Source organism: Trueperella sp. LYQ143 (assembly GCF_046599595.1).
In the GTDB taxonomy this organism is placed as follows: Bacteria; Actinomycetota; Actinomycetes; order Actinomycetales; family Actinomycetaceae; genus Trueperella.
The window spans coordinates 1-57,671 of sequence record NZ_JBKIWR010000010.1 but is presented as its reverse complement, the minus strand read 5'-3'; the positions used below and the strand labels follow the sequence as shown (position 1 = coordinate 57,671).

The 57,671-nt window shown below is 54.7% G+C and carries 39 protein-coding genes (1 of these 39 running past the window's edge); 15 read left to right on the top strand and 24 right to left on the bottom strand.

All coding sequences use genetic code 11. From position 1 onward, the window contains the following. The 6 genes from ACLHIL_RS05090 to ACLHIL_RS05065 form a co-directional block, all read right to left on the bottom strand. Positions 1 to 2,688 carry the 5' end (the start) of a fatty acid synthase subunit beta domain-containing protein gene (locus tag ACLHIL_RS05090; RefSeq protein WP_411296873.1) on the bottom strand. Its footprint begins 7,197 nt before the window's first position, so only the first 2,688 of its 9,885 coding nucleotides appear in the window; its start codon is at positions 2,686 to 2,688; its stop codon lies off the left edge, out of view. Positions 2,689 to 2,828: 140 nt separating this feature from the next. Further along, complete coding sequence (locus tag ACLHIL_RS05085; RefSeq protein WP_411296872.1) at positions 2,829 to 4,397, bottom strand: acyl-CoA carboxylase subunit beta; 1,569 nt, start codon at positions 4,395 to 4,397, stop codon at positions 2,829 to 2,831. Beyond that, positions 4,394 to 6,406: a biotin carboxylase N-terminal domain-containing protein gene (locus ACLHIL_RS05080; protein WP_411296871.1), complete on the bottom strand. Its 2,013-nt coding sequence runs from the start codon at positions 6,404 to 6,406 to the stop codon at positions 4,394 to 4,396. Before ACLHIL_RS05080 ends, ACLHIL_RS05085 begins: the two co-directional genes overlap by 4 nt. A 2-nt stretch (positions 6,407 to 6,408) precedes the next feature. Further along, positions 6,409 to 7,422: a biotin--[acetyl-CoA-carboxylase] ligase gene (locus ACLHIL_RS05075; protein WP_411296870.1), complete on the bottom strand. Its 1,014-nt coding sequence runs from the start codon at positions 7,420 to 7,422 to the stop codon at positions 6,409 to 6,411. A gap of 390 nt (positions 7,423 to 7,812) precedes the next feature. After that, positions 7,813 to 8,694, bottom strand: a complete 882-nt coding sequence (locus ACLHIL_RS05070) for a TetR/AcrR family transcriptional regulator (protein WP_411296869.1) — start codon at positions 8,692 to 8,694, stop codon at positions 7,813 to 7,815. Between the two features lie 33 nt (positions 8,695 to 8,727). Further along, positions 8,728 to 9,987, bottom strand: a complete 1,260-nt coding sequence (locus ACLHIL_RS05065; protein WP_411296868.1) for an MFS transporter — start codon at positions 9,985 to 9,987, stop codon at positions 8,728 to 8,730. Positions 9,988 to 10,810: 823 nt separating this feature from the next. Between ACLHIL_RS05065 and ACLHIL_RS05060 the strand changes: the two genes are divergently transcribed. The 5 genes from ACLHIL_RS05060 to ACLHIL_RS05040 all read left to right on the top strand — a co-directional run bounded on the left by ACLHIL_RS05060 (position 10,811) and on the right by ACLHIL_RS05040 (position 17,278). After that, positions 10,811 to 13,273, top strand: coding sequence for a bifunctional metallophosphatase/5'-nucleotidase (locus ACLHIL_RS05060; protein WP_411296867.1), 2,463 nt, complete (start codon positions 10,811 to 10,813; stop codon positions 13,271 to 13,273). Between the two features lie 199 nt (positions 13,274 to 13,472). Further along, entirely contained in the window at positions 13,473 to 14,519 is a 1,047-nt protein-coding gene (gene galE, locus ACLHIL_RS05055; protein ID WP_411296866.1) for a UDP-glucose 4-epimerase GalE, read from the top strand. A gap of 180 nt (positions 14,520 to 14,699) precedes the next feature. Continuing rightward, entirely contained in the window at positions 14,700 to 15,473 is a 774-nt protein-coding gene (locus ACLHIL_RS05050; protein ID WP_411296865.1) for a hypothetical protein, read from the top strand. A gap of 769 nt (positions 15,474 to 16,242) precedes the next feature. Then, positions 16,243 to 16,626 carry a lipocalin family protein gene (locus tag ACLHIL_RS05045; protein WP_411296864.1) on the top strand — a complete coding sequence of 128 codons (384 nt, stop codon included), beginning with the start codon at positions 16,243 to 16,245 and terminating at the stop codon, positions 16,624 to 16,626. Positions 16,627 to 16,780: 154 nt separating this feature from the next. Next, positions 16,781 to 17,278 carry a hypothetical protein gene (locus ACLHIL_RS05040; RefSeq protein WP_411296863.1) on the top strand — a complete coding sequence of 166 codons (498 nt, stop codon included), beginning with the start codon at positions 16,781 to 16,783 and terminating at the stop codon, positions 17,276 to 17,278. A 75-nt stretch (positions 17,279 to 17,353) separates the two neighbouring features. Here ACLHIL_RS05040 and ACLHIL_RS05035 read toward each other — a convergent pair whose 3' ends face one another. The 4 genes from ACLHIL_RS05035 to ACLHIL_RS05020 all read right to left on the bottom strand — a co-directional run bounded on the left by ACLHIL_RS05035 (position 17,354) and on the right by ACLHIL_RS05020 (position 22,970). Then, positions 17,354 to 18,049, bottom strand: coding sequence for an ABC transporter ATP-binding protein (locus ACLHIL_RS05035; protein ID WP_411296862.1), 696 nt, complete (start codon positions 18,047 to 18,049; stop codon positions 17,354 to 17,356). After that, on the bottom strand, positions 18,046 to 19,119 hold the full coding sequence (locus ACLHIL_RS05030; RefSeq protein WP_411296861.1) for an ABC transporter permease: 1,074 nt from the start codon (positions 19,117 to 19,119) through the stop codon (positions 18,046 to 18,048). The genes ACLHIL_RS05035 and ACLHIL_RS05030 overlap by 4 nt, the downstream gene beginning before the upstream one ends. 581 nt (positions 19,120 to 19,700) lie before the next feature. Further along, the gene (locus ACLHIL_RS05025) at positions 19,701 to 22,241 is read right to left on the bottom strand and encodes an ABC transporter permease (RefSeq protein WP_411296860.1); all 2,541 of its coding nucleotides are present in this window, start codon (positions 22,239 to 22,241) and stop codon (positions 19,701 to 19,703) included. A gap of 6 nt (positions 22,242 to 22,247) precedes the next feature. After that, the gene (locus ACLHIL_RS05020) at positions 22,248 to 22,970 is read right to left on the bottom strand and encodes an ABC transporter ATP-binding protein (protein ID WP_411296859.1); all 723 of its coding nucleotides are present in this window, start codon (positions 22,968 to 22,970) and stop codon (positions 22,248 to 22,250) included. A gap of 110 nt (positions 22,971 to 23,080) precedes the next feature. Between ACLHIL_RS05020 and ACLHIL_RS05015 the strand changes: the two genes are divergently transcribed. Both ACLHIL_RS05015 and ACLHIL_RS05010 read left to right on the top strand, forming a co-directional pair. After that, positions 23,081 to 24,442: an SOS response-associated peptidase family protein gene (locus ACLHIL_RS05015; protein WP_411296858.1), complete on the top strand. Its 1,362-nt coding sequence runs from the start codon at positions 23,081 to 23,083 to the stop codon at positions 24,440 to 24,442. Positions 24,443 to 24,702: 260 nt separating this feature from the next. After that, positions 24,703 to 25,866 carry an N-acetylglucosamine kinase gene (locus ACLHIL_RS05010; protein ID WP_411296857.1) on the top strand — a complete coding sequence of 388 codons (1,164 nt, stop codon included), beginning with the start codon at positions 24,703 to 24,705 and terminating at the stop codon, positions 25,864 to 25,866. 30 nt (positions 25,867 to 25,896) lie between these two features. On the opposite strand, the gene ACLHIL_RS05005 is transcribed toward ACLHIL_RS05010, so the two are convergent. The 10 genes from ACLHIL_RS05005 to ACLHIL_RS04960 form a co-directional block, all read right to left on the bottom strand. Then, positions 25,897 to 26,868: an acetylxylan esterase gene (locus ACLHIL_RS05005; RefSeq protein WP_411296856.1), complete on the bottom strand. Its 972-nt coding sequence runs from the start codon at positions 26,866 to 26,868 to the stop codon at positions 25,897 to 25,899. Continuing rightward, the gene (locus ACLHIL_RS05000) at positions 26,865 to 27,074 is read right to left on the bottom strand and encodes a hypothetical protein (protein WP_411296855.1); all 210 of its coding nucleotides are present in this window, start codon (positions 27,072 to 27,074) and stop codon (positions 26,865 to 26,867) included. The genes ACLHIL_RS05005 and ACLHIL_RS05000 overlap by 4 nt, the downstream gene beginning before the upstream one ends. Before the next feature lie 158 nt (positions 27,075 to 27,232). Further along, the gene (locus ACLHIL_RS04995) at positions 27,233 to 28,144 is read right to left on the bottom strand and encodes a MurR/RpiR family transcriptional regulator (protein WP_411296854.1); all 912 of its coding nucleotides are present in this window, start codon (positions 28,142 to 28,144) and stop codon (positions 27,233 to 27,235) included. A 103-nt stretch (positions 28,145 to 28,247) separates the two neighbouring features. Continuing rightward, positions 28,248 to 29,453 (bottom strand): exo-beta-N-acetylmuramidase NamZ domain-containing protein, encoded by a 1,206-nt coding sequence (locus ACLHIL_RS04990; RefSeq protein WP_411296853.1) that lies wholly within the window; start codon positions 29,451 to 29,453, stop codon positions 28,248 to 28,250. After that, the gene (locus ACLHIL_RS04985) at positions 29,450 to 32,125 is read right to left on the bottom strand and encodes a glycoside hydrolase family 3 N-terminal domain-containing protein (RefSeq protein WP_411296852.1); all 2,676 of its coding nucleotides are present in this window, start codon (positions 32,123 to 32,125) and stop codon (positions 29,450 to 29,452) included. The genes ACLHIL_RS04990 and ACLHIL_RS04985 overlap by 4 nt, the downstream gene beginning before the upstream one ends. Next, positions 32,122 to 32,952, bottom strand: a complete 831-nt coding sequence (locus ACLHIL_RS04980) for an ABC transporter ATP-binding protein (RefSeq protein WP_411296851.1) — start codon at positions 32,950 to 32,952, stop codon at positions 32,122 to 32,124. The genes ACLHIL_RS04985 and ACLHIL_RS04980 overlap by 4 nt, the downstream gene beginning before the upstream one ends. Further along, on the bottom strand, positions 32,942 to 33,844 hold the full coding sequence (locus ACLHIL_RS04975; protein ID WP_411296850.1) for an ABC transporter ATP-binding protein: 903 nt from the start codon (positions 33,842 to 33,844) through the stop codon (positions 32,942 to 32,944). Before ACLHIL_RS04975 ends, ACLHIL_RS04980 begins: the two co-directional genes overlap by 11 nt. Continuing rightward, positions 33,841 to 34,923: an ABC transporter permease gene (locus ACLHIL_RS04970; protein ID WP_411296849.1), complete on the bottom strand. Its 1,083-nt coding sequence runs from the start codon at positions 34,921 to 34,923 to the stop codon at positions 33,841 to 33,843. Before ACLHIL_RS04970 ends, ACLHIL_RS04975 begins: the two co-directional genes overlap by 4 nt. Then, the gene (locus ACLHIL_RS04965; RefSeq protein ID WP_411296848.1) at positions 34,916 to 35,911 is read right to left on the bottom strand and encodes an ABC transporter permease; all 996 of its coding nucleotides are present in this window, start codon (positions 35,909 to 35,911) and stop codon (positions 34,916 to 34,918) included. Before ACLHIL_RS04965 ends, ACLHIL_RS04970 begins: the two co-directional genes overlap by 8 nt. Positions 35,912 to 35,984: 73 nt before the next feature. Beyond that, positions 35,985 to 37,664 carry an ABC transporter substrate-binding protein gene (locus ACLHIL_RS04960; protein ID WP_411296847.1) on the bottom strand — a complete coding sequence of 560 codons (1,680 nt, stop codon included), beginning with the start codon at positions 37,662 to 37,664 and terminating at the stop codon, positions 35,985 to 35,987. Between the two features lie 449 nt (positions 37,665 to 38,113). Between ACLHIL_RS04960 and murQ the strand changes: the two genes are divergently transcribed. Both murQ and ACLHIL_RS04950 read left to right on the top strand, forming a co-directional pair. Next, positions 38,114 to 39,034 carry an N-acetylmuramic acid 6-phosphate etherase gene (murQ, locus tag ACLHIL_RS04955; RefSeq protein ID WP_411296846.1) on the top strand — a complete coding sequence of 307 codons (921 nt, stop codon included), beginning with the start codon at positions 38,114 to 38,116 and terminating at the stop codon, positions 39,032 to 39,034. Between the two features lie 522 nt (positions 39,035 to 39,556). Beyond that, positions 39,557 to 40,975, top strand: coding sequence for an alanine/glycine:cation symporter family protein (locus ACLHIL_RS04950; RefSeq protein WP_411296845.1), 1,419 nt, complete (start codon positions 39,557 to 39,559; stop codon positions 40,973 to 40,975). A gap of 426 nt (positions 40,976 to 41,401) precedes the next feature. On the opposite strand, the gene ACLHIL_RS04945 is transcribed toward ACLHIL_RS04950, so the two are convergent. Next, positions 41,402 to 42,016 (bottom strand): hypothetical protein, encoded by a 615-nt coding sequence (locus tag ACLHIL_RS04945; protein ID WP_411296844.1) that lies wholly within the window; start codon positions 42,014 to 42,016, stop codon positions 41,402 to 41,404. Between the two features lie 202 nt (positions 42,017 to 42,218). Here ACLHIL_RS04945 and ACLHIL_RS04940 point away from each other — a divergent pair, with 202 nt between their 5' ends. Next, entirely contained in the window at positions 42,219 to 42,353 is a 135-nt protein-coding gene (locus tag ACLHIL_RS04940) for a hypothetical protein (protein WP_411296843.1), read from the top strand. 472 nt (positions 42,354 to 42,825) lie between these two features. Here the strand turns inward: ACLHIL_RS04940 and ACLHIL_RS04935 are convergent, their stop codons facing one another. Next, complete coding sequence (locus ACLHIL_RS04935) at positions 42,826 to 43,146, bottom strand: antibiotic biosynthesis monooxygenase family protein (RefSeq protein WP_411296842.1); 321 nt, start codon at positions 43,144 to 43,146, stop codon at positions 42,826 to 42,828. A 326-nt stretch (positions 43,147 to 43,472) separates the two neighbouring features. Between ACLHIL_RS04935 and ACLHIL_RS04930 the strand changes: the two genes are divergently transcribed. The 3 genes from ACLHIL_RS04930 to ACLHIL_RS04920 all read left to right on the top strand — a co-directional run bounded on the left by ACLHIL_RS04930 (position 43,473) and on the right by ACLHIL_RS04920 (position 49,294). Continuing rightward, positions 43,473 to 46,124, top strand: coding sequence for a helix-turn-helix domain-containing protein (locus ACLHIL_RS04930; protein WP_411296841.1), 2,652 nt, complete (start codon positions 43,473 to 43,475; stop codon positions 46,122 to 46,124). Between the two features lie 1,113 nt (positions 46,125 to 47,237). Beyond that, the gene (locus ACLHIL_RS04925; RefSeq protein WP_411296840.1) at positions 47,238 to 47,366 is read left to right on the top strand and encodes a hypothetical protein; all 129 of its coding nucleotides are present in this window, start codon (positions 47,238 to 47,240) and stop codon (positions 47,364 to 47,366) included. An 833-nt stretch (positions 47,367 to 48,199) separates the two neighbouring features. Further along, a complete protein-coding gene (locus ACLHIL_RS04920) occupies positions 48,200 to 49,294 on the top strand; it encodes a TDT family transporter (RefSeq protein WP_411296839.1) in 1,095 nt (364 codons plus the stop codon). A gap of 422 nt (positions 49,295 to 49,716) precedes the next feature. On the opposite strand, the gene ACLHIL_RS04915 is transcribed toward ACLHIL_RS04920, so the two are convergent. Further along, complete coding sequence (locus ACLHIL_RS04915; RefSeq protein ID WP_411296838.1) at positions 49,717 to 50,247, bottom strand: phosphoribosyltransferase; 531 nt, start codon at positions 50,245 to 50,247, stop codon at positions 49,717 to 49,719. Positions 50,248 to 50,497: 250 nt separating this feature from the next. Here ACLHIL_RS04915 and ACLHIL_RS04910 point away from each other — a divergent pair, with 250 nt between their 5' ends. Further along, positions 50,498 to 51,841 (top strand): hypothetical protein, encoded by a 1,344-nt coding sequence (locus tag ACLHIL_RS04910; protein WP_411296837.1) that lies wholly within the window; start codon positions 50,498 to 50,500, stop codon positions 51,839 to 51,841. A 1,247-nt stretch (positions 51,842 to 53,088) separates the two neighbouring features. After that, the gene (locus tag ACLHIL_RS04905; protein WP_411296836.1) at positions 53,089 to 54,297 is read left to right on the top strand and encodes an MFS transporter; all 1,209 of its coding nucleotides are present in this window, start codon (positions 53,089 to 53,091) and stop codon (positions 54,295 to 54,297) included. Positions 54,298 to 54,508: 211 nt separating this feature from the next. Here the strand turns inward: ACLHIL_RS04905 and ACLHIL_RS04900 are convergent, their stop codons facing one another. Continuing rightward, positions 54,509 to 57,280 (bottom strand): DEAD/DEAH box helicase family protein, encoded by a 2,772-nt coding sequence (locus ACLHIL_RS04900; RefSeq protein WP_411296835.1) that lies wholly within the window; start codon positions 57,278 to 57,280, stop codon positions 54,509 to 54,511. Positions 57,281 to 57,671: the final 391 nt, after the last annotated feature.

Genomic DNA, 57,671 nt, shown 5'->3' with positions numbered 1-57,671 from the left:
GGGGAACAGGGTTGGAATCTGCCCATGATCGGTGGGGTTCAGGCGGGCTTCGATCCGGTGGAACAGATCAAAGATGCGATCCTGCCAGGTCCAATCGGCATAGGGGTAGCTCAGTTCGATAGCCCGTTCGATCCATTGCGCGTAGGTCATCTCGGCAACATCGCCAAAGTAAGGTTTAGCGGTTTGTGCCAATGCGGCGATGATGTCTTCGCGACGTTCAGTGAGCGCCTCGGGATCGCCGTTGATTTCATGGAGGAGTCGTGAAGCCCGCGCGGAGGCGTTATCGATTTCGTACATATCCGCGCTCAGGTGTGATAGCCCAGAGGTAATCCCGCCGGCGACTTCTCCTTGTGCGATCCAGCCTTCGGTGATTCCGGGTGTATCGCGCAGTAGCTCTTTGACCTGCGGGGAGGTGCGGGCTTCTTTTACTGCCATAGCAGCAGTTCCGACGAAAACGGCGTCCACTGGCAGGGCGGGCTTGTTGTAGGCGTAGGCCCAGCGTCCGGTGAGATAGTCGCTTGCTCGCTGGGGTGTTCCGATGCCACCTCCAACGGCTAAAACGACGTTCTTTGTTGCGCGAATATCGTCATAGGTGGCCAGCAGGAGGTCATCCAGGTTTTCCCAGGAGTGATGCCCTCCAGCATGTCCGTCCTCGATTTGCATGATGATGTCGTGCTCGGGGTTGCTGCGGGCGATATTGAGGACTGCGTGGATTTGTTCGGTTGTGCCGGGTTTGAAACTGATATGACGGAAGCCGTCGGCATGGAGTGAGGTCAGCAGTTCGCGGGCTTCATCAGGTTCTGGGATACCGGCTGCGATCGTCACCGCATCGAAAGGTGCGCCGTTTTGGCGGGCTTTTGCCACAATCCGGTTGACGCCGAATTGCAGGTTCCACATGAAACGGTCGAAGAACATGGTGTTGAATCCGGCAGTGCGTCCGGCATCAAGGAGTGCGGATAGGCCGTTCTTGTTGTCGGTAAAGACCTCTTCGGAGTATTGCCCACCGCCAGCCATTTCTGCCCATAATCCGGCGTTAGCGGCGGCGGCAACGATTTCGGGAGAGACGGTCGTCGGGGTCATACCTGGCAGCATGATGGGTGAACGCCCAGTTAGTCGCGTAAAAGCAGTATCAAGGACAGTGCGACCGTCGGGTAAGGTCACCAGCCGAGGCAGATATTCGGTATAAGAGCGCGGTTCGGGAATCTCCACGCCTGCGGTATCGAGATCCTGCATAGCTGCCGCAGTGGAGGCGTCGATAAATCCAGTGCCGCTGCCCTGCACGAGTGGGGCGCTCATACGGGTCAGGGCGTCGCTGGGGCCAAGATCGATAAACCAGAGCACTCCGGCTTCCTGGGCGCGAGTGATATGTTCTGGCCACTGCGCTGGGCAAACGAGGATCTCTTCGGCGAGTTTGCGCACGGTAGCGGGCTCTAATACGCCAAAATTCCCAGCGGCGGTGCCGTTTTCGGTGGCGGTGCTGTCATGCGTAAAATCGGCACTATTCAGGCTATCGGCGTTATTGCCATTGCCAGTGTTACCAAGGTGGCAGGTATTACCAGCATTGGCAGTGTCCTCAGCGCTGCCAGCATTATCGGCGTCACCAAAGCCACTAGAACCAGTATTAGAACCAGCGCTGCCAGCCTCAGCAGAACCGTCACCAAAACCAGCCTTGTCAGCTTTATCAGCGTTATTGGTCGTATCGGCACTGGCAGCACATACCCGATCTGCCCATTCGGTTAATAGCCTGAGGGCAGGAGCGAGCAGTTCGGTGTGGAACGGCGCGCTGATAGATAAGAAATCGCACTGTAAATGGGCTGGTGATCCGCCAAATTTGCGGGCAGCTAAATCCGCGTTGTACTGGGCGGCGGCCTGTTCCAGATCCGCGCGGAATCTCGTCAGCTCATGCGGGCTGCCTGCCCATACCTGTGAGTGCGGGCCATTAGTGACGGCCGGATACACCTCGGCGGGAATAGAGATGGGTAGTTGAGTAATTGCGCCGCGTACCGAGAGCATGGGGGAACTACCCTCCGGCTGTGACCAGTTATATTGGGCCGTGCCTGCGCTCGCGGCATAGCCGATCGCTAGAGCGGCAGCTAGTATGGAGGCCCGCAGTTCACAGCGATAATCAGGGTTTTCGCAGTTTGCGCCGCTCAATGAGTGGCTTTGTGTGCGGGTATCGGCGCCCTGTGGTGTGCCCTGCTCGCACTTGGCGTCGCTACATTGTGCTGCCAATGTGTGTTGCGACTGATCTTCGCTATCAGCACCGCGAGGCTGATACATACGGCGGGCTAATTCAGCAGCGAGAATTCCTTGAGAGTGCCCGAGGTAGGCTGTGGGCGGATTAGCTGCCAGATCCAGGTCGGTGTGCTCGAGGTTAATCAACTGTGCTATTTGGGTCAGCACAATGGCGGGCAACGAGATAGCTGCTTCGGTGGGCAGATTCAGTGCCGCATCGGCCTCACCTTTCATCACGCGATCCAGCTCTTCGTATGCGCCGGGCACACTCAGCACAAGATCCGGGCGAACGGGTGTCAAAATCTGCCAGGCTCGCTGGTAGCAGGCGCGTAATTCCGGGCCGGTTTGCGGATCAAGCAGTGCATTGCGCAGGGCTGGCTGCCAATATGCTCCTTGCCCGCCAAAAGCTAAGGCATAGCGCGAAGCTAGATCGGAGAAGAAAGGACGAGTCATCAGGATCTCCTACGAGGTTTAGGGCTTTGTGTTGAAGCCCGATGGTGGTTAAACAGTGACGATGAGAATGTTCTTTATGTTGATTGAGTTATTGCGGTACATAGGCGGGTAGTAGGCAGCGCCTGTGTACCTATGTGTTCCTATAGCGGCGCATTGGCATGAATACGTGGGGAGTGACATTCGCGTTGCTTGGTGCGCAACACGGATAAGGAACGGCAAATCACGGATCGGGTTTGGCTGGGTTCGATCAAGGCGTCGAGTTCCCCCTTTTTTAGTGACAGATTGGGATTGACGGATTGTTTGGCGTATTCTTCCTGATATTTGGCGCGCTGTTCGGCAATAGATTTCCCGTCCTCACCGGCTTTGATGAGTTCGCGACGGAAGAGAATATCGACAGCCCCTTCAGAGCCCATCACCGCGATTTCGCTGGCAGGCCAGGAATAGTTCACGTCAGCACCAAGAGATTTCGAGCCCATGACGATATACGCCCCGCCGTAGGCTTTGCGGATAATAACGGTGATGAGCGGGACGGTGGCCGACGAATAAGCAGTAATCATCTTGGCGCCGCGACGGATAATGCCGGCGCGTTCCTGCTCGGAGCCGGGGCGGTATCCAGGGACGTCAACAAGGGTGACGATGGGTAGCCCGAAAGCGTCACAGAACTGGACGAAACGGGCAGCTTTTTCTGAGGCGTTGACGTCAAGCGTGCCAGCATCATGTAGGGGCTGATTAGCGACGATCCCGACGGGCCGCCCCTCAAAACAGGCGAAGCCGACGACGATGGATGGAGCGAAAAGGCTCTGCACCTCCAAGAATTCGCCGTGATCGACGAGTGCTTCAACCACGCTGACCATATCGTAGGGCTGTTTGGCCGATTCTGGGACGAGATTGCCGACGCGGGCGGCAGCCGCCGGTATGCAACTGGGATCGAACGCGTAGTGGGGCGGGGAATCCTGGCAGTTTGACGGCAGATACGTCATGAGGGCGCGGGCGTACTCTAAGGCGTCGTCCTCGTCCTCAGCTAAGAAGTGCGCGACGCCAGATTGGGTGTTGTGTAAATCGCCGCCGCCGAGATCCTCTGAGGAGATTTCCTCGCCGGTGGCAGCTTTAACGACGGAGGGGCCGGTGACGAACATATAGGAAGAACGCTTCGTCATAATGATGAAATCGGTCAATGCTGGGCCGTAGACGGCCCCACCGGCACATGGGCCAAGGATCACGGAGATCTGCGGGATTACGCCGGAGGCTGTGGAGGTTGCCTTAAAGATCCGACCGTATTCTGCCAGTGCAGTAACGCCTTCTTGGATGCGTGCCCCGCCAGAATCGAGCAGGGAGATGATAGGGATACGCAAGGTGAGGGCCTGTTCAATGAGCCGGACGATTTTTTCTCCTTCGACTTGCCCGAGTGTGCCGCCTTGGACGGAAAAATCTTGCGCCCAGACGGCGACCATGCGTTCGTCAATCGTGCCGAATCCGGTAATTACCGCAGAGCCAAGGAATCCGGCGTCAATATCGCCACCTTGGAAACGGTTGATCTCATGGAAGGTGTTGGGGTCAAGCAGGCGAGTAATTCGTTCGCGCGCAGTTAGCCGACCTTTTGGATGTTGCCGGCTGCGAGCGCGTTCTTCGGCAGCCTCCAGCATGGCGGCGGCACGTTCCGCAAAATTTTCGCGTCCGATCTGGTCGGAGGTGAATTCAAGGGTGCTCATTGGGAATCCTCCTGCGATTCGGTAGGAGAAATATGACCTAAGATTTGCCCCGTCATGACGCTATCGCCGACGCTGACGTGGAGTTCGTCAAGTGTTCCAGAGCAGGGGGCGTAGAGGTATTTCTCCATTTTCATGGCTTCGAGAACGATGAGAAGCTCGCCCTCGGTGACGTCCTGGCCTGCCTGGGCGGCGAGGCGAACAACGGTGGCTGGAATAGGAGCGGTGATCTCCCCGGCGCGCTGCTCATCGGATTCGGTGGTGGTAACGCGCCGATTCTTTAACCGCTGTAACGGGCGATATGATGTGGCGTTTGCGCTGCTCGCAGCGTTGATAGTGGTGGCATGTAGCGCAGCGGAAGGGGAAAATTCATTCCCGACGTGAGGCATTAACGTCAGATCCGGCGGCAGAGATAGGCGCATACGTCGGCCATCAACCTCAATGACGTAGCTGCGAGCAGCGCGGTTGTTCGCCTGCGACGCTGCAGCGTGTTCCCGTGATGGGGTTGCCGAGGCGGAGTTTGCCGGAGAGCCGGATGGCATACCAGCGGCAGTGGGTGCGCTCGGCGCCGACGCATTGGTAGAGGGATGAGAAGAAGATCCGGCGGCGGCCACCGGCGCTATGCCTGAGGAGGTGTCGCCGTTTTGGGCTGCGAGCATCTGCGCAAATTCCCCAAGAATATCCTTATCCTCAAGCCATTTGGTGTACACCGAGTTGCCTGCGTCCGACCTGCCCAGCCCAGCAAAATCTGGATGGGCAATAATGTGGCGCAACAGCGGAGCAGAGGTGGGCAATCCGAGGATGGATAGTTCTTCCAGGGCGCGCTGTAACCGTGCTCGTGCGCTATCGCGATCTGCGGCACGGACGGTGATTTTGGCGATGAGGGAGTCAAATCCACCGCCGATTTCATCCTCGGGGCGAATAAAGGTATCGACGCGCACCCCTAAACCGCCTGGCCAGGTCGTCGCATGAATACGCCCTAAGGCTGGCATGAGATCATTCGCGGGATCTTCACTGGTGACCCGCACTTCGATGGCGTGCCCGCGCGGCTGTGGAATCGGGCTGGCAGATTGCCCGTATGCAATGCGTAGTTGTTCGGCAACGAGATCGATGCCGGTGATTTCTTCGCTGACGGTGTGCTCGACCTGTAGGCGTGGGTTCACTTCTAAGAAATACGCCTGCCCGTCAGCACTGACGAGAAATTCGCATGTTCCCACGCCGACGTAGTGTGCTGCAGCGAATAGATCGTTGGACCACTGGTACAGGAGATCCTGAAGCTGATCGGATAATCCGGGCGCGGGGGCTTCCTCAACAACCTTTTGGTTGCGCCGCTGTACTGAGCAGTCACGGGTAGAAACGACGGAAAATGTGCCGTGGCTATCGCGCACACATTGGGTTTCGACGTGGCGGGCATGTTCGACGAGCTTCTCAACGAAATATGGGGAGGTTTGCGTGGTGTCGAGTTGCTCGGTGAAGAATCGGATGAGGTCTGCAGCGTTGTCGATGCGGGTGATGCCGCGCCCGCCGCCAGCGTCGGCCCGTTTAATAAGGAGCGGGTAGCCGTATTTGGCAGCAAATTCGCTTACTGCCTCGGGGCCAGAGATTGCGTCAGAGATCCCGGGGATGGTGCGAACGCCAATGGATTCAGCGAGTTGCCGCGCCTGGATTTTATCGCCGAGTTGTCGGATGGTTTGGGGCGAGGGGCCGATCCATGTGAGGTTAGCGTCAATGACGGCTTGGGCGAAGTCGGCATCCTCGGCCAGGAATCCGTATCCGGGATGGATGGCATCGGCGTGGGAGCGCCGTGCAGCTTGAAGAATGGCGGCAGGGTTGAGGTAGGTATCGGCTGCAATGTGCCCGCCCAGTGAATAGGCTTCGTCGGCAAGATCGCAGGCCAGGGTGTGAATATCTGGTTCGGCGTAGACCGCAACGCTCTGGTATCCCAGTTCGCGTACCGTGCGGATGACTCGCACTGCAATTTCGCCGCGATTGGCGACAAGGATTTTCTTCATGGCTAGCTCCCAGGGGTTGTGGCGGAATCTGGTAAGGAGACATCCGCACAGGTGATTCGCTGGTATCCGGTGGAGGTGTGGAGGATGAGTGCGCCTGCCTCATCCACGTCCTGTGCAATTCCGGTGAGATATTTGCCGGAGGCGAGGGCAATTTTCAGGGGTTGCCCCAGGCCGGTGAGGTGCTGGCGATATGCAGCGTGGAGTTGCGATGGCGTCATGTGGTGCATGAGGGCGTGGAGCTCGTGAAGAATATCGGGGATAAGGGCGGTGGGGTGGAGGTGGGAAGGCATGACGGTGGGGGCGGGGGCATTAATTACGCCACTATGGGAGGGGTTTGTAGCGCAGATGGCGGCAGCGGGTCCCGATAGCGGGTGGGTGTGAGTGATGTCGAGATGGTGGTGTGTTTTCGCGTGGGTGCGGATATGAGGGTGAGCGTGGTTCTGCTCATTTGTTTGCATCTCTGCTGTGATGTGGCTATCGGCGGTGCGATAGCCAGCATGCCTGGTGGTGCTATTGGCAAGAGTGTGGGTGGGCGTCGGCCCGTCAGCAGATGTGGTGTGGCTGGTTATGGCCGTGAGGCATGAGCGGGGAACGCTGTGCCAGTTCATTCCGATTCCGACGATCACGCCCTCGGGTTGTTCGTGGAATTCGCAGAGGATTCCGCCGGCTTTGGCATATCCGGTGTCGGTGCGCAGCAGGATATCGTTGGGCCATTTGAGGGAGATATTGCGGTATCCCCAGCGGTGTAGGGTGCGCACGCAGGCGATACCGGCACTGGGGCTGACCCAATTCAACAGGTGAGGTTGGGGAGTTGTCCAGGTGGAAAACAGTAGCGATTGCCCAGGTTCGTCAAGCCATTGGCGTTGGTAGCGTCCCCGCCCGGCGCTTTGGTGGTCAGCGCAGACTGTCCATCCGGCAGGGGTATTCGGGTGAGCGGCAAGTCTGCGGCGCACCTCGTCATTTGTCGAATCGACGTCAGCAAGACGAACAATCGTGATTTCTTCCATCGCAGCCATCTTGAAAAGGATGCGGAGCAATGAGAAATACACTTTTGTATCCAGATGGATATGCAGGCTGAGTATTGCTTGATATATCGCGGAAAACAGTGATTGTGAGAGATTGTTCGGGTGGGGATGCGCAGTGGTTTCGTGGTGCGCCGAGTTGATATAAACGCGAGCTTGCCAGGATAAGGAGGAGGGCTGGTGTTTCAGTGCTGATCGGTGGATATTGCCCAAACGCAATTGCGTAGGTTGTTGATGGGGCTAGCACGTGCCAGCCCCCATGCGCATATTACGACGTATCAGGGTGCGTTCGAGAGCGTAACAGATAAAAGTAGCTAACCAAGATGAAGTGAATATGGCATGGGCGGCGGGATGTTTACCGAGCTTTGTTGGCTGTTCGCCAGGCTAGCCGGATATTGGCCGTGACGAGGAGCGCAGCAAGACGAGGACGAAATCCAGGATGTCTTGGGCGAGGGAACTGCGCCTACTAGGTGGGCGGCCCACAGCAGTTCTTTCGGGGGAGAGCCCCTCAGAAGAAATCCTTTCCGGGGAAAGCCCGTTAGCGGAAGTTCCACTGATAACAGCCGAAGAGATAGTTGCCTTATTCGGGATAGTGCCCGCAGATCCCTCGGCAGTAGCCCTACTGCCAGCAGTTTCGCTGTAACCAGCCCTGGCAGCACCGCCAGGTGCTATCCCATGAGCGGCCTGCTGGGCAGCTCGCTCGTCAGCGTATGCGTCCATTGCCCCGCGCCAGGCTTCGATTCCGGCCCCGCGCATAACAACCCCAATAACAGCGTGGGTCAGGGGATACATGGGCACCGTCGGTTCGCGCCCAACTGCTTGCAAAATATGCTCCAGGACGTCCCCAAGGGAGTGGATGAACTCGTTGTTGAGATCTTTTAATTGCAACCCCCAGGCAGGGTGACGCACTGAACGGGCCAGCATTTCAGAGTGCAGGATATACAGCTCGCGGTTCATGCCAATGGCGTCGATTGCTTCAAAGAGCAGATCTTCGAGTTGTGGAGCTTCTTGTTGTTTGGCGGATCTATCCTCGTTTTCCCAGTGGTCAACCTTTGCGCGGAGCACCTCGATCAGGTTGGCATATTCGTCCTGGGCGACGGCAGCTAGCAGGGATTCTTTTGACGAATAGTTGGAATAGAACGCGCCGCGAGTAAATCCGGCACGGGCACAGATATTCTCCAGCGTGCATCCTTCAATTCCCGCGCTGACGATCAGTTCGCGAGTGGCGGCAATGAGTTTATCTTGGGTATCAAACCGATTGGCCATAACGCACCCTTCCGTTGCTGTCGTGCTTCTAGCCTAGTGGACACTTGCGGCTGGCGGGGCGATGTGTTGCGGGGCAGATACTCGTCGTAATTGAGGAAGCGAGACGGTTAAGAAAGCGGAGATAAATTGCAGCAGGCCGCTGATAATCATGATCGTTTCCAGCGAGATATGGTCGCTCACTGGCCCGAAAACAACAGCTCCAAGGGGCATGAGTGCGCCATTAATAATCATGACGAGGGACATCACTTTGCCCAGGTGTGCCCGATCGCAGGAGCGTTGGAACAAGGTTATTGCGGGGGCGTTGATATACGGCAGGGTGAAGCCAAGCAGCACAATAAAGATGACGAATCCCCCGTAGTTCGGGGCGAGTGCCAGGCAAATAGTAATAGCGCCAATAGTGGTGGTTGCCAGGGCGATGGTTGATAGTTCGCGACGGAAGATCGGCCAGAGGGAGACGGCGATTCCGCCCAGCAGAGCGCCTACGCCGAAGCCGGTTTCCATGATGGAGAGCTGGCTGGTGTCGGAGTTGAATTTTTGTACGAGGTAGAGGCTGGAGAGCATTCCGGGAGCGGAGATGGCGAAGATCGACAGACCCATGAGCATTAGGTATGGCAAAAAGAATGCGTGATGCCGGACGTAGCGCAAGCCGCTCAGCATTTCTGTGTGCCATGCGTTGAGCTCTTTTGGTTCTGGCATGGCGCTGGGGACGCGAACAAAGATCCAGAATAAGGCGATGCCGATGATGGCGGTAGCGATGTCGATCAGGAACACACTGTGAATTGGCCATAGCGCCAGGACTGCTCCGCCGAGTGCGGGCGACAAAATATCTGTTAACGAGGTGACCGATCCGGCGATTCCGTTGACGCGTAGGAGTTTCTCCTCGGGGATGAATCCGGGCAGCATGGCGTGGATAGCAGGTCGTTGCATTGCTCCGCCAGCGCCACGGGCAGCTAAAGCGCCGATGAGTAGTGGGAGCGAGGCGTGATCGGTGAGGAAGGCCAGGAAGATGCCGAGGGTGATGAGGGCGACGAAAGCGTCGGAGCATACGGCGATGACCCGACGGTTGTAACGATCAGCCCATACTCCGGCGATAGGGGAGAGCACGACGAGTGGCAGGAAGGCGCTCGCGGTGGCGAGGGCGACGATGGTGCCAGATTTTGTGGTGAGGGTCAGATGCCACAAGATGGCGAACTGAACGATCCCTGAGCCGAGAAGGGAAATGCCTTGGGAGGCAAGGAGAAAGGTTACGTGGCGAACCCAGTGTGGGTCAGCGGGTGTGCGGCTGTGGGTCATGCGATATGTTTCTGTGCTTCTCGGTACGGTTAAGGTAACAGGTTACCGGATCGTAGGTAAGGCAGGGAATGTGCCTACATGCTGAGGTGCAGTTTCGCCGTGCTGTTTTCAGTACTCCGCTAATGCAGAGTGTGCCGACGAAATCATCCTGTTACGTTTAGTGCTGCGCGTGGAGGCTCAGATGGCTTTGCGCATGCCGAGCGCATCATTGTGCGTGCGCTCTATCCGTTTTTATTTCTTTTCTTGTTTTGCCTTGTGCGTTGACGTAGTTGTGTTGCCAGTAGTTTTGTGCTGAAAGATTGTGTGCCGGCAGTTATGAGCGGGATGCCAGGGGTTATGCGAGGAGAGTTGCCCGCTAAGGCTGTGAGGCAGGCGTCAGGGGCGGTAGGTAATAGGCGCTCTTCTTTTTGCCTGTTGGCGGGGAGTGCGCGGCGGTAGGGCTATCTATCAGGGGTATGCGGAGGGGTTATGCAGGAATTGCATAGGAATTGCGCATCCAGGATCTATTGTGACGGGTTGCCTGCCGAGAATTGTGCGTTGGGTAGATGTATGCACATTGCGGGCAGGTGTGTTGGAAATCGCGTCGTGACAATATGTGCCGAAGGCTGCTCGTCATGTGTTCGGATGTGTCGAGAAGGGAATGTGGAAAACAGGTGGGTGAGGCTGCTATCTGGCGTTCTGTTTGGGTGGTGGTCTTTGGGGTATAGTGCGGGTTAATTGGCAAAAGCAGGGGTGAATCAGTGCCCGTTATGGTAGACTTTGTTCGTGATTGTGCGTCACGTCACGATCTTTAGCACTCAAATTAATCAAGAGGAGAACGCGAATGAAGCTACCTAAGCACGCCCTATTCGGCGGTGTTGCCGCATTTTCGCTGTTTACCGCGCCAATGGTGGCATTGGCAGATGTTGATTCAACATCGCCGGCATCAGGAGATGCTGCGGTAGTATCCGAGAGCACAGTAGCCGAGGCAGAATCGGCTCCTGCGCCAGCAGCCCCGGCGGCAACGGATTCCAATGGTGGATCTGAAGCGGCACCGGCTGAAGCTGCACCCGTTACCGATTCCACTCCAGGAGCAACTCCGGCGGCTGAGTCAGTGAGCCCGCGCAGTGTGGAGACGGTCAATGGTGACGAGGTTGTCACTCTGGATTTGTACATGTTGACCGATATTCACGGTCATATCGAGCAGGTGAAGTCAAAGGGTAAGGTCACTGAAGCTGGTCTTTCTGCAATGGGCTGCTACCTGAACAAGGCTCGTCAGACCAACCCGGATTCATCTTTCACCCTGTTGGGCGATAACATCGGTGCTTCTACATTCGCCTCTGGCATGTTGAAGGATAACCCGACGATTGAGGCATTGAATCTGCTCAAGCCTATTGCGTCAACGCTTGGTAACCACGAGCTGGATAACGGCGTCCAGGAATTCAAGGATCGCGTTGATGGCACCAATGGATTCACCAAGATTGGCTTCCCCTACCTGGCAATGAATGTTGAGGGTATGGGCAATAAGGCTGACGGCACCCCGTACTTGGGCAAGTACAAAGTGTGGGAGTCTCCGTCCGGCGTCAAGGTCGCTTTCATCGGTGCGATTGCTAACGACGTGGAGTACAAGGTTTCTCCTGGTGCGGTTGCTGGCTTGACCTTCAACGATCCGACCAAGCCGCTCAACGATCTGGCAAAGAAGATCAAGGCAGATAAGGAAGCCGATATCGTCATCGCGATGCTGGATGATGACGTCAAGGTGAACTACCCAAAGATGGGATCGGCAATTGATGGCTTGATGGGTGGCGATACCCACGTGCCATACGAGTTCGATATGGTCAACGGCGCAGAGGGTAACAAGCTCTCCGGTGTTGCCTCGGGCTCGTACACCGATAACCTCGGCGATTTGCGCTTTACCTTCAACAAGAAGACGGGCAAGGTCGTCTCTTCCGACGCGATCCTTATCCCGGCTTCTGAGGTAGCACAGTGTGGCGATCAGGCTGACGTTAAGGCCGTTGTTGAAAAGGCCGTCGTTGAATCCAATGAGAAGGGCAAGGAAGTCGTTGCCACCTCGAAGTACCCCTACTATCGCGGTGTTTTCGCAAAGAACCCCGATGAGGTCACCACTCCTGGATCGAACCGCGGTATCGAATCTACCCTCGGAGATATTGTTGCCGACGCAATGCGCGTTGAGGTAGGCAAGGAAGCTGGCAAGACCATCGATATTGGCATTATGAATGCTGGTGGCTTGCGCGAGGATCTCGTTCCGAACGATAAGGGCGAGATTACCTATCGCGACGTCTACGACGTTCTTCCGTTCTCGAACGATATTGGCTATGTAGAGATCACGGGTCAAGCGTTCAAGGATACGCTTGAGCAGCAGTGGAAGACGAACCTTTCCACTCAGAATTCCCGCCCGCTGTTGAAGATCGCGGTATCCGATAATGTCGGCTACATCTACGATCCGAGCCGCCCAATTGGCGATCGCATCACGGCAATTGAGATTGACGGTAAGCCTATTGATCTTGCCAAGAAGTACACGGTTGCCTCGGTGGTATTCCTCCTTGAAGGTGGCGATACCTTCCCGGCGTTGACGACTGGAACCAAGCCGGCACTCGTTTCCAAGCTTGATCGTGATGTATTCGCTCGTTACTTGAAGGAGAAGCCGTACAGCCAGCCGATAGAGAAGCGCTCCATCGGCGTGACCTTGCCGACGGAAGTCGTTAAGCAGGGCGATACCATCAACGTTGCTCTGCGCGGTCTATCTTTCTCCGAAGGTCCGCTCAAGGATGCGTACAAGAGCGTGACGGTGTATTTCGCTTCTGACGATAAGGGCACTGCTGATATTAATAACTCGCTTTACGATCCGAATTCGGAGAACGAGAAGGCTATTATCACCACCGACGGTGCTGGTCAGGCGCTTGTTCCGGTGACGATGAAGGCTGAGACGGCATGTAAGGGTCATGAGGGGCAAGTAATCAATGTTCCGCTTATGGGTCTCGACCCGGATAGCAATGTTTCCCTCTCGGAAGCTGAGAAGGAAAACTTGCGGATCTACTGGGTCGGCACGAACGAGCCGATGGGTGTCAAGGTTGAGTGCGCTAAGGCTGCACCGGCTCCGGCGCCAGGCGGGGATAACGGCGTCAAGCCGGAACCGACGAAGCCGATCGACTCGAAGCCTGCTCCGGTCAAGCCGGGTAAGCCGCTGGCACACACTGGTGCATCGGTTGCTGGAATGGGCATTGCTGCGCTCACCCTCATTGCCGCAGGTGCTGTGGCTGCGGGTGTCAGCCGCCGTCGCGCATAAGGAACGCTACGGCATACGTTCTCGGGTATTGGTAGTGCCAGCGGCTAGGCAATAACCTCGTTCGGCAGATACCGTACCGCGAGAGATGAACTAGCACATCAGGGCGGGAGAATTCTTCTCCCGCCCTGATGTCGTCTTATCCAGGGGCATTGTCCTTTACTCTTGAGATGTATGTTGTCAGGCGAAAGGAGTCCTGGGCGTGTATGGCGAAGTGGACGGCACGGATCTAACCGCATCCTCCCCGCGAATTCTTATTACAGGCGGTGCCGGTTTTATTGGATCAACCATTGCGTCCTATTGCCTCGACCACGGCATCACCCCGATCATTGTCGATGATTTCAGCGTCGGCTTACCGCAGTTTACGCAGGGGCGTATTGCCTATCAGGGGGATATTGCCGACCGTGATCTCGTGCGCCGGATTATTGCGGAACATGGCCCGATTTGGGGAGTGATCCATTGCGCCGCGAAAACCGTCGTGCCGGAATCGGTGGCGCATCCGGTGGAATACTATGAGACAAATATTGCTAAATCCATCGTGTTATTGCGGACGCTAATCGAGTGCGGTGTGCGTCGGGTGGTGTTTAGCTCAACGGCTGCCCTCTATGCGGATAATGCGGATCTGTGTGTGGATGAATCCTCGGCGGTTTCTCCCGCTAGCCCGTATGCGGCGAGTAAGTATATGTATGAGCGGGTGTTGGCGGATGCGGCGGCTGCTGGCGAGGTGGAGGCAGTGGCATTGCGGTATTTCAATCCCATCGGAGCTGATCCGCTTATGCGTACTGGCTTACAAAATCCATATCCAACTCATGCCTTAGGAAAGATGATTCAGGCCTATCGCGAGAATAGGGTGTTCCAGGTTACCGGCACGGATTGGCCCACCCGCGATGGCTCTGGGGTGCGCGATTATATTCACGTATGGGATATTGCCAGGGCGCATGTGGCAGTGTTGGCGCATTTTGATCGGGTCATGGCTCAGAGCCAGGCTCGGGGTTTTGACGTTATTAATTTAGGAACTGGGCGCGGTTCGACTGTTCTTGAGTTGCTCAATGAGTTTCGCGAAGCAATGGGGGTTGAACTGCCGGTGGAGTATGCGCCACGGCGCTTGGGTGATGTCGCTGGCACGGTGACGAGCACTGATAAAGCTCGTGATCTCTTGGGATGGCAGGCGGAGTTGAGTGTGGTGCAGGGGATTCGGGATGCTGTGAGCTGGAGTGAGAGGCTGCCACGGATTCTCGCGGGTAGCTAGTTTTCTGCCGTAAAGCTGGCAATTTCCACGTCAGAATAGCTAACCTCTTGGGGTAAAATATTCATACGCCCGTTCTGTGATCTTAGTTCGCAATTGTAGCTATATACTTGATCCCAAAGTCGCAGTTGAACGGTTATTTTCATTAAATGTCATAGATATTGAGGATCGGATGGTGCGGATATGGGTAAAAGGGGATTAGCACTGGTTTCTTCTGTGCTCATGTCGATCGTATTACTTGCCGGGTGTGGCTCTTCGGAAGATACCGTGAAGAAACTGAGTACCGGAAAAGTCGTTGGTGGCTGGGTTATTGATCATGCTGTTGAAGATGGAAAAACACATGCTGCCGATTTTTACCAAAATGTGGATTTATTTGGGTATGTGGACTTTAGAGAAGACGGAACGGGATTTTTCATAGAGCTTGAGCATGGAGACCTCGATGTGGAGGACTTTTCGTGGAAAGAATCTGTTGATGGCATAACAGTTTGGGAAAAGCGCGACGATGAAATGACTTTTAGGTTTCAAGATGGTCTTCTCTCAGCTACGTCTTCAAATTCACAGGGAACTGTTGAAATGTGGTTGAAGCGGGCGGATGCCGATAGCGCCCTTACAGATAGCCTCCTCGGTACGTGGGAAGTTGAGCAAGAAGCTGAGCGAGAGTCCGAACGTGTTTATGACCCAATAGAGTCTGACTATACGACGTTGGAATTCCACAAAGATGGCAAGGGCATCGCCTCTAACTCTGCTGGCAGTAAGGATTTTGTGTGGGAGGCGACCTGTGGCAGGGTTATCATCGATTTTTACAATCCGAAAGAAAACGATCAGCCTAAGAGCACGAGTGGGGCGAATAGCGGGCTAGAGCACGTCGAGGAAATGGTGCAGGCTGCTTACGTAACTGGGGATAAAATCATCGTGGCCCAGGATTCTGGGCGCAGCCTCCAGTACTCCAAGAAGTAACGGTTGTTGGCCCAGCGCACTTTGAGTGACATGCGCAGCACGCAATCCCCTTAACCTAGAGCAAAATAGCGCTTTTCTTACTTGGTGATGCCATTGAGTCGGGCTGCGCTGTACGCATGTGGCAGCCGAGTATGCGGGCTTATGTGCATTGTGACGTATTCGTAGAGAAAGAAATGATTATTCATGGGGAAGAAGATTCTCTTGCCCTGATTTCGTCTATATTGGCCTTTACGTTCCTGCTCAGTGTTTGCAGCTCGAAAGATGATATAGCCGGTGACTATGCACTCGTATCAATCACCGAAGGTAGCAAGACGTTTACTGCAAAAGATATAGGTGAGAGAGGCAAAAAATTCATTTTGAGATCAAAGCCGACGGTACGGGCAGCGCGGAGTTTGATGGCTTATCGAAGAATTTTACATGGGAGGCCGTTTCCGATACGGAAATCGAACTGATCCTTGCTGATAGAACGCAAGCCAGCTATCCCGAAAAGAATGTCGCTGTCTGTCGTGTTGTTAAAATCAGGGTGAATTCACGAACGCTGTCGTGAAACGCTTTGACTATAACGACGATTTTCAGATGGTGCTTAAGAAGAAGTAGCGGATGCAGTAGATCCTTTCAGATTGGAGAACCGTTCAGATAGGCGAAATACCCGCGTGTTTGGTGTTATTTTCTAGCGTCCTTTAGGCTTTACCCTGTGCAGCGCGTCTAATGGATGATCCCGGTGGCACGTGTTGTGGCTTTTGTTTTTCAAATTGGGAAAGGATTATTCATGGGGAAGAAGATTCTTGCGCTGATTTCCTGCGTGTTTGCAATGTCATTCTTGCTTACTGGTTGTGGTGGAAAAGATGACGCGGGTGCCGATAGCGCGAAGATTGTCGGCACGTGGGTGGTAGATGAACTATCTGCTAGCGGTCAGACGTTGACCGCTGAGGATGCCGAAAAAGCGGGTCTGGATATTAGCTTTGAGTTTAAGGCAGATGGCACGGGTGTTGCCTCAGCAATGGGTCAGAAGGAGGATCTGACCTGGAAAGCATCTGGCGATAGCGTTGATATTACGGTTAAAGGTAAAACACAGACCGCAACGCTTAAAGACGACCGCCTCGTAATAGAAAATGCAGAAGCTGAAGCGCAGATGAAGCTCAAGAAGAAGTAATTGGAGCTTCCGGCGGTGAGCTAGAGGATGGTGGTGCGCCATTATCTGGTGCATTCGTTTTTGCGAGATCCTTTACGCTTACCTGTAGTGGCGCGCATAGTGGAGAACTCTGTGCGCGCCATATTTTTATCTTCGCGAAAGGAAAAGATTTCTCATGGGGAAGAAGATTCTTGCGCTGTTTTCGTGCATATTTGCCTTTACGTTCTTGCTTAGTGGTTGTAGCTCGAAGGATGAAAGTGGTAGTGCTCCTGAGAAGGGCACGCAGACGGAGACCAGCGAGCCTAGCAAGAAGGCGGAGAATACTAAGCCTGCCGAGAAGTCAGAAACTAGCAAGCCCAGCGAGCCAGCGGAAACCGCCAAGCCGGGTGAACAAATGGTTGGTGTGTACGCATTAGAGTCAGCCGTTGAGGGCGGTAAAAAGATCGATGCGAAGACGCTTGGCGAGAAGGCTGACCAATTCAAGCTTGAGATCAAGGCTGACGGCACTGGAAACGTCAAGTCCTCAGGTAAATCAGTGCAATTCACCTGGAAAGCTCTTTCTGATACGGAACTCGAGATGACCGCGGATGGGAATACATCTCGTGGTGAATTCAAGGATGGTACCTTAACGTTCGTTGAAGATGATCTTCAGTTGACGTTCAAAAAGAAGTAATCTCTGACGTCATTTCCAGACTCATCTGGGCGTATGCGATACGGCATACGCCCAGATTGTATTATTCGGCGCAGGTTAAGCCGTCGCTTCGCTCAGTTCACCATCGCGGATTTCGTAGACTCGATCGCAGTAAGGGATGAGTCGAGTATCGTGAGTCACCATGACGATTGCGGCTTGCGTTTCATGGGCTAGATCGCGCAAGAGTTCAGCGGTTGCCAGTGCGCGTTCGGTATCCAAAGCGGCGGTTGGCTCGTCGGCTAAAACTACTGATGGCTGATGAAAGAGGGCAGCGGCGATAGCTACTCGTTGCCGCTCCCCACCGGAGAGATCGGCAGGATATTTATCGGCCAGATCCGCCACTCCGAGCTGGTCAAGCATGGCAAGGATACGCTCGTTATCTGCCCGATCTTTGGTTACTTTCCCATGTAGTTGGAGCTGTTCGCGCACGGTGAGGAATGGGACCAAAGATGAGGATTGGGTGACGAAACCGAGGTTGCGGAAGCGGGCCGCGCTACGGGCTTTGGTGTTTGCCGTCGTGATATTTTCACCGGCGAGGAATACTTCGCCGCTCGTTGGGGTTTGTAGCCCACCAATGATGGTCAGGAACGTCGATTTGCCGGACCCTGATGGGCCAATAACCGCAATGAATTCCCCGCGTCCGGCTTGAAAATGCGTCTCTTTTAAGGCATGAATCGTCTGGGATCCTTGCTGAAAATCTTTTGTAACGCCGCGTAATTCAATCATGGATTGGTTGTTATTCGACGGGTTCATGCGTTCATCGCCTCCAAGGGGTCAACGCGAGAGATGATGGAGATCGGGAAGATACTGCCAATTAAGGTAAAGACGATAAAGGCAATACTTACGGCGGTAAATAGCAGCGGATTGACGGCGAAAGGAACTTTGCTGCTCAGAGCAATCCCGCTGGCAACGGCGGCAAGTAAGCCGAGCCCGACTCCGACCACAGTAATCAACAGTGTGTGAATCGCTCCTGATCGGGCCAGATATGACGTCGGGATACCTTGGGCTTTCATCACGCCAAAGACGTGTTTCTTTTGCAAGGTCAGAACATACATGAAAATGCCGAGGACTAAGCTCAAAATGGCGATCAATGCGCCGATCATCAGACCGAAGGTGAGATATTGGGCGCGATACCCGGGCAGTTCGTCAATGAATTTTTTGGTACTCAGCGTTACCAGGTGTGCGTCATTTCCGTGATACTGAACGGCAGCATTTTCGTCGGTACTTACCACTGCGTTGACCAGGCGCGTGCCGCTGGGGAGCTGTGCGGCTTGGGAAAATAGTGCGGGGCTGAGGAAAATGACGGGTGCGGCTTGGAATCGAGCGTGATCGACGAAGCCAGAAATCGTAACGGGAGTGCTGATATGGGGGATAGATAGTGAGGAGCCGACGTGGTAGCCCGAGCGTTGCAGGGTGCTATCAGCGAGCACCTGTGATGGGCTAGCAGGAGCGGTTCCGCTGCTGGGTTCGGGAATCAGGAAAGAGTCAACGTCGGTAGCGAAAAGATAGACGTTGACGCGGGCATCTGTGCTGTTATCGAGAGCGGGAACGGCAGTGGCTGTTACTTGCCACAGCGCGCTAGAGCTGGGATCGTATTCTAGCTGTGCGGCATCCATTCGGGAGGCCAGGGCGTTGGCGTTGGATTCCTCAGTTAAGGTAATGCTCTGAGCATTCCAGCGGGTGAGTACTTCGGTGTAGGAGCTGGCTAACCCATAGGCCAGGCCGGTAAGGAAGTACACGACATAACTGAGCAGAAAGACGACGGCACAAATTGCCAAGAATCTGACCTTGGCATGTCGGATTTCTCGTAATGCTAGAAACACAGGAACGCCATTCTTACAAAAGTAGATGAACCGGACACCGTGAGCATAATGGGGTGCTTCGAGGTGCGGCAAGGGTGTATCTCACGATTCGCCGACAGCGTGCGGTAGGGGCGTGAGCTAGTGGGTTGCACTGTGCGCGATGGATTTTGGGGTGGCTCGGCTCGGGATTCGGGTAGCGCGTGTGATGGGGACGGATTGTAAGTGGGCAGCGTGTGCGATGAGGCGGGCTGCAGCGGGCGGTGGGGAGATGGTTTGCCGCATGAGTGATAGCGCGTGTGTTGAGTGAGGATAGGTGGCAGGGCAAGGCGTGCTGCAGTATTTTCGGCAACGTGGTTGGCGTGTAGGAAAGGGCGCCATACGAGAGGCGCCGATAGCAGGCTCTGGGCGTGCCAGATTCTCGCATGCCCCGTTGAGAACCCCACGCAATGTCTGGCTATGCTGCCATACGAGCTGCCGTGCTGGGCGCGCGTGATCGGGCAATATGGCTGGGTGTAAAAGGGGTAAACGTGTTCGGGGGTTAGCAGGATCTCTTTCCTGCTAACCCCCGAACCGAGCAGCGCCAGCCCTCGCAGCCTTCCCCGCTATTCAGCGGCGATTGCTTCGAGCGGCGAGACCCGCGCAGCGGATCGAGCCGGCAGCAAGGCCGCAAGATAGGCCGTCACGCCAGCTACCCCAATAATGCCGAGGATCCACTGCCACGGGAATACGAAATGAGCCGGCAGTTCCGCTCCCTGGGTCAGCGTGAAAGTTCCGGCCCAGCCTTCGACAACCCCTAACGTCACGCCGATAATAACCGCGCTGAAAACCGTCAGTAGCGCCTCCACAGAAATCATCCGGCGCATCTGCGGGCGGCTGTATCCCAAGGCGCGCAACAGCCCGGATTCTCGTCGGCGTTCAATAACTGACAGCGCCAAGGTATTCGATACGCCCACAATGGAGATAATGACGGCAGCCCCGAGCAACCCCAAAACGATAAACATTAACTGGTCGAGAATTGTTTCGTAATGCACGCGATCTATCGCGCTTGCCGACAACGTAATATCCGTTCCAAGCGAGCGCAACTGCGCCGATAGCTGGGATAGATCGCTGAGGGTAACAGAATCCGAGACTCTGAGAATCGCCGCCGAGTGGGTGTGGAACCGCGCCACATCCTGCGGATTTGCCCACAGGATATTCTCACCGAAACCGCGCAGTTCATGGACGGTAAGCTGAACCTGCGTTGCGCCTTGGCTGACCGTGATCTGCTGACCGTCAGCGACCCCAAAAATCCCTGCATTTGAGGTAAAGACGGTACCAACCTCAGGGACGGGAAGCGAACTGCGCGCCAGTTTCGTCACGGAGGTATCGTCGGCCAACAAAATAGCAGTTAATGCGCTGCTCGTATCGGTCGCGGCGGCATGCTCGGATTCCGTGGATGTACTATCGGCGATCTGCGGCGGCGCAATGGCACCTGCAGCATTCTCCGATAGATCCACCGCACTGACCGTGGCAGCCGGTGTGATATGCATCCGCTCAACCCCGTCGAAATGCGCAACCGGAGCTAACTGCTCGGGCGTGAGATCCTCGCCAGTAACAACAAAATCAAAAGGCCGACGAGTATCCAACTCTTGGATCAGGGATTCCTCCATTGAGGTTTTCCCGACGATAACGCAGGTCACGAGCCCAATGCCAACGATGAGGGCTGCTGCGGTGGCAACCGTTCGGGAGGTATTGCGCAAGAGATTCGATACGGCGAGGCGCGCGGTCGTTCCACGATTGCCCCCAATGGCGGCGGTAGCGCGAATAAGAGCGGGAATGATGTACCGGCTCACAATAACCGTCGCGATAAACAGTAATGCTCCAGAAAACACGGCGGGGATGAGCATATTGTTGCGAATACTTTGCGCTAACACGGCAGCGGAGGCGAAGAAGAAAAGCCAGGCCAGGGCCAAGCGTCCGTATCGAATCCGAGAGCTTTCTCGAACCATATCGACTGGGCGTAGGGCTGCCATCGGCGATACACGAGTTGCCCGTCGGGCCGGATTTAATGCACAGACCACCGTCAGCACTAAACCAACAATAAAAGCGGCAACGATAGAGCCCATTAAGCCGTGTAGATCCGGAGCGAGATTGAACATTGGGAATAATATGAACGTCACCGCCACCCCGAGGATACTGCCGAAAATAGCGGAGATAGTTCCGATGAGAGCCGCCTCGTTGATAACCATTCGGCGAATTTGAGCGCGAGTTGCCCCCAGGCAGCGAACCAAGGCCAAATCCCGAGTTCGCTGGGCGATGAGGACGTGGAAGGTCAAGCTCACCACGATTGAGGCCACAATCAGCGCGATAAGAACAAAACCGAGCAGCACGGTTTTCAGGGTGTCGTCATTGCCCGTCATCTTATTAATGGAATCTTCGGTGTATTGCGCTGCCGTCTGGATCTTATCGGGAGTGATATTAAAACTGCGCATCTCCGGTAGCTGCTGCAAGAAGCTCGCTAGTTGTTCAGCATTGAGGGAATTCGACGAAACGAGGATATTGGAATAGAAAAAAGATCCAGGAATAGCGGCGCGAATATCCTTATCGAGCATGGTGGCCGAGGGCAACATGCCAGGGACGTCATCGTCATATATTCCGGTAATCCGATAGGTATTGGCCGAATGATCTGCGCCCTCAAGGTAGACCGTATCCCCGATGGAAACCTCAAGAGTTTCTGCGGTGGAAGATCCTAAGGCGATTTCTCCGGAGGTCGTAGGCATCTGCCCGGAGGTGAGCTCTTGCCAGCGCTGTTCTGGGCTAATAACGCTACCAATCTCGGCAAAGGTAAGAGCGTGAGCTGAGCGCAGCTCTGCCCCTAAACTCGTCGTAATATCAGCCTGGGAAACTTCGGGGTGTTCTCGCAAAGTTGCGGGCAATTGCAGGCAGTGCGGGTCGTTATCGGTGGTACTTGGTGAATCTGCACAGGTCATGATGACGGATGTGTGTTGCACCTGGTAGGCCGTAGCTTGAACTAAGGAATTATTGATGGAGTTCGATAAGCTCAGCGTGACGATGATAAAGGCGACCGACATTGCCACTGCAATAACTGTGGCTACTAGCCGTCCGGGTTTACGTCGCAGATTACTCCACAGCACATTGTTCATTGCAGATCACCTCGTGGCTGGCACGGAATCGGAGACGATATTGCCGTCTTCCATCCGAATGATTCGATCAGCTACCGCTGCCGCGTCGCTATCGTGAGTGACCATGAGAACGGTTTGACCGAGTTCGTCAACGGCACTGCGCAGGAGCCCGAGGACTTCTTTTGAGGAGACGGAATCAAGATTTCCGGTGGGTTCGTCGGCAATGACGACGGCAGGGCGGCTCAGCAGGGCGCGAGCTACGGCGACTCGTTGCTGTTGCCCGCCAGAAAGTTCATGTGGGAAATGGTGGAGACGATCAGCTAAACCGAGATTGGTGATGAGCTGGTCGAACCAGGCGCTATCAATACGGGCACCGGACATACGCAAAGGCAATTCGATATTTTGCCGCGCGTTCATAGTGGGTAAAAGATTGAAACTCTGGAATACGTAACCGATCCGGTCGCGGCGGAATTTCGACAACGCGGTATCGTTCATCGCGGTAATATCCTCACCGCCAACGATAACCTTTCCGGAGGTGACGCCATCTAAACCGGCGACGCAGTGGAGGAAAGTGGATTTTCCTGAGCCGGATGGGCCCATGAGGGCGGTGAATTCCCCGTTGCGAATATCAATATTGACGTTATTGACAGCGACGACGGTTGCCTCGCCGCTGCCGTAGACCTTGGTCAGATTCATGGTGTGAATTGCCGGCTGGGATCCGGCGGATACTGTGTATGGAAAAGTGCTCATAGCGCCAGGTTAAGGCGGGTATGTGGGTGTACTTTCCGCCGTCGGTATGATTTTCGGGAAAATGGCTCGTGAGCTGGGCGCCAAATAATGGCATGTGCGACTTGAGGCGGATGGGGGGGGTAGCTCTTGTGCTGCTCTCGGCGGAGTATGCGGTGGCACGGCAGCCTTTGGGCGCCGACGTTGAGAGCACTAGGATGGATTGCGTGTGTGGCAGATATGCATTGTGGAGTGCGCCGGAGGAAATATGTGCGCACTTTGACGTGGAGCGCGTGGTTGACCCTATCCCACAGCCCTCGTGGAATATTGCTCCTAGCCAGCACATATCGGTGATTGTGGATAGGTTTGTTGAGGCTGGTCTTTCGCATAAGCAGCCCGTCAACCAGAATAATTCGATTCCAGGCCCGAATAGCCAGGTTGGCAACCAGGATAATCCGACCCTTCCCGCGAATAATTCGGCTTTATCGCGCACAATCCAACGCCAACTGCGGGCAATGGACTGGGGTTTTCTCCCGTCGTGGGCACAGCCAGAAACTCGGAACATGATAAATGCCCGCGCTGAAACCCTGACGGAAAAGCCATTTTTCAGAGAAGCGGCGGCGCTGTGCAGGTGCCTCATCCCAGCTAACGGGTATTACGAATGGCAGCGGGCAGCGCGGCAGGTGCAGGGGACGCACGGCTCAGCAGTGAAAATCCCGTGGTTTCTTTCCGGTGGAACGGATGATCCGGTACTGGCTTTTGCTGGGGTATGTTCTGTGTGGCGAGGTGGGCCAGACCAGCCGTGGCGGAGCACGGCAGCAATCATAACCAGACCCGCACCAGATGCGATTGGGCACATCCACGAACGCAGCCCACTGCTCATTCCGCAGTATATGTGGGATTCGTGGCTTGACCCGAGGAAAACGGATCTTATTGAAGTACGCCGTTTAATAGCGGATATTCCGCAGCCAATTTTCCAACCTCGCCTGGCAGCGCCGCAGATCGGCGATATTACCTATAACACCCCAGAAGCGGTGCGTGATCCGGCTATGCGGGCCCGCGTTGTTGCAGCGGCAATTATGCGGCATCGAAATACGGCCTCGGGCAGGAGGGTCGAACTACTAGCCGCCCAGCGTTCCTATCCAGAAGAACTGCGCGGAAAGTGGGAGTTACCGGGTGGAAAGATAGAACCAGGGGAAGAACCTCATCGCGCCTTAGAACGCGAGATCCGCGAGGAGCTCGGGTGCGGATTGTTCATTGAAGAACCAGTGCTCTGCCCGCAAAGCGCTGATGGTGCATGGCCAATTCTCGGTGGTCGGCAAATGTTGGTGTGGAGCGCTCAGGCAGATGGTCAGCCACAGGTTGGTTCCGGGCATATCGAGCTGCGCTGGGTTGATGAGCAAACGTATTCCGATCTTGATTGGCTCGCGCCAAACCGCCCTATCGTCGATGCGATTTTTCATAGCACGTGGTCGCAGACGATTCCTGGGTTGTAATTAATGTATTTTTAGGGTCTATGTGCTGTAGATTCTGTGCATATTGGCGGGGGATGTTCCAGTGCTACAACCCGTTGCCACAGCCGCATTTTTCCCATATAAGGAGATATTGCATAGTGGCATACGTGTAAAGAGATATTGGAATGTCGCTCTGTGCGTCAGTTATTAATAGGGATGCTGAGTGAACGCATTACCTTGAGCCGCATAGAGTAATGTGGATACCACATGCTGGCCATCTGAGCAGGGTAAAGGTGCTTTTTATGTCTCAGACAATAGCTTCTGAACGTGGCGTTGAGGTGTATCTTGGTGCGGATATTGGTGCGACGAGTTCGAAGGTTGTGGCGGTATCGAAGGATGGTCAGGTACGTGCCTACGCGCGCGGTGCTGGAGGTAATATTCGCTCGTCTGGGACGCGAGCTTTAGATAATATCTTTGACGCAATTGCTGACGTATGTGCTGCGCTCCCCGGCGCTACGATTCTTGGCGCACACCTGGGGATTGCAGGGGCTGGTCCGGCCCGCTGGGAACATATCAATGCGGAATGTCAGCGTCGCTGGGAGCAACTAGCTGCCCAGATAAACAGTCAACTAGCTACCGAGCTAAACACTGGGATCACCAATCGACTAGCTGTTGCGAGGGAAAGTCAGACAGGCGGCGGGATAACTCCCAAATACCACTTTGGCCCAATACGTATTTCCCAAGATCTCGACACCGCTTTTGCGGCAGCATCGCAGAGCGGAAATGGAATCCTCGTATTAGCTGGAACTGGAGCAGTTGTTGCTCAATATCAGAATTTTTCTCTGACCAGACGATGTGACGGAATGGGGTGGCTACTGGGCGATATTGGCTCAGCCACCTGGATCGGGATCCAGGCACTTCAGGCTGTTGCCGCCGCATTGGACGGGCGAGGACCGCAGACCCTGCTAACTCAGGAGGTTCTGAACCACTGTCTAGCAATACGCTGTGAACAGGAGCGATACTCGGATCAAGGCGCGAGGAAACAGGCTAATATGCCGATGGGCGCGGGTGCGGATGCTCAGGATCTGAGGCAAGATCTTATTGCCTACGTCGATCAGGTAAATCCAGCAGAATTTGGTCAGTTTGCGCCAATAGTGTGTGAGCATGTAGATGACGCAGTATGTGTCGAAATCGTATCGCAGGCTATTACTGGGATATGCCGTAGCGTCGCTGCCGTTTGCGACACAGAGGTGCGCAATGAGGATATGGTCTTGACGGGTGGATTGCTCTGTGAGGGTGGACCGCTTCGTGATCGGTTATTGGCAGAGTTATTGCGTCGGTATCCGGGGCTTCACCTATGTGATAGTGTGCCGCCGATTGTGGGGGCGCTACAGCTTGCGTCCGAAGGCCATCTAGATCGCACGGTTTTAACTGCCCAGATAGCTGAACATACGCCCTTTTCCTAAGCCCGCCTGCGCAAGAAGAACGTGAGACAACTACTTTTGAAGAATAGTTTGCGTCAACCACGAAAGTTGCCGGCGGATCTGGTAAGTACCCCCGCCCTCATGCCCATTGAAATGATAAACCGCTATCTCATGTGGTCCGTTGTACCAGTTTTTCATGGCGTAAACCGTTGAAGGCGGGCAGACCATATCCATTAGTGCGGTTGAGAATAATGCTGGTGCAGTAGCTCGCTTAGCCATATTAACCACATCAAAATAGGACAATGTGTGATAAACCGCTTCGCGACTATCGCGATTGACGGATAAGAACCGCACGATCTCCGCCCACGGTTGAGCTCCCGTCAGCCCAATTGAACGTTCGATATGGCATAAGAATGGCACGTCGGCCATAACTGCCCGAATATCGGGATGCAGGGCTGCCGCCGTGATCGCTAACGCCCCGCCCTGGCTTCCACCAGCAGTAATAATCTGTTGGGGATCAACATCAGGAATATGGGCGAGTGTGCAGACTGCGTGGTGAGCATCGGTGAACAACCGACGATAATAGTATTCGTCAGGATTGAGGATACCGCGCGTCAAACATCCGGACGTTGCTGGCCCGCCGCCGTCACAATCACGGGTGTTTCCTCCCGAGCCAAAGCCGCCACCTTGCCCCCGATTATCGACGATGAATTCCGCAAAGCCGGCACTGGCCCAGATGAGATTCTCTTCTGGGAATCCGCGCCCGCCCCCGTACCCAATAAAGCGCACGATGACGGGGTGAGGCCCAGGCGTAACGGGAGTGATAAGCCATGCGGCAATGGGTGTACCTCCAAAACCAGGAAACATCACATCTCGCACTCGCACGCTACGTAGGCGGCTCGGGTAATCCGTTATCTGAATGTGTTGCGGATCGAAGGGGTTTTCTGCGAGAGTTCGCCGCCAAAAGTCATCAAAATCCTGTGGTTCTCGCACCGTCGGTCGATATGTTTCCAACTGATCGAGACTCATATCAAAGAACGTCATGAGCATATCTCCTCATCTGCAGTTATATGAAACAATGCCGCGATAGTCTGATCTGTCACGGTGGATAAGGTCTTTGGAGAATACGTGAAAACGGATGCCGTGATGGTGAGATAGCTGAAAGATATGCAGCGGCGTTCGGGTATGCGCAGCGCTTCCCAATCCGAAGGTTGCTCACGCGCGAAGGTCTTACCAAAACGGAGCGTCACATAGTTTCCTAATATCTCGAGGCAGTGCCAGAGATAGGCGATTAAGTAGCTAAATTGTATTGGGGACGAAGCGTGTGGATGTGTGCCGTAGCAAAATACTTTGCCCGCCCACAAGCGCCGGATTGGAGGAGGAAAGACGGTGGCAGACATTAGTGTGCCTATTCCACCTTGGTATTAAAACGCTTCGAGGCCACCGCGCGACGTGTCTCATCAAGAGCGGAGAGGGATTGTTCGAGGCGTTTTTGGGCGACACCGACGAATAGGCAATCGACAACGGTGAGCTGGGCGAGGCGAGATCCGGTGGCGGCGGAGCGGAACGTCGTTTCCATTGCTGCGGTGGTTAATACATTGTCGGCTAAAGCTGCAAGGGCGGAGCGGGGGGAATTAGTGATAGCTACAGTACAGGCGCCGCGTTCGGCGGCGACGGTGAGGGATTCGATCGTGTCGGCAGTATTGCCGGAGTGGGAGATCGCAATGGCAACGGCATGCTCATCCAGCAGTGAAGCGGAAGTCAAAGCCTGGTGCGGATCAGTAAAAGCAAAAGAAATCATGCCGATCCGGTGCAGTTTTTGCTGAAGATCCATGGCCACTAGCCCAGAGGCTCCTACCCCAACAATCTCAATCCGGTTGGCAGCAATCATGGCATCTACGACTCGCTCTAATGTGGGTAAGGATAGGGATTTCGCGGTATCCTCCACTGATCGCGCGTCAGCATAGGCGATCTTCTCTACAGCAGATAACAGGGTATCTTCTGGGGAAATATCGGTATCACCATGAAATCGCTCTTGGGCTTCGGAACGGGCACCCAATTCCACGGCGAGTGCCAGCCGCAGTTGGGAGTAGCCGCCAGCGTGAATCTCTCGGCAAAAACGGACGATGGTGGTTTCTGAGACGCCAACCGCGTCAGCCAGCTCAGAAATCGTCATTGCGGCAGCTTTCTTTGGATGTTCCACAATGAGGGAGCCAACCCGTGCCATAGCTGGTTGCATACTGGGTAATAGACCACGAATACGGGTGGTGAGTGGCACGCGGTTGTTGACGAAATCTTCGGTGGAGGTCTGTGGTGTCACAGTTATCTCCCTTCTTTCTTTTCTGAGCTATTTCTTTGACGGTGAGCGCAGATTGTGCTGTTAGGTATGGTCAGCCAACACATATAGCCTCGTGATATTGGCATTATCTATGAGAGATAGCGTATTTGTCGCAGGAATAGAGTAATAATTCGGGGTCAATCCAATCTTTGAGTTGTTCGTCGTGGAGAAATTCGTCAATATCACGCGGTTTCATCTCTGCTAGACGGTTGCGTAGATGGCTGTTGCCCCACATGAGGTCAATAAAGTACGGCGTTTGGGGGCCGGAGTCTTCCCAGGTGGGTTCGTTCCAGGCGAAGTCGTGGCTGGCTAAGTGGCTCATGAGGTAAAGGGCGGTGCGCAAGGGGTGGATCGTATATGGATCGGTGACGTGGAGTTGTACGCCAGATATGGCTTGACCGGCCCATTTGCTCATGACGGGAGTGAACCATGTAGGGCGAAAACGCACGCCAGGCAGTTGGTAGGCGTTCAATTGTTCGGCAAGTTGCTCGCTTGCCCACGGTGCTCCAATTAGCTCAAAGGGGCGGGTTGTGCCGCGTCCTTCGGAGATATTTGTGCCTTCGCATAGCGCTGTCCCGTTAAAAACGAGAGCGCTTGTTGGATGGGGTAGATTTGGTGAGGGCATGACCCAGGGCAATCTGGTGTCTTTCCACAGCATATTGCGTTGCCATCCGCGCATTGTGAGGACGTGAAGATCGGCAGCGGGTCGTCCTAGTTGTGTGTCGTAGGCAGCAATAAAACGGGCGATCTCTCCAATGGTTAAGCCGTGTCGGATAGGGATATTCGCTCGCCCAATAAACGAGGAATATTCTGCCTGGCAGCCTGGCCCGTCTATCTGCCCGCCAAGTGGATTTGGTCGATCAAGAACGACGATTGGCAGGCCCAACTCGGCAGCGCTGCGCATAACGTCAATCATGGTTGAGGCGTAGGTGTAGTAGCGAGTTCCCACGTCAGGCAGATCAATGAGGAGGAGATCAATATCTAGTTGTGTGATCGCGGCTTGTAACTGAGAAGCGTTGAGGTGATAGGTATCAATAACAGGTAATCCGGTGCGTGGATCAACGGTATGGGATTCGGATTCTCCGGCCTGAGCGGTGACGTGTAAGCCGTGTTCTGGGCTGAATAGTGCGCACAGTGGAGCGCCGTCTTGCCATAATGCCTGAGACGTTAAAGTGAGATCGCTCGTTACAGCCGTATCGTTGGTGACTAATGCCCACCGTGTTCCAGGCAGTTGGCGTAGATCGCTGCGTAGAACGTCAATACCTAACTGAATTTTCGGTGCGTGGCTCATAGTGTGCCTCTCGTGGAAATTCCCATAGTGTATCCGCGATACGTGCCGCTTTCGTGGGTGTGGAGGGTGTGGAAGCCGAGTTTGCGATAGAACGCGACAGCGCGGGTATTGCGTGCGCCCACTCCAATTGCGATACCAGGGGCGAAAGGGGCAACGGCTTGCCGGAATGATTCAATGAGTTTTGAACCCCAGTTGCGACCTTGGACGACGGGCAGCATGTCGATATGGAATTCAGCAGGGTAATCCGTATGCCAGGGGGCTACCATCGACTGTGGATCGTAGCCTTTAGCGATGAGTGCGCGCTCGCGTGCGGGAAGCTCTGCGCTAGGTAGACCGTAACGGCGGCGCAAATATGCGATCCAATGTGTATCCCACCAGCGGGCAAAGTCTGGCACATTAGCGACGCCGACGATATACCCAACAGCTTGACCGTCAACGTCAAGAATATGAACTAGCTCGGGGGCGTACTCCAGGTAGGGGTAGGTGTATATATCGGGCAAAATCTGTTCGTTGACATATAGGCCGGTAGCGTCAGAACCAGAATCGCCGGTGCGGATACAGATATTGCCCAGCGCCTCTCGATCTGCGTGCCGATAGGGGCGAATGTGTATGCGAGGATCGCCGCCATATTGCAGATCAAGGAGTGCTGTAGTGTCCTCGCTTAGTGGGCCGGCCGAGTTATGAGCTGTGTAGGGGCTGGCACTGAGGCGGGGATCAAGAGTGGGAGTGGGTAATTGAACAGGGGTGGATCCGAGCGCCGCGCCGGCGATGAGGACATCGCATAAGGCGCGGGCCACGGCAGGAATATCCCCGAAAGTGAGTAAGGTTGGGATCCCGCGCGGGATGAGCATGGAGTCGTAGGGGGAGCGCGCACAGATCACGAGGTCCACTCCGGCTGCGATGTGTTTTTGCACCTGGGCGGCGACATCATCACATCGCCACGCATCGCGGATAATCACAATGCGTTGTGGGCTGGTGTCCCGCTGAATACGATCTGACGTGTGAGTGCCTGACGGCTGGTTGGCGGATTGTATCGGGTCGTCGAATTGGTGACAGGTGACGGAGAAACCAGCGGCGCTGAGTTGTGAGCACAGCTCTGCGGGGACGTCTTCAACGCCGCGACCAATACTCGGTGGAAGCCGATCATGGGAGATATGGATGGGGCGTTGCGGATCAAGCCGAAAACGTGCGCTGCGTTCTCGCCAAGCGATAGCATCGCGGATCGCTCGAAAGGCTGTTCGGGAATGTTTTGTGCGCGTATCTATTTCCGCCGCTGGGTTGAGTGCAGGTGCCGTTGGCGGGGTATGCGAAACGAGTGTTGCTGGATTGTTCAGTGATACGTCGGTTGAGGTAGGCGGAGCTACTTGAGATGGGCTGTGGGAAATGCGGTACGGCTCATTTGCCTGGGTGCCCGATTCTGTTTGAGTCTGCGATGTGCTAAAGGTTTCGGGGTAGCTAGTGTGATGGGTGTGCGGCTGCATCGCACACGATGGCTCAGCGAAAAGTCCGAGTCGTTTTTTGAGTTGGATAATACGGTGAGCCGAGGAGCGAAGTGCGGATTCATCCAGTTCTCCGCAGTCAACCGCATGCACAATTGCGGTGATTGCTCCAAGCGGATCACGTGGCATGAGTAGCTGATCGACACCGGCAGCCAGTGCCTCCACGCAAGGATGTTGGGCGCTTCCTGGGAGGTGGGCACCACCCATATCGAGCGCGTCGGTGATGATAACGCCAGTGAAACCAAGCTGGGTTCGCAAAATATCGGTGATGATTGGTCGGGAGAACGTGGCCGCACCCCCGCGCGGATCCAGAGCTGGGGCGGCCAGATGCCCGATCATCACGGCGTCTACGCCAGATGAAATAGCGGCGGCAAACGGAAGGACCGCAGCTCGTTCCCACTCCTCGCGTGTGGTCACGAGCTGCGGAAGCTGTGAATGTGAGTCAACAGTGGTCTGGCCGTGCCCGGGGAAGTGTTTAACGCAGGTTGCGAGTCCGGCGTCGTGATAACCGGCAATAGCGGCGGTTACTTGATCGGCCACAATATGCGGATCAGAGGAGGGGGAGCGCAAACCAATAACCGGATTGCGGGCTTCGCTGTTAACGTCGGCATCTGGCGCATACACATGATTAATGCCGACGGCACGTAGCTCCTCACCGGAACAGCGAGCCAGATAGCGGGTGCGTTCCAGGTCGGCTAAAGCGGCGACTGCCATCGCGGAGGGCCATCGGGTGGCAGGCTCTCTCATTCGGGTAACAAGCCCGCCTTCTTGGTCAATGCTGAACAGGAGAGGCGTCTGCGAGCTGGCGGCTAATGTGGCAAGTGTTCGGCGGATTTCTTCGGGTTGCGCGCCAGCGTCACCAACCGGAAAATAACATACCCCGCCGATGTGATGCTGGCTGATAAGGGCGGCAACATCGTCCACGCTATCGGAAAAACCATAAGCTCCATCCGTATGATGGCCGACGGAGACGCACAGCAGTTGCCCAACAACGCGGGCTAGCTCCCAGTCATTTATATCCGGGCAGGGCGGCTGCGTGAGGGCATTATCGGGCTGGCACTTTTGCCCGGTAGTGCCCACGTCGGGGCTATCTGGCGCTGCATAAGATAGCGAATCTGCGGCGGATGATGGCTTGCCGTTCGGTTCGTGTGCCTTTCCGACTGGCGAGCTCATGATTGCCCCGCAAATTCGTGAGCAATTTCGGCGCGCAGCTTGCCGTGGTTTGCCGGTTCTGGCGCGGCGGCAAGCAGAGTTTTTGTGTACTCATGTTGTGGATGAAGGATGACCTCGTCGGACGGACCGTATTCGACAATATCGCCCTTGTACATCACCATGATCTCGTCGGAAAAGTGCCGTGCGGTAGCTAGATCATGCGTGATATACAAAACCCCTAAATTTTCTTCGCGTTGCAAGCGGGCCAGGAGATTGAGAACGGACAACCGGATAGACACGTCCAACATGGACACCGGCTCGTCGGCAATGAGATAAGACGCACCGGGGGCAAGTGCCCGGGCAATGGCCACGCGCTGCCGCTGCCCGCCAGATAATTCATGGGGGCGACGCCGTGCGATATCGGCTGCTGGTTCCAGATTAACTCGAGTGAGTAGCTCTGCCACGGCGTGCTCAACCTCGCTGCGGGTACGTGCTTTTTTATGAAGCCGCAACGGGCGTTCTAGATGGTGAGAGATGGAGTGGAACGGGTTAAGTGAAGCGAATGGATCTTGGAAAACCATTTGCACCTTGCGCAGATAATCATTTGCTGCTCTGCCGTGAACAGTGGATTCAATCCCGTCAATCGTTATCGAACCGCTAGTGGGTTTTTCCAGACGTAAAATCATTTTGGCGATTGTTGATTTACCTGATCCGGATTCCCCAACGAGTGCAATTGTTTTTCCAGGTTCTATAGTGAAAGAGACGTCTTTGACGGCATGTAGCGTTGATGAGCGCAATCCTTGCCGGATTTTGAAGTCTTTACTGACATGGGTCACGTTAAGCGTCATGTCTGCCTCCTTCTTCTCCGCTACGAACGAACCCGCCACGCTCCCCGAATAAGGATGGGAAGGATCGCAGGAGCTTCTTCGTGTAGTCGTGTTGAGGATTTTCGTAGATGTTGCGGGCTGTGTTCAGCTCTACGATCTGCCCATCTTTCATGATGGCTATTCGGTCGGAAATTTCTAGGAGCATGGGCAGGTCGTGGGTGATAAAGACGACGGCGAAGTTGAATCGTTCACGCAGGCGCATGATTTCCCGCAGAATTTCACGTTGCACCACGACGTCAAGTGCGGTGGTGGGTTCGTCCATAATCATGACTTGTGGGTGTAGTGCCAGCGCCATTGCGATCATAATGCGCTGACGCATTCCGCCGGATAGTTCGTGTGCGAAGGCGCTGAGTCGAGCGGGATCGACGCCGACGAGTCGGAGTAATTCTTGCGAGGAGGCCAGTTTTTCGGCATTGCTCATCTGGGGGCGGTGTGTGGAAAAGACGTCAAAGAGTTGCCGTTTGACGGAGATGACGGGATTGAGGGCGTTCATTGCACCTTGAAAAACCATTGAGATTTTATCCCAGCGGAAGGCGCGCAGTTCTTCGTCAAGTAGTCGGGTGACGTCAATATCTTCGCCGGATTGGTCGTGGAAGATCACCTCGCCACTATTTAATAGGGCTGGAGGTTTGAGAAGGCGAGTCATGCCGTAGGCAAGGGTGGTTTTCCCGCAACCAGATTCGCCTGCTAATCCAAGGATTTCACCGCGGCATAGCGTGACATCGACGTTGCGAACTGCATGGACGGGTGGATCGACTTGATAGGTCACGTTGATGTTGGTTGCGGTCAGTACTGGAGTGTGGGTGGCCAGATATTCCGCATGATCCGGTGTGGTCAGTGGGGTGTAACTCATGAGGACCTCCCAGAGGTGAGTGAGCGAGCCGCGTGTGCGGCATTTTTGCGCTCGCGTCGCAGTTGCTTTTCCGCTTTGCGAATTTGACGTACCGCGTGGGGTGCGTTGCGGAGTTTCGGATTGATCGTCTCGTCAATGGCGAAATTAATAAGGGATAGCCCGCAGCCGAGCAGGGCGATCATGAGTCCAGGTGGTACGAACCACCACCATGCTCCGACGTGGAAAGCGTTCTGTACGGAGGCTTGGTTGAGCATTGTGCCCCATGTGATTGCGCCGGAAGGTCCGAGCCCAAGGAAAGAGAGTCCTGCTTCTGACAAGATGGCTAGCACCACTGCGGAGAGGAATTGTGCGGTCAGTAGTGGTAGGAGATTTGGCAAGATCTCAACGAGGATAATGCGGTGGGTGTGTTCGCCGGATACTCGTGCGGCAGCAACATAATCCCGATTTCTTAAGGATTTTGCTTGGAGTCGTAGCACGACGGCCGATCCAGCCCACGAGGTGAATCCGAGAACGAGGGCGATCATCCACATGGAACGACTTTCCAAGTAGGAGGCGATAACAATAACGAGGGGTAAACCTGGGATGACGAGCATGATGTTGGTGACGAGAGATAGTAGTTCGTCAATAAGCCCGCCAGTGTATCCTGCGACGATGCCGAAGAAGAGGGATAGGCAAACAGCAATGAAGCCAGCAGTGAGCCCGACGAGGATTGATCCGCGTGCGCCTTCAGCGAGTTGTGCCAGTAGATCAGCTCCGAGGTTATTTGTGCCCAGTAGGTGTTCGCCTGATGGGGGGAGGAATGTGCCGGCGGTGTAGTCGCGCGGATCTTGGGTGAAGAATTCGCCGAAAATGGCGAATAGTAGGACGAATGCTGTCAGGATGATCCCGAGTCCGAGTTTTACATCGAGGCGGGCATATCGGCGTTTGCGATGTTTTGTTTGCTGCTTAGGGGTGCCGGTTGTTACGGCGTAAGCCGTATGCGGGTGAGTAGCTTCGGTTGCGCTATGCGTCCTCTCCTTGGTGTTCGGAGTCGTGTCGGGCGCGGGAGTTGGCGTACTGAAATTTTTGTAGTTAGACATTGCTTCGTGCCCTCGGATCAATCAGACCATAGACCAAGTCCATGATGAAGTTGGCAGCTAGGACCGTTACGGTGATGACCAGGAATACGCCCTGCATGAGGGCGAAGTCTTTATCTTGTACGGCATTAATCATGAGTTTTCCGATGCCGGGGTAGGTAAAGACTTGTTCCATGACGATTGAGCCGGCGACGACGAATCCTAAGCTGATACCAAAGGCTGCCATGGAGGGCAGTGCCGCATTGCGGGCGGCGTACCAGAAGAAGATGCGGGATTTGCGCAGTCCTTTTGCTTCGGCGGTAACGACGTAGTCTTCTGACAGTGCGGAAACCATCATATTGCGCATACCAAGTACCCATCCGCCGACGGAGGCGATGATGATGGTTAGGGCGGGCAAGATCGCATGGTAGATGGCTGATTGGATGAATGGCCAGGACATTTCGGGGCCGGCGGGGAAATCTCGCAGTGAATATCCGCCGATAATGGGGAACCATCCCAATGCAACAGAGAAATAGGCGACGAAGATAAGGGCAAGCCAGAAGTAGGGGACAGATTGGAGAAGAGTCATGCCGGGGATAAGTGCGTCGGCTTTTGTGCCGCGTTTCCATCCGGCATACGCTCCAATACCGACGCCAAGGATGAAAGAGATGACGGTGGCGGTGCCAACGAGGATAAGTGTCCAGGGTAAGGCGTCGGCGATGAGTTTTGTGACTGGAGCGGGAAATTTGGTAACGGAGACGCCCAGATCTCCGTGGATGAGATTGTTCAGATATTGGCAGTATTGATCCCAGATTGACATATTGCTCGTTCCGAAAACGAGGTCAATGGAGCGTTCCATAGCTGGGGTGATTTCGCCGCCGCGGAGCATGAGTTTTTCGATGAATATGCTGCGCGGATCTCCGGGCATGAGACGCGGGAGGAAGAAGTTGAGGGATACCGCTGCCCAAAGAGTAATGAGGTAAAAGGTGACACGCCGCAGGTAATACTTCACGGTTTTAGTCCTTTCACATCCGCTGGTGAATACGCGCAGAGGGGTCTGCACAGCAGACCCCTCTGCAGTGCGATTACTTGTAGGTCAAGTGCGAGAGCACGTAGCTTGCCGAGATGCCGTCCCAGGATGCGGGGAAGGCGTAGAGGTTATCTTTTGTCGGCCAGCCGTCGAAGTCGGCTTGGTTGTAGAAGGTCTGGGAGCCGCCGTGGAACATCGGAATGTAGGGCAGGTCATCCAGGATGGCTTCTTGGATCTCGCCGTAGGCTTGTTTCTTCACTGCTTCGTCGTTTGTTTGGGCGGCGCGGGCGATTGCCGCGTCTACGACGGGGTTGGAGTAGCGAGCAAAGTTTGTCTGCTTGGGCTCAAGCGGTGTACCGACAGCGGTGGTGTAGTTTGTTGTGAAACAGTTGCGGTAGATCGTGTATGGATCTGAGATCGGCGTTCCGAAGAGCGCGGAGACGATCATTTCGTACTTTCCGACCTGACGCATATCGGTGTACTGGTCGAGTGTGACGGTTTCGGTGTGTACTTCGATGCCGGCTTTCTTGGCGTGTGCTGCCATGAGTTCGGCAGCCGCATTGGAATCGCCCCAGCCTTCGACGGAGGCGAGCTTGAAGGAGGCGCGTACTCCGTCTTTGGCGTAGATGCCGTCAGCACCGAGGGTATATCCGGCATCTTCGAGAACTTTCTTGGCTGCGTTGACGTCGGCATGTTCTGGTAGGCGGGTTGGCAAGCCGTCTTTGATCCAGTGGTCATCGCGTCCAGGCAGGGTGAAGGTTGGGGTGTCGATAGTGGCGTGACCGTAGTATGCCTTGTCGTTGATTTCTTTGCGGTCAAGCGAAAGTGAGAAGGCTTTGCGCACAGCTTTGTCGGTCTGGGCACCCGTACACCCTAGTTGTGCGTTCGAGCAGGTCAGGACGGTAATAGGATTGGGAGACATGAGGAGGAGGTATCCGAGACGGTTGTCTGCTTGAAGCGGAGCGGGGTCGGGTACAAACATTGTGGAATAGTCGAGTTGCTGGGCTTTGAATAATGATTCAGCCGAGGAGTTTCCGTTAATGCCGAGGTATTGGACTTTGTTGATTTTTGGTCGCTCGGGATCCCAATACTTCGGGTTTGCTTTCATGGTGTAGGAAGCGTCGGTAAAGGTATCAAGCATAAATGGGCCAGTGCCGACGGGATTATCTGTATTGGCGAATGTGACGAGATCGCTCAGCTTGCTAAAGATGTGTTTGGGAACGATGTAGTTAGCGCCGAGGAGTGCATATTCGTTGGTGTATGAGGGACTTGTGAAGGTCAGCGTGACGGTGGAGGCGTCTTTACTGGTTACGGAGTTGATGTAGTCGAGTTTTACGGCGTCATTGGTAAAGGAGTAGATGACGTCATCGACGGTGAAATCTTGCCCGTCGTTCCACTTAACTCCGCTGCGGATTTTAATGTCTAGGGACATGCCGTCGTTAGACCAGGTGTAGGACTCTCCGAGGAGCGGGATGGGGGCTTGCGCGACTGCTTTGTTGTAGTAGAACAGTGGCTCGTATAGCGAGCCGAGTGTGCCTGCTAGGGAGGTGGGTGAATAGGGGTTGAAGTTGGCTACGATGGGGGTTTGTGCGCCGGCGAAGATCGCGAGGGCGGGGCCATCTGCTGAATTGTCGTTGGATTTGCTATCGCCGCCGCCACAGGCAGCGAGCATGGCGACTGCGCTGGTTGCTGCGATTGCGCGGATGAACGTTTTCCATGACTTTCTCGAAAACATCTTTGTTCCTCTCGAAAATGAAGCGCCTTAGATCGCGCTGTAGATCTGCGCTGTGAGGGTGCAGTGGTCGTGCGTGGTTGTTGGGCGTTGACGCACTGCGCGCTCGATGTCTGACCTTAAAAACGAGTCTAGAGAGTGAGATATATCGCGTCAAGTATTTACGTAGATTTCTTTCATTGGTTTATAAATTTACATCGACCTAGAAAGAGTATGCGTCCTTAAGGAGAAAAGTTTGATTTTGTAAGGGGAATGTGTGCGCGATCAGAAAAATAGATGAGCTGACAAAAAGTCGTTGACAGGAATTAGGGTCCTGATGTTTAATGGCGGAGAACTCGTAATGTAAATAATTTACATTACGAATAGGGGTGAAATCCGGTCATATCTCGATCCACAAGGCCGTGGAGTGGGGTAATTACCGCGATAAATGACCGATGGAAGTGGAGTGCAACGTGAATTCACAGACGGATCATCACGATATGCTCAACGGATACACCACCGAGATGGTGGATCCCCGATTTACAGAGCTCGACCTGCTCTCCACATACGAAATGGTCCAGGCAATGAATGAGGCGGAACAAGAAGTGCCTCGGGCGGTAGCCCGTGCTGGGCGCGAGATTAGCCAGGCAATCGATGCAATTGCGCCACGGGTGCGAAGTGGCGGGCGTATGTTTTACGTCGGGGCTGGAACCCCAGGGAGATTAGGAGTGCTTGATGCTTCGGAATGTCCGCCAACTTTTTCGACCCAGCCGCACGTGGTACAAGGAATTATTGCCGGTGGGTTCTCCGCATTAACTCATGCAATTGAAGGGGCGGAAGACGATGAACAAGCGGGCCGGCAGGATTTAGTCGAACGCGCAGTCAATCACACGGATGTGGTGATTGGGATTACCGCCTCAGGGCGCACCCCTTATGTGTTAGCGGCTGTGGAATACGCCCGAGAATGTGGCGCGCTTACCGTGGGAATCTCCTCAAATATCGATGCGGAATTATCCCGTCTTGTTGACCATCCAATCGAAGTAGTTGTTGGCCCAGAAATAATTTCTGGTTCTACCCGACTCAAAGCTGGATCGGCTCAAAAGCAAGTTCTCAATATGATCTCAACCCTGACAATGGTCAAACTTGGCAAAACCTACGGCAATTTAATGGTGGACGTCGCGGCATCTAATGAAAAGCTCCGCGCGCGGGCACAAAATCTTGTTATGCGCATTACTGGCGTGGGGCGCGAGCAGGCTATTCGCGCTTTGGAGTCAAGCGGTGGTGACGTGAAAACGGCGGTGGTGTGCATTGTGCGCGGGGTTGATCCGCGTCGCGCTCGCGAGCTCCTGGTGCGTGCCGACGGGTTTTTGCGGTCGGCAATTTCGTCGCAGTGAGCGTCGGCATCTCGGTATGCGTCGCCGCTAGATGCGTAAGGTGTGTGGGGCGTCGGTTGTGTCGCGTGTTCTCACTCAAATACGGAGTATTTCGGTTTCTTTCTATGTCAAGATTATGTGGAATTATGCATACACATTGTGCCGGCGTTGCGTCTCTACGTAGGCAGGAGATGCTGTTTTCCTATCAACATGCTTGACGGATGAGCCGCGCGTAAAAACTCCTGCCCTTTGTGTTGTGTGCGGATGAGCTGGGATGTTAATGAATACGGCTCTCTTTGTGAACAGGTGCGAAGGGTTGTGCCGATGAGTGGGCGTTCTGATGCCTGAAAAAACGAAGAGATGTCAACGGTGGTATTCATGGTGTCCGATATATGGTCCTCGCGTCCATAGAGTGGATAGGAGCGGGGAGAGTCCTTTATATTGGCAAAATCAATATCGCGACACTACTACCACGTAACGGTATTGACGGTAGGCGCCGACTGGCACGGTAGCGTGCCGCAATGTCTGAGTGAAAGGACGCCAATGGAAACGATCAATTCAGCACTTTCTACGATTAGTTCCTATCTCTATTCCTACGTCCTCATCGCTCTCTTGATTTTGGGCGGATTGTATTTCTTCATTCGCACAAAGGCCGCGCCTCTGCGGCTATTCGGTGATTCGATTAAGGTCATCGCGGAGAAGCCACATGAGGAAGAATCGCTGTCGTCATTTAAGGCACTTATGGTGTCAACGGCGTCGCGCGTCGGTACTGGCAATATCGTGGGTGTGGCAGTGGCCATCGCTATCGGTGGTCCTGGTGCCGTTTTCTGGATGTGGGTTATCGCCACTATCGGTGCAGCTTCTGCGCTGATTGAATCCGTCCTTGCCCAGATTTACAAGCGTCGGGCCGATGACGGGCACTCCTATGGAGGTCCGGCTTGGTATATCAAACATGGTCTGAAGCAAGGCTGGCTCGGTGGAGTTTTCGCCGTCGTTTTGATCCTGACGTACATGGGTGGCTTCAATATGCTGGCCTCCTACAACGTGGTCGGCTCTTTCGGTGCCTACAGCTTCTTTGAGCACTCTTGGGCGAAGTACCTCCTTGGGGCAATCTTGGCTTTGGCGATGGCGGCGTCCATCTTCGGCGGAACGCGCAAACTGGCTGACGTTACCGGCGTGCTTGTCCCCATTATGGCCATCATCTACTGTGTTGCTGCCATCATCGTCATCGGGATTAATATCGACAAAGTTCCCGACGTGTTGAGCGCTATTTTCAAGGGTGCTTTCGACTTTGAGGCGATCTTCGGTGGTTTCGCAGGATCGGCCATGATGCAAGGAATCAAGCGAGGCTTGTACTCAAACGAAGCTGGTATCGGTTCAGCGCCTAACGCCGCTGCTTCCGCGTCGGTTTCCCATCCGGTCAAGCAAGGCCTGGTGCAAATGCTCTCCGTCTTTATTGACACGATGATTATTTGTACCTTCACTGGTTTCCTGGTGCTCTTCACCGGCAAATGGGCAAACCAAGGGGAGGATCCCAGCGGTGCAGAGATTGTGCAAGGCTCTTTGCAGACGGTATTCGGCCATGCGGGCGTGTACCTGGTGACGATCTCCCTGCTGCTCTTCGGCTTTACCACGTTCTTGGGCAACTTCTACTATGCCGAGATTAATTTCCGTTACCTGCTCGGGCGCTTGCCGAAGCAGGCAGAGATCTACGCATTCCGCGCTTTGGCCTGCCTCTTGGTGTTCGTTGGTGCGTTCGCCTCTTTCGATGTGGCGTGGAATACCGCGGATATTCTCATGGGCCTGATGGCGCTCATCAACATTCCGGTTATTATCTTGCTGGGTAAGCACGCCTTGCGCGCAGTCGAGGATTACCACCGCCAGCGCAAGTCCGGTAAAGATCCACATTTTACGGCGGAATCTATCGGCATGGATACCGGCGCGTTGGATTACTGGAAGTAAATCTGGCGTAGCGTAGAAGCACATGGTGTAGAAGCAGGCGGTGGAGATACGCCGCGGATAGCCACTGTTTTCTGGGTAGCTGGAGCGCTACTCGCCGCTCATGCACAAGCGAGGGAGTCAAAGCTGTGTGAGGAACGCAGCGGAGAGGCGAGAGCGCTACTGAGAGAGCGAAGTAGTAAATCACCTGTGTGCCTGGTTTGCTGGGGTGTGAGAACAATTTTCACCCCAGCAAACCAGGCACATTACGTTTTTCTACGCCAGGGGTGCTGCCACATGTACGATTGCGAGATGAACGGGGCGTTAGCCCTGGTAGGCGCGCTTTGTAGTGGCACTGAGCTGGCGGCAGCGAAAGCAGATACCCGCAGATAGGGCGCTAGTTTCGAGGCGGTCAATGGTTTCGCTCTTGCGTGAGGTGATCGCACCATTTTATTGACGGCAGATAAGTGCCGCCCCGCCTGCTCCGAGGCTAACCCCAATGAGATTAACGTAGGTATCGGCACGGTCGTAGCCGCGCCCAGGAATCCGTGCTTGCAGGTGCTCGGCGAGCAGAGCATGGAGGACGTTGCCGAGCACTGCGCGAGTGACTTGCCTGCGGGAGGAAAAGGCACAGGCGGCGGTGAACGTCGTTGCGGCAAAGATGGTGCCGTGAACGAATTTATCGGTATGCGGTGGAGCACAGCGCGCAATTCGTAGCAGGGTTGCGCGCAGGCTTGCCGCCAGGCTATCGGGGAGAGCTGTACCGGCAGGTGTAGCTTGCGTGGCGGAGTGATCTGCCTTTGCAGATGACGATGGGCCGCTTGCTGGTATATCTGAGGATCCCGATGGGGTAGGGGTAGATGGTGTGAGTGCGGGTGAGTCAGTAGCGGCAGGATTGGCGCTCTTGGTGGGCGGGTGAGATATGGCAGGATTGCCAGCACTATTAGGCGCGGCCGCCGTCATTCCTGACTCGTGTGCTTTCCGAGCGGGAAAAGGCATATAGAGCAGGGCTATTTGACCAGCTTGCGCACAGGCATAACCGGCTAACCACATGGAGCGACGCATGAGTATCCTTTCTTGAGCCCGAGCCCTGCGGCTTTATCTTCCTCTAGCGTGCCAGATATATCAGAAAATCTCATGGTTACAGTTAGGGTGAAGCCGGTGAGATGAGTTGAGTAGAGCGCGCGAGCAGGAGCGCGTGTGAGGCGTGAAGCGGTGAGCTGAGAAGATCGTGGTGTTTATGGACGGCGCGGGTGAGGTGTGAACGGTGCCGCGAGGAACATGCGCCGGCAACACATCGCCGACGCATCAATCACCGACGACCACGCGCCGACGAACGACCGCCGCCGAGCACATTATTGCTAAGCGCATTACTGCTGAACACATTATTGCCGAACGCTGACGCAATACCCTCAAGCAACGATTATTACCTACTGCCGCCTACACCTGGCCAGATGCGATAGAGAATAGAGAGCGCCGGCAAGGCTCACATGCACACCGACAGCAGGCACGTAGCTACCCAGCGCGCCCTGACGCCCCCTGACGCCTCTTGCCCAACAGCACCCGCCTGGCAGTGCGCCCCAACGACGCGCACTCAACAGCGCGTACCCAGCTATATCTTGTGTAACAGCGTGTTTATGAATAGCCGTTATAACAGCGCACATCCGCCAACGGGGTAGCCAAAGCGAAAACCCGCAGTACGAGCCGCAGCGCCAACGCCCCTTAGACCACTACGCCACGACCTCGCCCGACCACTACGCCACTACATGCCGCGCTACATCGCAACAGCCCAACCGTTCAGCCTTTGCCACAGGCCAGCGTTGGAATACCACTATTTCGCAGTATCGCTGCAATGTATTGCAAAACCGTAGCTATCAGTTTCCGGTATCGGTAACCGCCACGGCATAGCGGCGAATTACCGCGCGCGCATCGACGCCTTTCGCGGTTGGCTCCCCAGGCTTTGGATGAGACTGCGAGAAATGCGAGGAATCCAGCCACTGCTGGAACGCATCTTCGTCACGCCAACGGGTGATGACGAGCCACCGATCATCGGCAGGTTCCGTCGGACGGCACAACTCAAAACCTTCAAAGCCATCGAAATCAGAAAGCCGACGAGAATTCTCAGCAAACTTTTCGGCTACGCGCTCGGCACGCTCAGCAGGAACAGTAATTTCATTGGTCACAATAATGCTCATAGGGCGAGTCTAATCTGCGCGTGAGCGCCTCGGGCAGAAAAACCACAGCTTCTACCCCAGGGTTGCCCTCACCTCGTTATCGTCGGGATATTCCCCACCTGCGCTTGCCCGCAAAACGGCGGCACAGAAGAAAAGCGCAGCTAAGAACCTGCAAAGCGCGTGACAGCGCACAACACGTAACAGAGCACACGACGCCTCATCGCAGCAGCGCTATCGGTACACCGTGCCAGCACAGCAGATGCACAGCGTTCCGGTGTGAAACACAAGTTCGAAACCCCAAGTCGTATTAAGGGGCAGGTATTATCATTTTTTCTTACAATGAAGCTATGACAGCAGCAAGTGACCAGCGCCCAATCAACGGTGAATTCTCCGAATACTCCGACGTGATTGACGCACATATCGTGGCCACCGTCAGTGAGATCGTTGCACGGCGTACTGCACCCATCGTCGCCCAGCAGCCCATTGCGGTATTTTGTGCCCCGCCAGAGTATCAACCATTAGCACTCGCCCGGGCGGTGATGCGCAATCTATACCAAGACGATCCGCGTATCTATCGGCTATCGCAATCACACCCAGATATGCTCGTCGCAGCCATGCATGATGGCCCACTGATCCTGGTATGCGATACGCTCTGCCAGAAATCAGAAAACCCCGCCGACCCTAGCCAAAAAACTGAGAAAGCCTCGGCTTCCGATAGCTCTCATCCGGCAATGTCTCTCGAAGATGCCTACCGCGTCCTCAATACCCAATCCTTACAGCCGCAACTGCAAGTCATCCTCGTCGTGCCCTCCGATAGCGGATTACCGGAAACAGATATTCGCCTGTCATGGGCGATGACGATCGGGCATCGAGATATGACGATGCTCCCCAGCGAACTCGGTGAAATATCGGCCTTAGCACACGCCGACGATGGGGTGCGCTACGCCATTTTGCGTTCCACGGGCGGTGTAATGGCATTCGTTGCGGCTCTGCTCCAGGATGACCTCGCTGGCGAGCGGCGCGGTGAGATGGTGTCGTCAACAAATCTTGTTGTTCCGGCGGCAACCTCCATGCGAGTATGCCGACAGATTAGCTGTGATGAACCTGCGCCGACGGTTGCCGTCATCGCACAAGGGTGGGCTGAACGGGTATTGCCACTGTTCCTCACTGATGAGCTGCGGTTTTTGTACCTGTGGCTGGGGCGAGTTTCTACCCAATCTTCAACCCTGATCGCCAGCCAGATCTACCAGCGTGAGGTAAACACCGAGCAGATCCAACAGGTCTATCGCGGTAGCGTATTTACGGAAGTCAGCTCGAATACCTTTGCCGTCCCGTACTTCCTCTGTAAGGAATTGCAACGGCAATTCATGCACGAAAATCCCCACGAGTGCTCCCATTGGGAACGAAAGGTTTTGGCGGCTCTCAACCATCCGCAGTTGAGTGCGCTGGAGAGCGTTCGCGTGCTGACCACCCTGCATTCCTGGTCTGAGCTGGAACGTGTGATTCGCACTAGCGCATACGTCCTTATTGCCTTATCAGATGGGGAGCGGCGCTGGCTGAGTGTGTTGTGGCCAGAGCACGTCCCCTCGCAGTTGCAGTGCATTAACCAGGCGCGAAGCATTATCGAACAGTCAACTGAAGCGGAACAGCAAAACGGGCAATACTATACAGATGTTCCGCCGCTTGTGCGCTTACTCAGTATCGCCAACCCGCCGGTGCCATCCTTAGCAGCAGAAGCTAAACAGCAGTTGAAAGCGGTTTTTTCCGCGAAAGCGAACCGAGGGCTGGCTGCGGTGAGTGTGCATCTAGAAAAGCGTTACGAATGGTTGGATTATGACGCGATTGTGACCAAGATGCGCCCGCGCCATCCTGACGACATCATCTTGTACATCATGTTGTTGGTGTATTCCGCAGTATCAGCAGTATCTGTTGGGAATATGGCGATTGCGCAAAAATATGCGCGCACGGCGCTGCGAGTCCATGATCTCGATGTGCTCGGTGGAGAGTTGCAGGCGGAGGCTGGTCTGCTCATTCATTCCTTAGCTGCTTTTGTTGCTGTTGAAGCGGGGGCAATTGACGTCGCGCAAAGTTATTCGCAAAGTGGCTGGCGTAAATTTACTGCGTATATGAATCCGGGTCAGCAGACGCGGCGTTTGATTGAGATTGCCCAGCATGAGATCGCCTGTGCGAACGGGACTGTTTCTCATGATCCGGCTGTTCATCCTGAGGCTGTGGAGACGACGTTTTCTGCGCAGGCGATGTGTGCTGAAGCGACCCGTCTGGCTTTGGTTTTTGGCATGAACACTGCCTGGGAGTATCTGACGATGTGCCGCACTTACGTCACGTGGTCAACTGCTCCATCCTGGATTTGGTGGCCGATTGACTATATGCGTGCCATTGTGGCGTGCCGGATTGGGCGCATTGCGGTTGCCGAATCCATTGTGGAACGCTACGAGATGCCTGCCGAGGTGGAATTGGTTTTGCAGGCAGTTATCGCTGAAGCAAAAGGGCAAGCTGAGGTGGCTCACGATCTTGCACAGACGTTGATCTCTCTCGATAATCTGCCGCGCCGCTGGAGTTTTGTGGCGTTGGGCGTCATGATCGGGACGAACCCGGCCGCTGATGATAAACAAAAACTTCAGGCGTTAATGGGGGCAGTGAATTGGGATACCTCGCTCAGTAGCGTGTGTATGTTCTCTGATGCGGCAAAGGAGCGCGTCTCGTCCGCCATCCAACCCTCAGTGCGGGAAGATCTCGTCGGGCTATCGGGCGTGAAAACGGATGGTATTTCGAAGAAGGTGGAGCTGACTGCGCGGCAGCGGGAGGTTCTGGCGTTATTGGATTCTTCCGATACGCTTGCGGATATTGCGGCTGGGCAATACGTTTCCGTGGAGACGATTCGCTCAACGGTTAAGGGGATTTACCGTAAGCTCGGGGTTCACGATCGGCGTTCGGCTGTGGCGATGGGGCGCTTGATGCACCTGATTGACGCGGTGTGAGCCGGTGCAGGTTGGCTCAGTGTTAGCCGGTGGCAGAGTGGCTCGGTTTGCTTTCTCTCGCTGGCGCTGGTTGCGGGTAGAGGTGTTATTTCCTGCCTATCCGTTAGTGGGCGCTGATATATCTGGGATCAGTGGGATACGCTGACGAGCGTCTGGATTGCTGGTGTTGGATCGGTAAAAGGGTATGTGCTCATGCGCGGGCAATGTTCGTTGGTTTCGCGTGAGGTATGGCAACGGTTTTGCGGGTGTGAATGTGGAATTAGCAGGCGCGCTAATTATGTAGCTATGTTGGTGTTGATGCCAGCTAATGGCGGTGCACTACTGTGCTAGTACTGGCGCTTGCTGCTGCTGGTAGCTCGTTTTGACCGTCAGTATGCATACTCGTCAAGGCCCGGAGCTGTAACTGCGCGGTGATACCGGGCTGAGTGCCGATCGGTTTCAGGCACGCAATAACGTGACTTATGGGGTGCTTTTGGGTGAATCGGCGGGTGAAGTTCGGGTGATTTTTACGTGTGAACCGTCGGGTAAAGATGGGGCGCTGTGGGTAGGTTCTGGCAAATAATGCCACCTTTTACTGGGTCTACCTGGTAAAAGGCGCTATATTGCTGTGTTTGCACACGCATATATGGGTAGAAAACGGTGAGGGTGATCGCGGGTGATCTCTTGATTTATATGGGATAACTGCCGAATTATTTTCTATCTTCGATCTCCCCCCCCCGAGAAAGCCCTCATGGGGACGGGCGGTATGAAAGCCAAAAAATGGCTGCTACCACGTCAAATGCTCTCTTGATACGCTCAAGGTGTCGCAGGCAGTGGACCTGGGGAACGCCGAATTCTCACGTTCACCACCCGACACCGGAGATGCAACTTCTACGAAGAATTCTGCGAAGAACGACTCGATGATGTTTCACCACACGGCGATGTCAGCATGAGGATGAGCACGGGAGGGATGTTATGACGGCATTTAAGCAGTCTCTCACGTGCCTATCCACTCCTAATACTCTGCAACGTCTAATCACATCATGCAGCACATCGCGTAGCTGGTTGGATCGCGTCAGTTGTGGCGACTCTAGCGTTGAGAGGAGCGCTAGGGCGTCTGTACTCACCACTAATATGTCTGGATCGCGCACGCTCACCAGCACGATCTGGGACATCCCTCAAGATGGGATTCCGGTTGGATCAACAGCTCCTACTGGATCGGTCGGAATGCCATCATTCCGTGTGGTCGTGAATACGACATGACGGGATTCGCTCTGCTTATCGGTGATGATGAGGAGAGCACATCCCGCGCTGTGCGCCAAATTCAACGCAATTATATTTGGCGCACAGCTCACGGGCAGCCGACGGACCCCGAGCGGGGCTCGACTGGTGTGCCAGGGCTATGGGTGTATCTGGGTATAGGCTCTACAGCAACCACGCAATTGTGTGGGGAAGTCTCAGATATTCGCAGGTCATTGGTGCTGATCGCGTGGTTGGATAGTTTTTGCGATGGAGGCCAGTTGTTCCGCTTGGGGCCTCGGCGTATTTACCCCCTGATATAGCTGATGAGGCGTGAGCCGGTAAGCTATTTTTGGATAGCTGTTTGTGGTTGGTCTGGTTGCTGTTTTGATTTAGGGGTCTGGCTATTGTTTTATGCCCGATGATTGCGGGTTTTGTGATTGCTATGAAGATTCCCGCCTACTATCTGGGTATCGGGGAGTTCGGTTAGAAAGCGTTTTCTCGAAACTGTGCACGATAGCCGTTTGCCTGATAATGCGCCTACTCTTGTGGGTAGCATTTTGATTGTGGCTGGGTCTGATAGCTTATACCCCCTCCCTAGTCGCAGCCCCTATTCCTACCAGAAAATTGGGCACGTGGCGGGGATAAGTGTCAGCAGATAGACATATCTGCGCTTCTGATGGCAAAAGACCGGCGAGTATAATTCTTCGGGGCGCATAGCGTGACATCGGCTCAATACTATGCCTCGGCGTAACTGATTTTGCCGAATCCGGCAGATAGTGGCTAATGCTCGGGGTAACTCCGCCGTAAACTCGCACGAAGCCCCTTTTCCGTGATACTGGCAAGGACGAAACACAATGGCAAAATCCTATGCAACACAAGCAACGAAACCGCAGAAGGCATCCCCGCTTCCGCCTCCTAGCCCGACGTGGTATCCGGCGGCAATGGGTACGGGAATCTTAGGTACGCTCCTGCAGATTCACCATGAGTATGTGCCTGGCGCTCAGATTGTTGCTCGGATCGCCCTCATTGTGGGGTGGCTGGTGTTGACGTCACTGACAGCGGGCTTCCTCATTCGGATTGCTCGCTCCCGCAAGGCCTTGTGGTCAACGTTCCGCGATTCGAACCAGTGCGCGATGTGGGGAACCGTCTCAATGGGCTTTTTAGCGGTCGGCTCTGCCACCGCCACGGTAGTGCCGGCATGGTTTACGTCCTTGACCCACCTGGCTTGGAGCGTCAACGTAGTGCTGTGGATTATCGGCACGACGATTGGCGTTGTGGCCGCCCTGCTATTTGCTATGCGGCTCGTCGGCAGTGATTTAGGTGCGCCGACGACGGTATGGGGATTAGCGGTTGTCGGTCCAATGGTTTCTTCCACGACGGGGGCGGCTCTCGTTCCACATATCGGCAATGCCGAGGCGCGAGTGTGGCTCCTCGTTGGAACGGTGGCATGTTTCTTCTTGTCGCTGTGTGTGGGCACGGTGATTTTTGCGGTGGCTTATCATCATCATTGGCGAATCTCTCCAGTAGCGCTGGCTGCTTCGTGTAGCTCCTGGATTCCTTTGGGTATGGTGGGTCAGTCAACGGCTGCCGCGCAGGCAATGGCTTCTCAGGCGATTACGATGGTCGATGATTCCACGGCTCATGCGGTGCAGCAAATGGCGAATCTGTACGGTTTGGGAATGTTCTGTGTGGGTGTGCCTTTGGTACTATGGGCGACGATAACCACGGTGCGAGGTTTCCTGCGTCGGATGCCATTTTCTCCTGGCTGGTGGGCACTAACCTTCCCTATCGGCACGTTATCCCTTGGCGCACATAACCTCGGTGCGGGAACTGGCGTCGGGTTCTTTACTGCGCTGGGCGTCATCGCGAACCTCGTTTTGTTTGGCACGGTCTGCTTCTGCCTGTGCTGTTCGCTGGTCATGATTAAGCGTCGGGGTATGGCGTTCTAGGCCGGTTTAGCGTGGGTAAGCGGCTTGCGATAAGACACAATACAAGAGCCGCGTATCGCCGATATTGCTGTGCATACAGCTCAGCGCGATTCCGCGTGGCTTGATAACGGCTAATCAGGAGTTCAATGCTGCTCTCAGGTCAGTGATACCCGATTGTTAGGTGCCTGGGAGGTAGTTGCGGGCGGCGCGCGAGGGAAGTTGGTGCGCATATCTACGGCAGACAGCAGATATGCATCTCGCGTAAGGTTTTCCCAGGGTTTGCCTAGCGGAAAATGAAACGCGGCTTTTGTATGATGGGGCGTCGTTCATGCACGCAAATGGCTGTTATGTTCTCCGTCGGTATATAGCATCTGCATTGGAAGTACGCCATATTGAACGTGCTATCCGTATGGGAGTTACAGCCAGATATTGGCACATAGGTTCTAACGCTCAATGGGCGGCAAGGTAGACCACGGAAAATTAATCCACAGATCGGTGTGCCGCCAGGTGTAGTCCGGTTTAATAATGGAGCGCGATTTTTCGTAGATCACGGCACAGCGCGCATCAACGGGTATGCATTGCTGCCCGTCTAGCGATAATCCGCGCGTGCTGATGAGATCCATGACGAGTTGAAGGGTTTTCCCGGAATCGGCCACATCATCAACGACGAGAACCCGTTGGCCAGCGAGGGAGCTGACGTCCATAAGCGGGGGAAGTAATACGGGTTCAGGCAGTGTTTGCGCAATATCCGTATAGAATTCGACGTTCATCGTCCCGATGGCTTTGATCCCCATTGCGTAGGCGATAGCGCCAGCGGGGAGTAGCCCGCCGCGAGCGATAGCGACAACAAAATCAGGAATCCATCCGGAGGTGATAACTGTTTGAGCAAGTTCGCGCATGGCCTGCCCAAACGTCGGCCAATCTAAGGTTTCGCGAGATGGTGTTGAGGTATCGCCGAGAGCAGGATGTTCCATGGTTGTATCGTCTTTCGCGGTATGAGCGGGCGAATGGCGCGGTGATGTGCCTATGGATGTCAGTCTACCGTGAGCTGTTCGGAACTGTTGTGATAAAGGCGGCAGAATTTGGCCTGTGCGTCCACATAATCAGCGGAAATGGAGATTAGGGGGGGGGAGGAGAGGAGCTAGTGGAAAATAATCTATTCTTCGCGAAACAGCCGGTACAATCGGCATTAACTACTCATCACGCATTTTAGAGGAGTTTACAATGAGATTTTGCCTACGAGGGAGGATTGCTGCCAGCCTTGCGGCACTGTGTGCGCTGGCAGCATGTTCGTCGTCACCAGAGGGATCTTCGAGCAGCCCAGAGTCGGAAAACGGCGCTAGTGAAACCACGAGTTCGCTACAGAGCGCGTTTACGCACATTGACCTGGATCTGAATGCTACCTACGATTTCCCGAAACCATTTGCCGAGGCGACCACTTTCGGTTCTCCGTTGCGCGCGAGCCTGCAAGGCTTTTGGTTTTTCTACTACAGCAATATTGATATTGCGGTAGAGCATTCCCTCACCGGAAAGAAAGATCTAAAGACGCTTCCGGTTGATTTAGTAAAAGAGCGCAAAGATCCCAGCCTGGCGTGGTTCTACGATGGTGTTGATGAGGATAAGGAACCCGCGTTAGAGATTGCTAATACGGAGGACGTCACCGTCGGTGATTATGACACGGTGTATTTTGAATCGACGCCGCAGAGCATCGAGAACTTCTTGGGAGATAAATACAGCCGGACGATCATCGGTTACAACTTCATGTTTGACGGCAAGGCCGTTTCGGTATCCTCTACGTGGATCGATCCCGCCTCGATTACTGATGAGAGCCAGAAAGAGGGGATTCCCGGCAAAGACGATGTGAAAGCCGCATTGCGCCACGTGGTATTGACGATGAAGCCCTATGACGGGAAATCCAGCTTTGCGGATCTGAAATCCAATTTGCGCGACGTTATTGATGATGGCAAAACGGTTTCGGCGGATAAGTGGGGATCGAAAGTGCTGGGCGTCAATATGCCGTCGAACCACACCATTAACTTCGGTTTAGGTAATGAGCTTAGGCACGAGGAATCGTTCTTTGTGATCGGCCCAGATAAGGGGGATTACAACGGGGATCCGGCAACGATCATTGATCTTATCTTCAAGCCAAAGATGATTACTGGCGTGTTGGGCGAGACGGTTCCGGCGCTATCAGAGGATCTCTTATTCGTAAACTGGGATAAGAATGAGGCTGGGCAATGGGAGTTGCGATCGAATTATGATCGCAAGGATCTAGGCAAGGTGACGGTTAATGGTCACGAGTTCAATACCTACCTGATTCAGCAGCAGTACAAGCAGCAGTCGATATCGGGCAATAGCTATTACATGGCAACGGCTGATATTGACGGAGTGCCGGTGGTGTACGTGTTCCAGCCGACGGTTGGAAGGTGGAGTGAGGATATGGGTGATCCGTTCAAGCTCCGCGATGATATGGCTGGGACGGTTGAACGTCTGGGGAAGACCTGGCTGTTAAGCGTCAATATGTATGACTCTGAGGACGCGGCATACGATCACGTCTCCTTCTTCTAAATCGGGAGACGGGCAATGGGGTGGCGCCGTAGTTCGCGTGTGTGAACGGCGTGGCTGCCCTATTGCCTTCCCGCTACGATTACCGAGGCGTGTACTAGCGAGTGCAAGGATATGTAATCCAGTATTTTGGTGTGCCTCCTACCTAGGTATGCGTTTAAGCGCGTAATAAGAAGTCCGGCTACCGAAGCGGTAGCCGGACTTCTCACTGTATCTAGATGGTATCTTGTCTGTTCTTTTTAGTGCGGAAGTACCCTATTACCAGGAAAATTATCCCAATAATGGCAAGTGTTGCTCCGCTAGCAATAATAGGTGGGAGATGGAGAAACAGGGCAATGATCATGGACGTTAGCCCGCAGGAAAGGACTGGGACCCCTAGCCGGATAAACCAGCTCGTTCCTTTAGGATATGAGGTGCTTGTTAGCCAGTTCAAAGGTCGTCACCTGCCTTATTAATTTTGTACCCAATTAGATGAGGACTGGTGCGGAATGTTACTTCTACACATGGTTCTCTGTTAGTCCGGCTCCATACGTGATATAAGTGCGGTTTGCACCTCAGGAGCTGTGCGGCGATAAAAGCTCTTTTCTCATAGGCACTCCTTGCCGGCTATTTTGTGACGCGGGGCATATCAAGTCTATAGCCTGAGGAGAACTTCTGTGCCATATTTAGGGGCATATATTCCGCTGTATTCCGTCATGTTATGCCATTACATATTTTTCTCCGTGGCGAGAAGTTAAAGTTTCGCATGGCTATCACTGTGCCTGCGCGGTTGCCACCATATTTAACTCGCGTGGATGGCTTGTGCTCGGGTTTATGGAGCTATATTCAAAGCGAGAAGGGCTGGCATGGGATTCGCAAAGCCCGTGAAACCTCTTGGAAAGCCCCTGCTTGTAATCTGGAACCGGCTTATATATCACGTGGAAAGCCACCCAAAATACAATCTGGAAAAGGTGTAAACACAATTTAGGAAGCGCCCTGCCCTGCGCAGCTTGTCGTATTAAAAATACCGACGCGAGGAAACTCTCGATCTCGCGCGCGTCTGCAGGTAGGAATAAAAATTTCTGTGAATCGCTTGCCGGTGAGTGATTTCTGTGCAAAAATCAGGAATTCGGCAATCAGCGGTAACTTTTTGTTAGCTATAAAGTAATAGCTGGTAATAGCCACTAATAACGGGCTCATGCGAGAGTCGTACCGAAAATAATGGGCAGCGAAATAACAGCACATCACAGACAGCACGTGACGAGGATGGTATGAGAGCAACTGGATCAGAAAACGTATGGCGGGGGCACTTCTCTAGATTTTTCCTTGGGCGAGTTGTGGATCTCGCGGGCAGTTCGATGACCTCAGTGGCAATCGGATTAAGCGTCCTACAAACCACGGATTCTCCGCGTTCCATGGGCCTCGTCTTGGCAGCAAACGTATTTCCCACTCTTGTTTTCATGCTGGTTGGCGGGGTAATTGCGGATCGCTGGGAGCGTGGGCGCATCCTCGTGGTGACCTGCCTGTTATCCGCCGTCACTCAAGGGGCGATGGCTGCGATTCTGTTTTCTGGGCGGTTCAACCTCGGGCTAATGTCTGCTTGCGCCGCGCTGAGCGGAATGATTGGAGCCTTTAACGGGCCAGCCTTACGCGGTATTGTTCCCGATCTCGTCGCGTCTGAACAGGTACACCAGGCCAATGCCCTACTAGCAACCGCCCGCAATGCCACGCGAATTATTGGGCCAGCGCTCGCGGGCGCTCTGGTGGCCAGTATTGGCGGTGGCTGGGCGCTAACGATTGACGCGATAAGTTTCCTCCTGGCTGGCCTATGCTTTTGGGGATTGCCGACGGTTTCTCGGGCGAAAAATCCCGCCGGAATTGGGCGCAGTCTTATCGAGGGCTGGTCCACATTCTGTTCTATGCGATGGGTGTGGACGCTATCTATCGCCTATGCCGTCATTAACTTGCTGTATGTTGGTCCGTGGCAAGTGCTTGGACCGGACGTATTGCGTCAACGCCACGGCATTGGGATCTGGGGCGTGATTTTATCGGTGCGAGCTGTCGCCCAGTTGGTTGCCAGCGTGCTACTCGTCAGGATTTCTTTCCGCAATCCGTTGCTCGTGGGGCTGCTCCTTGGAACAGCAGTTGGTTTTCCACTCATTGCCCTGGGCGTCACGGATTCGCTTGTGGTGGTTATCCCGATGGTGATTATGAGTGCGGTTGGGCTCACCGTATCGGGAATTACCTACGAGACGACTTTGCAAACGCACGTCTCGCGCGACAAGCTCTCTCGAGTGGCGGCCTATGACGATCTTTTCGTCTTTTTATCTGTTCCGATCTCTCAGATTGCGGTGGGATGGGTTGGCACAGTGTTTGATATTCACACCGTGTTATTGGCCAGCGGGATCGGATTAGTTATCCTGCACATTCTTCCGGCGATCTCCCGCGAGGTGCGCACCATAAGCCGTGTGGATAAATAGCAAGATGCGCATACGGGTTCCTCGCGCGTCGCTGGTAATCCAGCAGGCTGCCACCGCCACTATGCCGTATGCACGTAGTGCTATATTCACGTGCCTCCCCGTCGAAAACCGTTATCACCAGCAAATATGCCAGCATCCGCTAAGCCCTTAGGGCTAGCGTGAGGTACTGGGCGCCTCAACTAATGAGCTGCTGAGCTACTGGATTACTGAGTTACTGTGGGGTCACCTCGCGAACCATCCGCATAAGCTGGGTGGCGATATTACTGGCGCAATACCGTCGGGCGCGGATAAGGGCAGCCCTACCGGCATCGGTGCGAAGATACGTTGCCTGCATCGCTATCCCTTGGCGGCGCAAATGGGCGAGAAACAGATCAACATATTCGCGTTTCGTCCCTAAAATATCGGGTACGGCTTGGCAGAAAAATGTGCGGTACCGGATGCCCTGATGTGTCAAGCTGAGAAGATAGCGAGGATTACCAATCGGCCCATATAGCTGTTCTAAGGCGCGGGCGCATAACAGCCGCTCTGCAATCGTGCCGCCAACAACGAAAGCGCAGGTATTGGTTACCGCGATGTCGAGATCATAGGAGCTGACGAGCTGGCTTTCTTTTAAGGTCTGAATAAGCGCGTGAGATTGCCGGCGCAAGCGCTGATGTGGATCTAATGTATGGGTCATGACGTACCAGCGCAATAGGGAAACCCCAGCAAAAGCAATGGCACATACGAGCATGACGACCATACATACGGTGGAGGATCGAACAAAGCGGGTTGTCTGCGTGGCGAGGAAAAGGAGTGCGCTGGCGATCAGACCAAAAATGACCTCTACATAGTTCACGATGCCAACTCGAATCCGTGGAGTAAATTCACAGCGAATCCGCATAAGTAATGACGGTAATTGCACCCCACCAGCGCTCCCCAAGGCCTGATACCACTGTTGGGCCATCGCCTTACGATTCTGTGCGCGGGCAAGCATGGTGTTATTTTCTTTGGTGATGTTGCGATACGTCGTGGAGAGATCGCTGGCAAAGCAGCGCTGGATGCCAGATTCGATACGTGGTTCAACGACGTGTGGGGCAACGAAAGTGGTGAATCGGGAGGCAAGGGAAGAAATCTCAGGGGAGGACCACACCGCATCGGAGGTGTCGCGGTGCCCGAAGAGTTCTGCCATCCGGTTAGTTGGTAGCTGGCAGCTGGCAATATGCCAAATATTGGCGGTTTTCTCCGAGCTGCCAGCAGAGCGGATAACTCGACCGCGCATCTGATTCGTCAGCATAAAGGCGCGAATCTTCGTCGCTAAAATAGCAGCATTAGCGTGTGGAGCATCCCATCCTTCCCCCAGGAGAGCGGCAGTTCCGATAAGCCCAATGAGCAGCCCAGATTCAAAAGCGTGAGTGATACATCGAACGGAACCGCGCGTCCCGGAAGCAAAAGTGATCTGTACGTATCCTGCTTTAAGGGGCGTGACCTTCGAGATTACCTCCTGGTAGTGTGCGGCGATAATGTTCAGAGCATTGAGGATTGACTCGGGAACAATGACCACCGATCCAGTTAGCACTCCTAGTGGGGCGTCGTGTGGGAGTCTGCGTCGGATTTTCTCAAAAATGGGGATAACGCCATTGTGCAGGAGTGGCTCGTCAGTGCCGATTGCTTTGCTGTAGCTGGCCTGAATGTGATCGGCTAACACCACCAGGCGCAGGTTTGATCCTAGGGCGGCGTATTCGGCCTGGGCAATATCGGCGCTGGCCCGCAATAACGTGGCTGAGGAGGTGAGAATACGGGCAATGTCCTTATCGTGGGGATTGGTGATCGTGGTTCCAGATAGTAGGCGTTCAGCTCGGAGTGCCTCAACAACAGATTGGTACGTCTCTTCACGGAATAGATGTGGATGCGAAATGACGAACTGCAAGGCGTTCGCTTGTGGAAGCTGGCGGTTATCTGGCTGAAAGAAAGAGTAGAGGCGGGGCGGGATGTCAAAACCGGCGGCATAGAGCAGATTGACGAGGTGCAACAAGCTATCTTCGTCATCAAGTGCCTCGTTGAATGCGCTATCCGTTTCCAGGGCGCGGGTCAATTCTTCCATTATGTGCGCAAGAAGGCCGCGTTTTATAACGGTTTCCAATGCGCGGTCGTTTGGCTGGTGCAGGGCGGCTATCTGGGCGGATTCTTCTATGCTGGGTTGGGTGACGTAGATGTAATCCTGGTGCGGGCATAGATCGCCGGTGGCGACCAGTTCTGGGGTGGAGATTTCTTCGTCAATTGGTCCACATAAGTCAATGTATTTTCCCCATTCACTGACGGTGGAGTCATAGGGCGGGGTGGCGGTGAGGGATATGGTTGTCACGTCTTTCAGAGCAGATCGAAAGGCGATGAGGCAGCGATGCCATGCGGAGCGCAAGTGATGAGCTTCGTCTAAGCACAGGGTGTGGATGCCGGCGTCGCGCATGGCGGCAACGACGTCAAGATCAGCAAAATCCTCTCCGGTTTCGGGATCTTGTGAGCGGGTAAATGCGCTGTAGAGACTCTGATAGGTGACGACGGTTAGCGTCCGAGGGTGGTGTAGATCGGTGGAGCACAGCTCGTTTGGCGTGGGGAGGTCATGTGTTGTGCTCGGGTCTACGTGCTCGGATGGGCACGATGTGGGGTAACTGACGCAGGAGAGCGTTGAGGAATCGGCAGGCCCAGGCAGGGTGGATGAGGAATGGCTGGCTGTAGCGTGAGTATTGGAGGGCTGGGCGGCAAAATGGGTGCGGAAGCGTTCAATCCATTGGTCGCGAATGGCGATAGTAGGGGCGATGACGAGGGCTGGCTGGTTGAGTCGGCAGATCATCTCTAGGCCGAGGATGGTTTTTCCAGATCCCGGCGCGGCCACCACGTGGATGCGTTTATCAGCGAGAAGTTGGGGTATGCGATCGAGGACCCGCTGCTGATAATTGCGAAATGTTCCCGTGAATTGGTAGGAACGAGAGGTGCTGGAGAAAGCCATGTATGTATATTACGCGGTGCAATAACGAGGTACTTCGTCTGGGATGGCTGGCTGTTTTTACCAGGCTGAGGGGAAGGGCGGGGCGGTGAGAAAAGCTGCGCACTGTTTGGCTGGTTATGCTCCTATCGGATTGTGTGAGGCTGCGAGTAGCTCCGTTGCCTGGCAGTACTATCTGGGGTTTTACCGACGTATGAGCGCCGAGGAGTCAGTGTTCAAGGCTAGGACAGGGTGCGATTTTCCTATCTCATCGGCGTAGCGCGCCGGATTCTGCTGTTACGGTTTCTGTTGCTTTTACACATGTCGTGGGGGGGGGGGGGGGGGGGGGGGGGGGGGGGGGGGGGGGGGGGGGGGGGGGGGGGGGGAGGGGGGGGAGGGGGGGGGGGGGAGGGGA

Coding starts and splice junctions, on each gene's coding strand:
- ACLHIL_RS04935 (WP_411296842.1), bottom strand. CDS start 43,146: ATGAGCATTATTGTGACCAATGAAATTACTGTTCCTGCTGAGCGTGCC.
- ACLHIL_RS04985 (WP_411296852.1), bottom strand. CDS start 32,125: ATGAGCTCGCCAGTCGGAAAGGCACACGAACCGAACGGCAAGCCATCA.
- ACLHIL_RS05005 (WP_411296856.1), bottom strand. CDS start 26,868: ATGACGTTCTTTGATATGAGTCTCGATCAGTTGGAAACATATCGACCG.
- ACLHIL_RS04930 (WP_411296841.1), top strand. CDS start 43,473: ATGACAGCAGCAAGTGACCAGCGCCCAATCAACGGTGAATTCTCCGAA.
- ACLHIL_RS05085 (WP_411296872.1), bottom strand. CDS start 4,397: ATGAGCACCCTTGAATTCACCTCCGACCAGATCGGACGCGAAAATTTT.
- ACLHIL_RS05035 (WP_411296862.1), bottom strand. CDS start 18,049: ATGAACCCGTCGAATAACAACCAATCCATGATTGAATTACGCGGCGTT.
- ACLHIL_RS04950 (WP_411296845.1), top strand. CDS start 39,557: ATGGAAACGATCAATTCAGCACTTTCTACGATTAGTTCCTATCTCTAT.
- ACLHIL_RS04970 (WP_411296849.1), bottom strand. CDS start 34,923: ATGTCTAACTACAAAAATTTCAGTACGCCAACTCCCGCGCCCGACACG.
- ACLHIL_RS04925 (WP_411296840.1), top strand. CDS start 47,238: ATGTCTGGATCGCGCACGCTCACCAGCACGATCTGGGACATCCCTCAA.
- ACLHIL_RS05015 (WP_411296858.1), top strand. CDS start 23,081: ATGGGGGGGGTAGCTCTTGTGCTGCTCTCGGCGGAGTATGCGGTGGCA.
- ACLHIL_RS05045 (WP_411296864.1), top strand. CDS start 16,243: ATGGGGAAGAAGATTCTTGCGCTGATTTCCTGCGTGTTTGCAATGTCA.
- ACLHIL_RS04975 (WP_411296850.1), bottom strand. CDS start 33,844: ATGAGTTACACCCCACTGACCACACCGGATCATGCGGAATATCTGGCC.
- ACLHIL_RS04920 (WP_411296839.1), top strand. CDS start 48,200: ATGGCAAAATCCTATGCAACACAAGCAACGAAACCGCAGAAGGCATCC.
- ACLHIL_RS05010 (WP_411296857.1), top strand. CDS start 24,703: ATGTCTCAGACAATAGCTTCTGAACGTGGCGTTGAGGTGTATCTTGGT.
- ACLHIL_RS05070 (WP_411296869.1), bottom strand. CDS start 8,694: ATGGCCAATCGGTTTGATACCCAAGATAAACTCATTGCCGCCACTCGC.
- ACLHIL_RS05050 (WP_411296865.1), top strand. CDS start 14,700: ATGGGTAAAAGGGGATTAGCACTGGTTTCTTCTGTGCTCATGTCGATC.
- ACLHIL_RS05020 (WP_411296859.1), bottom strand. CDS start 22,970: ATGAGCACTTTTCCATACACAGTATCCGCCGGATCCCAGCCGGCAATT.
- ACLHIL_RS05040 (WP_411296863.1), top strand. CDS start 16,781: ATGGGGAAGAAGATTCTTGCGCTGTTTTCGTGCATATTTGCCTTTACG.
- ACLHIL_RS04945 (WP_411296844.1), bottom strand. CDS start 42,016: ATGCGTCGCTCCATGTGGTTAGCCGGTTATGCCTGTGCGCAAGCTGGT.
- ACLHIL_RS04980 (WP_411296851.1), bottom strand. CDS start 32,952: ATGACGCTTAACGTGACCCATGTCAGTAAAGACTTCAAAATCCGGCAA.
- ACLHIL_RS04960 (WP_411296847.1), bottom strand. CDS start 37,664: ATGTTTTCGAGAAAGTCATGGAAAACGTTCATCCGCGCAATCGCAGCA.
- ACLHIL_RS04990 (WP_411296853.1), bottom strand. CDS start 29,453: ATGAGCCACGCACCGAAAATTCAGTTAGGTATTGACGTTCTACGCAGC.
- ACLHIL_RS05060 (WP_411296867.1), top strand. CDS start 10,811: ATGAAGCTACCTAAGCACGCCCTATTCGGCGGTGTTGCCGCATTTTCG.
- ACLHIL_RS05025 (WP_411296860.1), bottom strand. CDS start 22,241: ATGAACAATGTGCTGTGGAGTAATCTGCGACGTAAACCCGGACGGCTA.
- ACLHIL_RS05065 (WP_411296868.1), bottom strand. CDS start 9,987: ATGACCCACAGCCGCACACCCGCTGACCCACACTGGGTTCGCCACGTA.
- ACLHIL_RS05080 (WP_411296871.1), bottom strand. CDS start 6,406: ATGAAGAAAATCCTTGTCGCCAATCGCGGCGAAATTGCAGTGCGAGTC.
- ACLHIL_RS04905 (WP_411296836.1), top strand. CDS start 53,089: ATGAGAGCAACTGGATCAGAAAACGTATGGCGGGGGCACTTCTCTAGA.
- ACLHIL_RS04910 (WP_411296837.1), top strand. CDS start 50,498: ATGAGATTTTGCCTACGAGGGAGGATTGCTGCCAGCCTTGCGGCACTG.
- ACLHIL_RS05075 (WP_411296870.1), bottom strand. CDS start 7,422: ATGGCTGCGATGGAAGAAATCACGATTGTTCGTCTTGCTGACGTCGAT.
- ACLHIL_RS04900 (WP_411296835.1), bottom strand. CDS start 57,280: ATGGCTTTCTCCAGCACCTCTCGTTCCTACCAATTCACGGGAACATTT.
- ACLHIL_RS04915 (WP_411296838.1), bottom strand. CDS start 50,247: ATGGAACATCCTGCTCTCGGCGATACCTCAACACCATCTCGCGAAACC.